We start from the raw sequence: 51,076 nt of genomic DNA, 5'->3' as shown, positions 1-51,076 counted from the left end.
GTCGAGAATCTCAAAGTGCGATTTCAAACCCATTTGCAGGTTTAAAACGCATTTAGACGCGATTCTGATTCCAGGGCAAGGCAAAAAGGGTTAACGCGCCCGTCACTGGACGGGGCTGGCACCCAATAATCCGGACTTTAGCCTATTGACCATCGGTCGCCTATCGAGGCCGCGCGATTCGGCTGGGGAAAACTCGAGAAAGTTTGCATTTTTCTTCCGGGACCGCCGAATCTGGTCCCTCAAGCCTCGACATAGCCCCGCCTGCGCCGAAGCGCGACCTGTCGCGCGAGCACCGTCTCTGCCTCCGCCAGCGAGGGATAGAGATTCAGCGCCTGCCGGCCGCGCGTACCGATACGGCCCCAGTGACGCAGCACCGCGACCTCGCCGAAAAGGGTCGGCTCCAGCGAGAGCATATAGAAGCGCGCCATGTTGCGCACCGCATCGATACGACGAAAACGATAGGTGGGCAGCGGGGGTGGGGACGTGTTGGGCATGGACGCGAGTCTGCCGAAGGTGCGAATCACCGTCCAACGAAAGATATGAATCGATCAGGGTCGATCGTTTCACAGCATTGATGTATCGTCAGTCCTTCGGCACACGACGAGCCGTCGGCACCGCCAGCTTCGCCTCGACGGCGGCAAGACCGGCCTCCAGCTGCTTCATCCCGCCGGCACCGAGAAGCCGGGCAAGCTCCCGCTCGTACTCCCGTGCCACCACGACCATTTCGCCATAGATGCGCCGCCCCGCCGGCGTCAGTTCGAGGTGCTCGATCCGGCGGTCGTCCAAATCCTCGCGCCGCTTCAGCCAGCGTTTTTCCTCCAGCGCCCGCACGGCACGCGACACCTTCGTCTTGTGCATGCTGGAGTTCGCGCCGATCTCCGTCGCCGTCATGTGCCCGTAGGCGCCGAGTGCGGCAAGCGCCCGCCATTCGGGCCGCGTCATGCGGTAGCGCGCACGGTATTGCGCGGCAAAGCGCTGGCTGACCAGCTCGGCGGCGAGATTGAGCCGATAGGGCAGGAATGTCTCGAGCTTGAAATCCATGGCGCGCCTTGATGGTTACAAAATGGACAGTTACATCTGTAACCACTTGAGGACAAGCGCCTTGCAAGAGGAGGACCAGCCATGTCGGATCATGCCGCCAACAGCCTGAAATACATGCCGGGTTTCGGCAATGATTTCGAAACGGAGGCGCTGCCGGGTGCCCTGCCGCAGGGCCAGAACAGCCCGCAGAAATGCAACTACGGCCTTTATGCCGAACAGCTTTCCGGATCACCTTTCACTGCACCGCGCGGCACCAACGAGCGCTCCTGGCTCTACCGAATCCGCCCAAGCGTGCGCCACACCCGCCGCTTCTCCAATGCCAGCTACCCACACTGGAAGACCGCGCCCTGCCTCGACGATCATTCCCTGCCGCTCGGCCAGCTGCGCTGGAACCCGCTGCCGGCGTCTGACGAGACACAGAATTTCCTTCAAGGTATCCGCACCATGACAACGGCCGGCGACGTGCTGACGCAGGTCGGCATGGCAGCGCATGCCTATACGTTCAACGCCGACATGGTGGACGACTATTTCTTCAATGCTGACGGCGAGCTTCTCGTCGTGCCGCAGCTCGGTGCCGTCCGTATCTTCACCGAAATGGGCATCATGGATGTCGAGCCGCTGGAAATCTGCCTCATCCCGCGCGGCATGATGTTCAAGGTCGCGCGCATCGGCGAGGGCGACACCTGGCGCGGTTATGTCTGCGAGAACTACGGCGCGAAATTCACCCTGCCGGACCGCGGGCCGATCGGCGCCAACTGCCTTGCCAATCCGCGCGACTTCAAGACGCCGGTCGCAGCCTATGAGGACAAGGAGACGCCCTGCCGCGTGCACGTCAAATGGTGCGGCAAGTTCTACGTGACCGAGATCGGCCATTCCCCGCTCGACGTCGTCGCCTGGCACGGAAACTACACACCGTTCAAATACGACCTCAGGGCCTATTCGCCGGTCGGCGCGATCCTCTTCGACCATCCCGATCCGTCGATCTTCACCGTGCTGACTGCGCCGACCGAGGAGGCCGGCACCGCGAACATCGACTTCGTCATCTTCCCGCCGCGCTGGATGGTGGCCGAGCACACCTTCCGCCCGCCCTGGTATCACCGCAACATCATGAGCGAATTCATGGGCCTGATCCACGGCCAGTACGACGCCAAGGAGGAGGGGTTCGTGCCCGGCGGCATGAGCCTTCACAACATGATGCTACCACACGGGCCCGATGCGACCGGCTTCGAGAAAGCCTCGAACAGCGAGCTTAAGCCTGTAAAACTCGACCACACCATGGCCTTCATGTTCGAGACGCGCTTCCCCCAGCAGATCACGAAGTTCGCGGCCGAGCTAGAAACCCTGCAGGACAACTATCTCGAATGCTGGGATGGGCTGGAACGCAAGTTCGACGGAACGCCGGGCATCAAATGACGTCAGCCGCCCTGCCAGGCCTTCACCGCCTCCAGCGGCCAGACGAGCATCAGGATGTTGAGCGCCAGGCCATCGCGGATGAGCCAGGTGGTGGTCGCCTCGAAGACGACGATGATCGCAACGCTCGCCCAGACGGGCAGGCGTGCCGCGAGGAAGAAGCCGACCACCATGGCGAGAATGTCCGCGCTCGAATTGATCACGCTGTCGCCGAAATAGTCGAGCGAGATCGTCGCCTCGCGATAGCGATTGATGATCATGTCGGTGTTTTCGAGGATTTCCCAGGCGCATTCCAGCACCAGCGAGAGAGCAAGCCGCAGTTTGAGGCTCGCCTTCTTCAGGAGGAACGTGAAGAGGCCGAAGAACAGGATACCGTGGATGATGTGGCTCGGCGTGTACCAATCGGACAGGTGCTGCGAGTTTTCCGAAGAAATCACCACGCCATGCCAGAGTTTGACATATCCGCACTTGCAGATGAGTGGCTGCCCCATCGTATAAAGGATGATGGCCGTCGCGCCGACGAAGCCGGCGACCAGCAGCAGGGAATTCAGCACCGTACGGTTCAAGACGGGATTTCCTCGGAAAAGCGATGCGCCGGAACGACCGGCGCACGAGGGTGGAGACAGGCGGCCGGAAGATGACACGATCGCACGGCCGGAAACAAGATCGGGAGTAGGACGCATGAAGCTTGCGACACTGAAAAATTCCACCCGCGACGGCCGCCTGGTCGTCGTCTCGCGCGACCTGACACGCTGCTCGGAAGTGGGGCATATCGCCCGCACTCTCCAGGATGCACTGGACGACTGGGAACATGTCGCCCCGCGGCTTGAGCGGGTCGCCGAAGGGTTGGAAACCGGTTCGCAACCGACCGCCCGCTTCCACGAACACGACGCCGCATCGCCACTGCCCCGCGCTTACCAGTGGGCGGACGGCTCGGCCTATGTCAATCACGTCGAACTCGTGCGCAAGGCACGCAATGCCGAAATGCCCGAGAGCTTCTGGACCGATCCCCTGATGTATCAAGGCGGCTCCGACAGCTTTTTGGGACCGCGAGACCCGATCCTTGCGGCGGATGAGGGCTTCGGCATCGACATGGAAGGCGAGATCGCCGTCATCGTGGACGACGTGCCGATGGGCGCGAGCGTCGAGGAGGCGCGGCAGGCAATCAAGCTCGTCATGCTCGTCAACGACGTGTCGTTGCGTGGCCTCATTCCGGGTGAACTCGCCAAGGGCTTCGGCTTCTTCCAGTCGAAACCCTCCTCGGCCTTCTCGCCCGTCGCGGTGACCCCCGCCGAACTGGGCGATGCCTGGGACGGCGGCAAGCTGCACCTGCCGCTCCTCGTCTCCCTGAACGGCAAGGCCTTCGGCAAGGCCAATGCCGGCATCGACATGACCTTCGACTTCGCCGAACTCGTCGCCCATGCCGCCAAAACCCGGCCGCTCGTCGCCGGCTCGATCATCGGCTCCGGCACCGTCTCCAACAAGCTTGATGGCGGCCCCGGTAAGCCGGTCGCCGAAGGTGGGGCGGGGTATTCCTGCATCGCGGAAATCCGCACCATCGAGACGATCGCCTCGGGCGCGCCCAAGACACCCTTCATGAAATTCGGCGACACCGTGCGCATCGAGATGAAGGACAAGACGGGCCACTCGATCTTCGGCGCGATCGAACAGACCGTCGAGCGATACGAGAAAGGCTGAGCCAGTGCACGACGAGATCATCCTCTTCGATTACTGGCGCTCATCCGCCAGCTACCGTGTGCGTATCGCGCTCGAAAGCCTCAGCCTGTCCTACCGGCGCGAATCCGTTGATCTCCTGGCCGGTCAGCAGCGTTCCGCGGAACACCGCGCCCGCAACCCGCAGGGCCTCGTGCCGGCCTTGTCGATCGACGGGCACGTCCTGACGCAATCGCTTGCTATCATCGAGTACCTTGCCGAAACGCGCCCCGAGGCGCGTTTCCTGCCCGCCGATCCGCTGGGTCGGCAGCGGGTGCGCACGCTTTCCTATGCGATCGCCATGGAAATCCACGCCGTCTGCAACACCGGCGTCATCGGCCATGTCATGACGCTGACGGCGGGAGAGGAGGAGACGCGCATCGCCTGGATGAAGAAGTACATCGGCGAAGGCCTTCTGGCCGTCGAAAAGCTCCTCGATGCCCCGGCGACCGGCACCTTCTGCCATGGCGACACGCCCACCATGGCGGATTTCTGCCTCGTGCCGCAGGTCTACAATGCCGAGCGCTGGGGCGTCGACCTGTCGGCCCTCGAACGGGTAAGACGCATTGCCGAAACCTGCCGCGCCCTTACTGCTTTCCAGGCTGCGCACCCTGACGCGGTCAAGCCGGCCTGATCTTTCAGGCAAGGTTCCGGTATGGTATATATACCCTCGACAGAGGAAGGATATACCATGCCGCTCTATGTGAAGGACCAGGAGGTCGACCGGCTTGCCGAACGACTGTCCGCGCTGCGCAAGGTCAGCAAGACCGAGGCGGTGCGGCAGGCTCTCGTCCATGAGCTGCAGCGCGTCGAGAGCGAACCGACATTGGTCGAGAAGGCCGTGGCCATGACAAGGGAACTCAACAGGAAGTACGCCCCCACTGGCCTCAAGGCCGACAAAGCCTTCATCGACAGTCTCTACGAGGATTGATGTTCCTCGACGCTTCAGCAATCGTCGCCATGATGACAAACGAAAGCGATGCCGCATCGCTGTCGGCGCGCTTGGCGGCCGCGCGTTCACCGACGACCTCGGCTATGGCGCTTTGGGAAGCGTCCGTTGCTTGTAGCCGGATTTTCCGACTTGAACCGAACGCCGCCCTGCGCGAGGTCGAGGCCTATATCCGGCTGTTTGATGTCCAGATCATTGCCATCGAGCCGGCAATCGCGGCAGCAGCCGTCGATGCATATCACCGCTTCGGCAAGGGCCGCCATCCCGCAGGTCTCAACTTCGGAGACTGCTTCGCCTATGCCTGCGCAAGGCAGCTCGATATGCCACTGCTCCACAAAGGCGACGACTTTCCGCAGACGGATATCGAGACCGCCTGAGGATCGCCCTGCCGAAGCGGGGCGATCCCGGTATCATCAGGCGACGTCGCCCATGCAGACATATTTCAGTTCGAGATAGTCGTCGGCACCATGGGCGGAGCCTTCGCGGCCGAGACCGGACTGCTTGATGCCGCCGAAGGGCGCAGCCTCGGAGGAAATGAGGCCGGTATTGACGCCGACCATGCCGTATTCCAGCGCTTCGGCCACCTTCCAGACCTTCTTGAGATCGCCGGCGAAGAAGTAGGCGGCAAGGCCGAACTCGGTGTCGTTCGCCTGCGCGATCACGTCCTCGACGGTGTCGAAGCGGAAGAGCGGGGCGACGGGACCGAAGGTTTCCTCCCGTGCGACCGTCATGCCGCGTGCGACGTTCTTCAGAACGGTCGGCTGGAAGAAGGTGCCCTTGCCCTCGACGCGCTTGCCGCCGGCCACCACGGACGCTCCCTTGGAGACGGCATCGGCAATATGCGCCTCGACCTTGTCGATCGCCGCTTCCTCGATGAGCGGGCCGATCGTCGTGCCCTTGTCGAAGCCATCGCCGACCGAGAGCTCGGCAACCCTCTTCGCCAGCTTTTCGGCAAAGACGTCATAGACATTCGACTGCACATAGAGACGGTTGGCGCAGACGCAGGTCTGGCCGGCATTGCGATATTTCGACGCCATGGCGCCTTCCACGGCCGCATCGATATTCGCGTCGTCGAAGACGATGAAGGGCGCGTTGCCGCCGAGCTCCAGGCTCACCTTCTTGATCTGGTCGGAGCACTGGCGCATCAAGATGCGACCGACCTCCGTCGAACCCGTGAACGAGATTTTGCGGACTTTCGGGTTGAAGCAGAGCTCCTTGCCGATCGCCGGACCGTCCGTGCCGAGAATGACGTTGAAGGCACCCGCGGGAATGCCGGCCTTTTCGGCGAGCACCGCAAGGGCAATGGCCGATAGCGGCGTCTGCTCGGCCGGCTTGGAAACGACCGTGCAGCCGACAGCAAGTGCGGGCGCCACCTTGCGGGCGATCATCGCGGCAGGGAAATTCCACGGCGTGATCGTGCCGACGACGCCGACGGGCTGCTTGATGACCAGCATGCGCTTGTCGGCTGACGGGGCGGGGATCGTCTCGCCGTTGATGCGCTTGGCCTCTTCCGCATACCACTCGACATAGGAGGCGGCGTAGAGGATTTCGCCCTTGGCTTCCGCCAGCGGCTTGCCCATTTCGGCAGTCAGGATCGCGGCCAGTTCGTCGGCATTCGCGATGATGAGGTCGTTCCACTTGCGCAGGAGGATGCTGCGGTCCCTCGCCGGGCGGGCGGCCCAGACCTGCTGCGCCGCATAGGCCGCGTCGATCGCCGCGGCCGTTTCGCCGGCGCCCATTTCCGGCAGTGTAGCGAGCTTTTCGCCGGTGGCCGGGTTGAAGACGTCGAAGGTTGCCGCGCCGTTTCCGCCGATCCAGTTGCCGTTGACATAACCCGCATCGCGCAGGAGATCGGTCGATGTCAGGTGCCGGGTGAGAGCATCGTAGAAAGCCATGGTGTCCTTCCTTTCGGACATGGAAGGCCGTTCACCCGGAGCTAGAGCTCCGGGTGCCGCCTTGGGAGGATGTGTTTCAGTGTTGCGCGGCGCCGATCAGGCGGCGCGGGCTTCGATCATCGCGCTTTCGAGAATGTCGAGCGCCTCGGCGAACACCTCGTCCTGGATAGTGATCGGCGCCAGGAAGCGGATGACGTTGCCGTGCACGCCGCAGGTCAGCAGGATCAGGCCCTTGTCGAGAGCCTTCAGACGCACCTTGTTGGCGAAGTCGGCGCTCGGCAGCTTGGTCGAAACATCGTTGAACTCGACGGCGTTCATGAAGCCCGGGCCGCGGATGTCGACAATCTCGGGAATCTTGTCCTGCAGCGAGGCAAGGCGCTGTTTCAGGCGCGCGCCGAGATTTTCGGCGCGGTTGCAGAGGTCCTCGTCCTTGATGACGTCGAGAACGGCATGGGCCGCCGCAACGCCGATCGGGCTGCCGGCATAGGTGCCGCCAAGACCGCCCGGGCCGGGCGCATCCATGATTTCCGCACGGCCGGTGACGGCCGCGATCGGGAAACCGCCACCAAGGCCCTTGGCCATGGTCATCAGGTCGGCCGCGATGCCGTAGTGCTCCATGGCGAACATCTTGCCGGTGCGGGCGAAACCGGTCTGGACCTCATCGGCGATGAGCAGGATGCCGTGCTGGTCGCAGATCTCGCGCAGCGCCTTCATGAAGGAAACCGGGACCGGATAGAAACCGCCTTCGCCCTGAACCGGCTCGACAATGATCGCCGCGACCCGGTTCGGATCGACATCGGCTGCAAACAGCTTCTTCAGGACGGAAAGCGACTGCTCGACGGTCGTGCCGTGCATCTCGACCGGGAAGGGCGCATGGTAGACATCGGCCGGCATGGCGCCGAAGCCGACCTTGTAGGGAACCACCTTACCGGTCAGCGCCATGCCCATGAAGGTGCGGCCGTGGAAGCTCCCCGTGAAGGCGATGACGGCCTGCCGGCCGGTGGCGGCGCGGGCGATCTTGACGGCGTTCTCGACGGCTTCGGCGCCGGTCGTCACGAAGATCGTCTTCTTGGCGAAATTGCCGGGGGTGATGGCGTTCAGGCGCTCGGCGAGCTCGACATAGTTCTCATAGGGCACGACCTGGTGGCAGGTGTGGGTGAAGCGGTCGAGCTGGTTCTTGACGGCCTCGATGACGCGCGGATGGCGGTGGCCCGTGTTGACGACGGCGATACCCGCAGCGAAATCGATATAGCGGTTGCCTTCCTTGTCCCAGATCTCCGCATTCTCCGCACGGTCGGCGTAGATCTGCGTGGTCATGCCGACGCCGCGCGAGATGGCGGCGTTCTTGCGGTCTGTAAGGGGCGTTGCGGTCATGGCGCTATCCTGAATCTGGAGGCTTCTGATAATGGAACGTTCGCGCGGCTCCGAACGCAAAGCCGCTTCGCGCTTTTTGCCGGAACCGCATTAACTTGCATTTTTTCTGCAAGTCTCAAGTGGAATTCCTACATTTTTTCTGCAAGAATGCAACGGGCATTTTACGGCGGCAATGCGACGGTTTTTCGAACCGGTCCGCGCCGCCGGAATGCTATAAAAGAACACTATACAGAATCAGGGATTGGCGCGATGGGTTCGCAAGAACCGGTGCACTACAAGGTGGCGGAGGCCGCGCGGCTCGCTGGCGTTTCAGCCTCCACGCTCAGGCTTTGGGAAACGCAGGGGCTGGTCGTGCCCGACCGCTCCGAAACGGGTCACCGCCAATACAGCGCTGAGGACGTCGCACGGCTGAAGCGCATCGCCTGGTACAGGACCGAGCGCGGCCTCAACCCGGCGGCTATCCGCGAAGCACTCGAGGCGGAAGAGCCAGCCAATGACAGTCCTGCCTCCGACGGCGACGCTCACCAGGGCGTCGGGCGCAAGCTGCGGAGCCTGCGCCACGCCGCCGGCAAGACGCTCGACCAGGTCGCCGGCGACATCGGCGTCGCGACCTCCGTGCTCTCCACCTTCGAGCGCACCTCGCAGGGTGTGACGTTCCGCGTGCTGCACGACCTTGCCGACTACTATGGCACGACCGTCTCGAAACTCTCCGGCGAGGAGGAGCAGGAAAACCGCTCGGTCGTCCGGGCAGGGGAGTGGAAGTTTTGGCCCGAGACCTCCCCCGGCGTCACCATCCAGGTTCTGGCCGACGGGCGCAACATGATGGATTGCCACCGTTTCGTGCTCGCCCCCGGCGCTTCCTCGGACGGTGCCTACAAGCATGAGGGCGAGGAATTCGTGCATGTCCTCTCCGGTCACATCGAAATGGTGCTCGACGGCCACGAGTTCCACGACCTCGGCCCCGGCGACAGCCTCTATTTCGAAAGCTGCCGGCGCCATGCCTGGCGCAACCGCCACGACGGCGAGACCGTGCTGATCTGGATCAACACGCCGCCGACCTTCTGAGCCGGCGTCCGGACGGACGGTGCCCGCTGCGGCACCCGACATAGTTTACAATTTCAGTAGAAAATATTTTCCGCTGCACCGCGATATCCGGGAGCGAAAATTTCCGTTTCCGCCTGCTCAATAAACCGCCATTCGTTGTCCATAAAAGCGGCATTTGCGATTTTGAGGGCAGAAACAACGATGTTTCGCAGTCGATCCTCCCAATCGCGAAAGCAGGCCAGCATGTCGAAAATCAACAAGAAGCTCCGCGCAAGCACTCTCTTCACCCGTCGCGCCGCACTCGCGGCCCTCGCGGTGGCAGCCGCCCTCTCCACCTTCTCGCTTCCCGCACCCGGCTTTGCCGAAGACAAGAAGGATCTCAAGGTCGGCATCATCTCGGGCGAGGACGAAGATGTCTGGCGCGTCGTCATCGCGGAAGCTGCCAAGAAGGGCCTCACCATCGAGGCGGTCGTCTTCAACGACTACACCCAGCCGAACGAAGCGCTTGCCCGCGGCGAAATCGACGCGAACGCCTTCCAGCATCTTCCCTATCTGGAAAACCAGGTCCAGCAGCACGGCTACAAGATCGTCCCGGTCGGCTACACGGCCGTTTGGCCGATCGGCCTCTACTCCAAGAAGCACGCCAAGGTGGCCGAACTTCCTGATGGCGCCGTCGTCGGCGTGCCGAACGACCCGTCCAACGAGGGCCGGGCGCTGCGCGTGCTCCAGAACGAAGGCCTGATCAAGCTGAAGGACGGCACCGGTATCCTCGCCACGATCGCCGACATCGCCGAGAACCCGAAGAACCTCGAGATCAAGGAACTCGATGCCGGCATCGTCGGCCGCTCGGTCGATGACCTCGATGCCGCGATCGTCAACACCGACTGGGCGCTCAAGAGCGGGCTCACCCCGGAAAACCGCATCGCGCAGGAGCCCGTCGACGAAAACCCGTACCGCAACTTCATCGCCGTGCGCGCGGAATCGAAAGATGAGGCCTGGGTCAAGCCGCTGGTCGAAGCCTACCAGAACGATGCCGTGAAGGCTGAATTCGACCGCGTCTACAAGGGCACGGGCATCAGCGCCTACTAAGGCCGCCATCCAACCAGCAAGACAGCCCGCGATGCGCCTTCGGCCGCCGCGGGCTGTCTTGTCGTTTCCGGAAGGGAACCGAAATGAACACCCATGTGACAAGACAGGCGGCCGAAGCCGTCGCGCGGCAGGACGATGTCGTGCGTCTCGCCGACGTGCGGCGCCGCTTCGGCACAACCGCCGCGCTCGACGGCGTTTCGCTTACGGTGCGCCGCGGCGAAATCCTCGGCATCATCGGCCGCAGCGGTGCCGGCAAGTCGACGCTCATCCGCTGCCTCAACGGCCTCGAACGGCCCGACAGCGGCAGCATTGCCATCGAAGGTCGCGAGATCACCGGCCTTGGCGAGGCGGATCTGCAACCGCTGCGCCGTCGCATCGGCATGATCTTCCAGCACTTCAACCTGCTCTCAGCCAAGACCGTCGAGGAAAACATCGCGCTGCCGTTGAAGATCGAGGGCTGGCCGAAGGCCAAACGTCTGGCACGCGCGGCCGAGCTTATCGAACTCGTCGGCCTCTCGGGCAAGGCGAAGGCCTATCCGTCAGAGCTTTCCGGCGGCCAGAAGCAGCGCGTCGGCATTGCAAGGGCACTCGCCGCAAACCCGGCGCTGCTGCTTTCCGACGAGGCGACCTCCGCGCTCGATCCGGAAACGACCCGGGCGATCCTCACGCTGCTGAAGGATATCAACCGCAAGCTCGGCCTCACCATACTGCTCATCACCCACGAAATGGAAGTGGTGCGCTCCATCGCCGACCGCGTAACGGTGCTCGACGCCGGCCGCATCGTGGAGGAAGGTCCGGTCTGGCAGGTCTTCGCGACGCCTCGGGCACAGACGACGAAGAGCCTTCTCAGCGGCATCCGCCCGCAGCTGCCGGCCCATATCGCCGAGACGCTGGTCGCGGACGTGGTTGGCGAGGCCATCCTCGGCGTCGATATCGCCGGCCCTGCCGCCACAGGCCCGTTCCTTCAGCAGCTTTCCGCCGCGTTTCCGGACGGCTACCGGCTGATCCACGGCGGCATCGACCATATCCAGGAACAGGCGGTCGGCCGCTTCTTCATCGCCGTGCCGGCCGAGGCCACTGCACGTTTCACAACCCTTGCAGAGCGCTCCGGCGCACAGGTGGAGGTCCTCGGCCATGTCGCCGGTCATGCTTGAACTGCTCGTCCGTTCGCTGTGGGAAACCGTCGTCATGACGGCGGCCTCCGGCGTCATCTCGCTCGTCTTCGGCCTGCCGCTCGGCCTTGCGCTGGTCGCAACCGCGCGCGGCGGCATTGCGGAAAACCTCTGGATCAACCGCGTGCTCGGCGCCGTCATCAACGGTTTCCGCTCCGTGCCCTTCATCATCCTGCTGGTCGCCCTCATTCCGGTCACGCGCCTCATCGTCGGCACGTCGATCGGCACCTGGGCGGCCATCGTGCCGCTCGCCATCGCCGCGACACCCTATTATGCGCGCATCGCCGAGGTGTCGCTGCGTGAAGTCGATCGCGGCCTGATCGAGGCGGTGCGGGCGATGGGCGGCAACCGCTGGACCATCGTGCGGGAAGTGCTGATCCCCGAGGCGTTGCCCGGCATCGTTGCCGGCTTCACCGTCACGCTCGTCACGCTGATCGGCGCCTCTGCCATGGCCGGCGCCATCGGCGCGGGCGGCCTCGGCGACCTCGCCATCCGCTACGGCTACCAGCGCTTCGAGACATCGGTTATGGTGGCGGTTGTCGCCGTGCTGATCATGCTCGTCTGCGGCATCCAGTGGCTGGGCGATCGCCTGACCGCCCGCCTCGACCACCGCGGATGAGATCCAGCACACCGGAAAACGGCCGCCTCTTCTGACCAAGAGGCGGCCGTTTCCTTTCAGGCCCCCCGATAAACCTCAGCGATGCGCAGCCCAGGGCACCAGGCGCCGCTCGATCTGCCGGGCGATGTATTCCAGGAGGATGGCAATCAGCGCGATGACGATGATGCCGGCAATGACGATGTCGGTGACGAGGAACTGAGCCGCCGACTGGATCATGAAACCGATGCCGCTCGTCGCAGCCACCAGCTCGGCCGCCACCAGCGTCGTCCAGCCGGCGCCGAGCGCGATGCGCACGCCGGTGAGGATCGACGGCACGGCACTCGGCAGCACCACCTCGCGCAACACCTGCGCCCGGCTCGCCCCGAGCGAGCGAGCCGCATTGACGTGATCCTTCGAAACCCCGCGCACGCCGGCGGAGGTCGACAGGATGATCGACGGCAGCATGGAAAGTGCGATGACCGTGATCTTCGAGGCCTCGCCGATGCCGACCCAGATGATGATCAGCGGCAGATAGGCAAGCGGCGGCAGCGGCCGCAGGAATTCGACGATAGGGTCGAGAACGCCGCGGCCAAGGCGGCTCGTGCCGATCGCGATGCCGGCAGGAATGCCGATGAGGATGGAGGCGATCAACGCGCCGAAGATGCGGGTGAGGCTGGCGCCGACATGTTCTGCCAGCGTCGCGTCGACGAACCCCGTGACGACGAGATTGTAGAGCGCGAGCACGACCTGCCGCGGGGAGGGCAGGAAGACCGGCGAGACGAGCGCGTAGACGGAGGCCAGCCCCCAGGCCGCGATGATCACGCCGATCGTGACGGCCGAGATGATGGCCACCGGTAGCGACCGCCCCCTCGGCAGGCGTTTCACCGGCTGCGTTTCCGTCACCTGCGGCAGGGCATCGATGTCAGTCGAAAGTGTCATGCGGCAATCTCCTCTTGCGCGGAGGCGTGGATGAGGCCGGTCAGGCCGGCATGCATGCGCTTAAAGATCGGCGAGGCCCTCACCGCAGCGACCGATGCGCCATTCAGCACCTCCGCATTGAAGCCCGCCTCGATCTCCGCCGTCAGGCGACCCGGATGGGGTGACAGGACGACAATGCGCGTGCCGAGCAGCAGCGCCTCCTCGATGCTGTGCGTGATGAGCAGGGCGCCCGCTCCGCTTTCCGCCTTGATGCGCAGTAGGAATTCCTGCATGCGCGTGCGTGTCAGGGCGTCGAGCGCGCCGAGCGGTTCGTCGAGCAGCAGGAACCGCGGCTCGGCGGCGAGTGCTCGGGCAATACCGACCCGTTGGCGCATGCCGCCGGAGAGCTCCCAGATCCGCCGGTTACCGACATCGGCAAGGCCGACACGGGCGAGAAGCTGTTCCGCCCGCGCACGGCGCTCGGCAAGCGGCACGCCTTTCAGCTTGAAGGGAAGGGCGATGTTGTCCCGCGCGTCCAGCCAGGGATAGAGCGCATCGTCCTGGAAAACGACCGCCCGGTCGGCGCCCGGCCCGTCGATGGGCACGCCATCCACGGTAACGGTGCCGGCGGTGGGATCGAGGAACCCGGCGGCGAGATTGAGCAGGCTCGTCTTGCCGGAGCCTGATCGCCCGATGATGGCGACCAGCTCGTCCGATGCGACCTGCAGATTAATGCCGTCGAGGACCAGTTTTTCCTCTGCGCCGGTGCGCCCCGCCCTCGGCGGATAGCGCAGCGAAACGTTGCGGAATGTCAGGGTACTCATGAAACCTCCGGAAGCGTGGGCTATCGATCGGACGAAGGCCCGGCAGCGCGACAACGCTGCCAGGCCCTTCCGCCGCGGGATTGTCTCACCGGGTCAGTAGGCGAGCTTCGTCGCATCCGTCACCCAGCGGGTGGAGACATAAGGCGCGTAATCAGAGAGCGCCGCGGGGATCTTGCCCTGTTCCAGCAGGAAGGCCGACGTGTCGGCCACCGCCTTCACCGTGCCGCCGCCGAGCAACGCCTCGCCGGCCTGCTCTTCCAGCGTCGGGAAGATGTAGCCCTTCAGGAGTGCCGGCACTTCGTCCTGCTTGGCGCCTGTCAGGCGTGCAATCTTCTCGGCTTCCGGCGAGGTAGCGTTCCAGGATTCTGGATTGGCGCGGTAGGCCGCCGTCGCATCGCCCGTCACCTTCACGAAGGCCGTCACGACATCCGGATGCTCCTCGGCAAATTTCTTGCTGACGATCCAGGCATCGAAGGTCGGACCGCCCCACTCGGCGACATCCGCCGAGGTGGCGAGAACTTTGCCGCTCTTCTTCAGCTGGGCGAGCACTGGATCCCAGACATAGGCGCCGTCGATATCGCCGCGTTCCCAGGCGGCCGCAATTTCCGGCGGACGCAGATTGAGGATCTCCACCGACTTCGGATCGACCTTCCAGTGCTTCAGCGCCGTCAGCAGGCTGTAATGCGCGGTGGAGACGAAGGGCGTCGCGATCTTCTTGCCTGCAAGAGCCTCCGGTTTCTCGATGGACTTCACGGCAAGCGCCTCGGCCTCGCTGATGAGGCCGACGACGAAGATCGTCTCGATCGGCAATTCACGGCTGGACGCGGCGGCCAGCGGCGACGAGCCGACATAGCCGATATCCAGCGAACCCGAAGCGATGGCGGCGATCACGTCGGCACCGCCATCGAATTTCTGCCAGTTGATCTTGGCGCCGGTCACCTTCTCATAGGTACCGTCGGCCTGCGGCACGCGAGAAGGTTCTACGATCGGCTGGTAACCGATATTGAGTGTCACCTCTTCGGCAAAGGCAGTGCCGAACGAAGCGGTGAGGGCAAGGGCGGCCGTCGCGGCAAGCAGGGTCCTGCGGGTCGTGGTCATGGGTCTCTCCTCAAAAAGCCGTCGCCCGGGTTCAGTCGCGGGCCGGTCATTCAAGGCTATATATTCAATAAATTTAGTAGAGAAATATTTGCCTCAATTTAGCGGCATCCTCGCGATTGGTTTTGCGTTTTCCGACGGTGCTGTTGAAACGAGTCGCGTGCACCGGAAAACCGCCATGCAAGGCCTCGTGCAAGGAGGAGTTCGCGGAAAGGATCGGCGAGAGTGGAAAATGATGCCAAATGGGCACGCCAGGGCGGAAAATCCGCATAAGCACTTGGCAAAAATGCCAATTTCCTTGCAGGATCACTGAAAAATAAATTATATTGTTTTTATATGTTTTTCGCACTCCGGTGCCAAGAATGAGCCAGAATCACCCGTCATGGGTGAGCCGATCGATCTTCCCGAGGACGACGGACGGAAACCGAGCCGGACGCGATGCGCGTGTCCGCGCTGCCGGGCATATCCGGTGATGCACATATGCTGATGGAAAGCAGGCCGACATGCTGACGAAAAAGGGAAAATACGGACTGAAGGCCCTGGTGGATCTGGCGCGGCTGGCACCCGGCGAAACCGCTTTCGTCAGCGAGATCGCGCTCCGCAACAACATTCCGAAGAAATTCCTCGACACGATCCTGCTGGAACTGCGCAATGCCGGCATGCTGCGCTCCAAGAAGGGGCCGGGCGGCGGCTATTCGCTCTCCCACGCTGCATCGGAGATCCGCATCGGCCATGCCATCCGCGTGCTCGACGGCCCGCTGGCGCCGATCCGCTGCGCCAGCCGTACGGCCTATGAGGCCTGTGAGGATTGCGCCAACCCTGAAGCCTGTCAGGTCCGCCGCGCCATGACCGATGTGCGCGACGCCATTGCCTCCATCCTCGACACGATGACGCTCGAACAGTTCGTTGCCGTGCCCGGTGCCAGTGCAATGATCGACGAGGAAGCGCTGGAAAAGCGCGTCGGATAACCCGGAGCGCCTCACAGCGCTCCGCGTAGAACCCTAACCTTCCTGTTCCGGCGGGTGTGGATGCCCCTGGCGCCGTAGCCGGCCGCTTTCCTGCAGGACAGTGGCAAGGAACGGGGAGACGGTCACTGGTGATGGGCTGCGGTCTATCGCCTTGCGCGCATGGTTTGCGGCCTCATGCGCCACCGCAAGGGCAGCCGTGGAGGCGAGGAAGGCGTTCGTCCGGTGCTGGTCCGCAAGGCCGATCTGGGCCGCATCGATAGTGCGGCCGGCTTCCGCCATCATAGCCTGCGCGGCGGCGAGGCGGGCGGACAGCAGACCCGTCTCGAGAAGATCGCCGTGATCGGCGCGCAGTAGGCGCTCGAATGCGCGCTGGCCCGCACCCAGCTGCCGGGCGGCCTCCAGAAGCAGTTCCAGCGATTGGGGCACCGCCGTTTCGGCCGGCGGATGCAGCACCGCGTCGGCATCGACGGCGACATCCTTGAAGAGAACATGTTCCGCCGACGGCACGGACCTGCCCACCGGTTCGCAACTGTTGGCGACGTAGTGCAACCCCTCGATGCGGGTCGCCAGCAGGACGCCCATCGTCCGTCCGCTCTCGCTGCGCCCCGGCACGATCAGCCAGTCTGCATGGCGGGTACAGGGGGTACAGAGCGCTTCGCCGCTCAGGCGCCACGCAAGACCGCTTGCGGCCAATGGCAGGGCGTCGCCATCCTGCCCGTTGCGCCTCGCTGCCGCCCGGCAGAGCCGGGCACCGGCGAGGGTGGCGGAAAACACCACAGAACGATGGCCGTCCGTACCATAGCTGCGCAGATGCTCCAGCGCCACGAAATGAGCAGCCAGGATATCGGCAAGTGTTGTCGACTGTGCAGCCGCCATGGCACAGACATCCGCCAACACGGTGTTGGAAACGTCGATCCCGCCGTGCTCGGTGGGCACCGAAATGCCGAACAGGCCGGAACGGGAGAGAAGATCGAGGCGGGCCTGCGCGGTCTGGGCCGCGTCCCCATCGGCGAAGATGCCGGCAATCGTGCCCGCAACGGTCAACGCCTCGTCTTCACCACCGATGATGGCAGCGGTTCGCGACGGACGGTCGAACGCTGATGAGATCATACCCATGTCGTCTGCTCCTCGCGGATTGGCGTTTCAGGGCGCACAGGCTTAATCGGTCAAAAAGATCACATTCTATAGAGATTGTATATATTGAATTTTACACGGCGACCCCGCCGACGGAGCGCACGGTATCACGCGGAACAGCAATCATCGCCAGAAAATTTCAGCCCCTGCCACGGCAACCGGTCAAGCGTTGACGGCGCCGGTATCGTCGCGCTCAGCTATGAATAGCCGCCCCGAAAAAACCGAGGGCCGCTTCCTTGGTCGCTTCGTTGTGCGTCGGGTGGGCATGGCAGGTATAGGCAATATCCTCCGCCGTCGCCCCGAACTCCATCGCTTGCGCGACCTCCGCGATCATCGTACCGGCGACAGTGCCGACCATATGCGCACCAAGCACGACGCCGCTCGCCTCGTCCGCCAGAAGCTTGACGAAACCCTCCGTGCTGCCGTTCGCCTTTGCCCGGCTGTTGGCCAGCATCGGGAAGGTCGAGGCGCGGTAGGCGATCCCCTCCGCCCTCAGGCTCTCTTCGGTCCGGCCAACGGCGGCGACCTCCGGATCGGTGTAGACGATTGCCGGGACGATGGCGGAATTGTTCGTACCGGGCCGACCGGCAAGCCGCTCGGCCATGGCGATGCCCTCGTCTTCGGCGCGGTGCGCGAGCATCGGCCCGCGCGTCACGTCGCCGATCGCATGAATGCCGTCCACCACCGTCCGACCGCGCGCGTCGACCGGAATGAAACCGCCCATATCCGGGGTGATGCCGGCCGTTTCCAGCCCAAGATCGCCCGTATTCGGCCGCCGCCCTGTGGCGACCAGCACGACGTCGGCGGCGAGTTCCGAGACTTCGCCCTCCGCTCCCCTCAGTTTGAGGATGGCACCGTCCTTGCGGATTTCAGCACCGGAAACGCCGGTAGAAGCGAGGATCTCCATGCCCTGCCGCACCAGGAGTTTCGTCATCGTCGCGCGGATATCGGCGTCCATGCCAGGCAGGATGCTGTCCGCCAGCTCGACGACCGTTACGGCAGCACCAAGGCGCCGCCAGACCGAGCCCAGTTCAAGGCCGATCGCTCCGCCGCCGATGACGGCGAGCCGGCCGGGTATGCGGGGGAGGGACAGCGCACCAGTCGAATCGACCACAATCCCGGCGTCGTTGTCCACCTGCAGACCGTCCAGCCCCGTCGGCAGCGAGCCCGTAGCAATGACGATCGCCTTTGCGGTGACGCTCTTGCCGCCGATATCGACACGGCCTGATCCAGCGAGCCGCGCCCGCCCCGACAGGCGGTCAACGCCGCTCTTGCGGAACAGGAAATCGATGCCGCCCGCCAGCGAGGCCACGGTCGCCTCCTTGCGCGCCATCAACCGGGCGAGATCAACGGAGACCGGCCCCGTGTCGATGCCGAAACCGGCCATATGGCCGTCACGGGCAAGCTCCAGCAGATGCGTCGCATGCAGCAATGTCTTGGAGGGGATGCAGCCGATATTGAGACAGGTACCGCCGAGCGTCGGCCGCGCCTCGACACAGGCTGTCTTCAGCCCGAGCTGCGCAGCGCGGATCGCACAGGCATAGCCCCCGGGACCGCCGCCGATCACCAGCACGTCATAGTCGCCGGAAGCGCTCATTGCGGCCAGCCTTCCAGCGTCTCGACGAAGCGGGCGAGCCATGTGTTGGTCTGGTGACCGTCGAGCGCGCGATGGTCGATGGTCAGCGAAACATAGGCCATCGGCCGGATCTGGATCGTATCGACACCCTCGACCTCCCGCACCACCACGCGCTTTTCCAGCTTGCCGGCGCCGAGGATCGCCGTTTGCGGCTGGTTGATGATGATGGGCGTGGCAAGAAGCGACCCGGAAACGCCGTGGTTCGAGATGGTGAAGGTGCCACCGCGCATGTCGGCGGGCGCCAGCGTCTTCGTCCGGGCACGGGTCGTAAGATCCTGCAGGCGCGCGGCGATACCGGAGAGCGAGAGGTCCTGCGCTGCACGGATGACGGGCACCACCAGTCCTTCATTGCCGAGCGCCGTGCCGATGCCGACATTGACGTCGTCGAACACCTCCAGCCGGTCGTCGAACCAGCGGCTGTTGACCTCGGGCACCGCCTTCATCGCCGCCACGCAGGCCGAAACGATGTAGGCCGTGTAGGAGAGCGACACGCCCGACGCGGCAAAGGCCTTCTTGCTCTTCTCGCGGTGCCGCATGACGGCGCTGAAATCCGCCTCGAACACCGCCGTGACATGCGGCGCCGTGGAGACGGACATCTGCATGTGTTCCGCGATCGCAAGCCGCATTGGCGAGTGCCGGATCGCCCGCGAGCGCCCTCCGAGAGGCGGTATCTCCGGTACAGTCTCCTGGACAGGCGCCGGTGATGACTGCACAGCGCGCGCCGCCTCGTGCGCGGCATCCATATCGGCCCGCGTCACCCGTCCGCCCTTGCCGGAGCCATCTACCGTCGCGGGGTCGATGCCGTATTCCTCCGCTGCACGCCGTACGGCCGGAGAATAGTGTTCCGCAGCGGCCGGCACCCGCCTGAGCTCCGGCTTGGTGGCCATGGCAACGGGCTCGGCGGTAGCAGCCTCTTCCTGCCGGATGCGGCCAAGCACGGCGCCGGGCTCGGCTTTTTCGCCGCCCTGCATCAGGATCTCACTCAGGATGCCGGCGACGGGGGCGGGAATTTCCTGTGTCACCTTGTCGGTTTCAAGTTCCACGAGGGGATCGTCGGGCGCTACTCTATCTCCCACCGCCTTCAGCCAGTTGCGCACGACCGCCTTGGTGCCTTCCTGCTCCACGGGCGCGAGAACGTCGATCATCAGCCCCGCCATCCGTCAGAACTCCATCAATGCATCGATCTTGGCGCGGATCCGCCCCGCCGAAGGCACCGCCCAGTCGAGCAGGACCGGATTGTGCGGGCTCGGTATGTCCGGCATCGTCAGGCGCGAGACGGGGGCATCGAGATCCATGAAGGCCTCGTCGGCGACGACGGCGGCGATCTCCGCACCGAAGCCGGCGGTGCCGAGATCCTCGTGCACGACAAGGCAGCGGCGCGTGCGCCGGACCGAATCCAGCACCGCCTCCCTGTCCCAGGGCATCAGCGTGCGCAGGTCGATGACATCGGCGGAAACGCCCTCCGCCGCTTCCTCGCAACGATGCACCATGGCGCCCCAGGTGACGAGCGTGATCGCCTCGCCGCGGCGCGTGAAACTCGCCTTGCCGAAGGGTAGGGCGAAATCGTCACCGGGATAGGGGCGCCGCGCCCAGGCATGGTCCAGCATGGCGCGGTGCTCGAAGAAGATGACCGGATCGTTGCCGCGAAGGCCGGTGCGCAGCAGCCCGACCGCGTCGGCGGCATTGGAGGGGACCGCCACCTTCCAGCCGGGCTGGTGCACGAAGGCCACCTCGTTGGTCTGGCTGTGCCAGGGGTCGCCGCATTTGAAGTAGCCGCCCGGCATGCGCAGCACCATGGGCGCGGCAAAACGGTTGTTGGTGCGCCAGCGGATCGTGCCGCAGTCGTTGATCTGCTCGGTGGCAGGTTCGGCATACTTGCGGAACTGGATTTCCGGCACCGGCATCAGCCCCGCCAGCGCCATGCCGACCGCCCGGCCGACAATGCCTTCCTCCGAAAGCGACGTGTCGAACACCCGTTCGCGGCCGAATTTTTCCTGGAGACCGAGCGTGACGGCATGCACGCCGCCCTTCGGGCCGATGTCCTCGCCAAACAGCACCACACGTTCGTTGTTCGAAAGCTCGTGCTCGAGCGTGCGGCGGATGGCTGTGACCATGTTGATGCGCTGGCCTTCCGACACGGCGACCGCGGCGGTTTGCGGCGGCACATGGCCGTGGCGGATCTGCCCGCCCATCACCTGCACCTCACCCTCGAAGAAAACATGGCGCGTCACCGTCTCCGGAACGGCGACCGGACGCGCTTCTGCGGCGATGCGCGCGGTTTCCGCCGCCGCCCTTGCGCCCGTATCCGCCGCCTCCCACTCCGCCGCGCTGAGCACGGCCGGCACGATGTAGTCCTTCAGGCGCGGTAGCGGATCCCGCGCCCATTCGCTGCGAACCACCGCTTCGCTCTTGTAGGCCTGCGTGTCCTGAAAACTGTGGCCCTGCAGGCGCGGCACCATGAGGCGCAGCAGCGCGGGGCCGCGCGCCTCACGCACATGCTCCACCGCCGCGCAGGTCAGCCGGGCGACGGCGGCCGGATCGGTACCGTCGCCCTCGAAGATCGTCAGGTTCTGCCAACCGGAAAGGTTCGCCGCAATGTTGCCGCCGGGCGTCTGGATCGTCGAGGGAACGGAAATGCCGTAGCCGTTGTCCTCGATGTAGAACAGCATCGGCAGGGTTTGCGTGGTGGCGATGGTCAGCGCCGACCAGAAGCCGTTCGAGGCGACCGAACCGTCACCGCCGAGCACGACGGCGATGCTCCGTGCATAATCTGCCTTACCGAGCGTTTCGGCATAGTATTTCACCGCCTGCGCCCAGCCGGCCGTGGGCGTATATTGCGTCCCGACACCGCCGCACATCGGCAGGGCGGAGGCACCGTCAAGGTTGGGATAGTTGAAGACGACACCGATATCGCGCCCGTCCGAGTAACCACCGGCCCGGCCCATGGCGGAACCGAGCGCATCCGCGGGGTCGACGCCGAGCGAAAGCAGCAGCGGGCGAGACCGGTAGTAGCCGCAGGTCGCGTCATGCCGGTCGGTGAGGAGACAGCCGAGCATGATCTGCGCCATATCGTGGCCACGGGCGGAAAACTGGTAGAGCACCTTCTTTTCCGGAACGAGGCGGGTTTCCTCCATGTCGTCGAGCGCCCGCGACAGATGCACCAGATAGGCGATGCGCTTCCAATCGACGGTATCGTCGGGCGCGTTGCGAACAGTGGACCCGACGACGGATTTGAGTGCGACCTGCGCCATAGTTTCCTCCCGCAGATATCAAGTCCTGGAGAGTGTAGGCCCCGCCCGGCGAAAAAGCGTTTCAAACAGGCTGGGTTTTGCGGTAGGAATGAAACAGAACCATCACATTCTTGGGATTTTCGATGAATTCCATTCAACTTGATGCCGTCGACAAGAAAATCCTCAAGGTCCTGCAGCGGCGGGGGGATATCAGCCATGCGGCGCTTGCCGAAGAGGTCGGCGCTTCCAGCGCCTCCTGCTGGCGGCGCATCAAGGCGCTGGAGGAGGCCGGCGTGCTCGGCCCGACCGTGCGGCTGCTCGATCCCGACAGCATCGGCCGCGGTCTCAACGTCTTCTGCCAGGTGCGCATGAAGTCGCACGATCCGGGCGCCCGGCGCGATTTCGAGCGCTTCGTGCAGACCCACGAGGAGGTGCTGGAATGTTACTCCATGTCCGGCGAGTGGGACTACCTGATCCGCGTCGTGGTAAAGGACGTCCGGGACTACGAACAACTGCTGATGCAAGCGATCCTGACCCATGAAGCCGTCGCCAACTCTTCCTCACATTTCGCGCTGAAGAGCGTGAAATACACCACGGAACTGCCCCTGTGATCCGCCGCGCGCCGCTTCTTCTGATCGCCACCCTTTTCGCACGCAGCGCCTTCGCCTCGCCGCTTGATCTTCTCGTGCCGGACATTTTGAAGGCGGACCAAGCGCCACCCGAGCTTTCCGTCACCATCATCGGATACCAATATGGCTGGCGCTATGCCTATCCGAACACGGAAACGGACGGGGCCGGCGAATGCCGCGTCGAAGGCGCGCTCATGCTGCCGCGCGGCAAACGCGTGCATCTCTCCATCACCGCCGACGATATCATCCATGAATGGCGCGTGCCGGCGCTCGATCTCAAGGCGGATGCCATTCCCGGACTGCTCAATCTCGTGGCCTTCAGTCCCGCGGCGACGGGCACCTTCAAGGGCGGCGCCACCAGCCTCTCCGGTGCCGGCTACGAGAAGATGGCTTTCGATCTCACGGTCATCGAACCGGACGCTTACGCCGCCTGGGCGAAAGGCATCTCGCAATCCTGCACGGCGCCCTGAAGCGCGCGTCAGGCACGGCGCTTGAGCTGCTGCTCGCGGAAGAAGATGAAGAGGCCGGAGGCGACGATGAAGCCGGCACCGATCAGCATGGCCGAGCGCGGCGCATCGCCGAAGAACATCCAGCCGAAAACCACGGCCCAGAGCAGCAGCGAATATTGCAGCGGCACGACGGTCGCCGCATCCGCCAGCTTCAGCGAGCGATTGACCAGCATATGCGCGCCCATCGCCACAACGCCGAGCAGGCTCAGAAGGCCGAAGTCGATGCTGCTGACCGGCGCCCAGCCGGCCGGATCGGCAATGCACCAGACACCGGCGAAGATGGCCGCACCTGCCACCTGCCAGAACACCAGCGTCGTATCGGGTGTCGTACGCAGCGTTCGGCTGAGCACCATGGCGAAGCTGAAGGCGAGGCTGCCGGCAAGCGCGATCAGCGCCGGTAGGGTGAACGTTTCCCTCGACGGTTCCAGCGCGATCACCACGCCGATGAAGCCAACGATGATCGCTGTCCAGCGCCGCCAGCCGACCTTCTCACCGAGCAGCAGCGGCGACATGGCGGCAACGTAGATCGGCGCGGCCAGCCAATAGGTCATGGCATCGGCAAGCGGCATGTAGGCGACGGCGAAGTAGAAAGCGGAGGCCTCGAAGGCAAACAGCGCTGCGCGCACGAGATGCAGCTTCGGCCGCCCGACATCCACGAGCCTGCGCCAGCCGACCTTCCAGAAGAACGGTGCGAGAACCACCATCGCGGCGATACTGCGGATCAGCATGAGCTGACCGACGGAATAGGTCGCGACGAGCCATTTGCCGAGCACGTCGTTCAGCGAGAACATCACCATGCCGAGCAGCATCAGGAGCACGCCGAGGCGAGCGGTGCCCGTGGCGGGGGAGGAGGCGGTGATGTCTGTCATGGCGGGAACTCGGAAGCTTGGATGAAAGGGCTGTGACACATTCCGCCCGGCCGATCCAGTCAGCAATTTTGATAGCTGCATAAAGCGGCGCACCGGGCCCCGCCCGGTTGATTGCGCACGGCGGCAATGGAAGAGTGCAATCCGGCATTTTTGACGAGGTTCATTTCATGACGGACGAAAAGACGGGCAAGCGGCGGCTGCGCTCCGAGGACTGGTTCGACAACCGCGAGCACGTCGACATGGCGGCGCTTTATCTCGAGCGCTTCATGAACTACGGCATCACGCCGGAAGAACTGCGCTCAGGCAAGCCGGTCATCGGCATCGCCCAGAGCGGCAGCGATCTGACCCCCTGCAACCGCCACCATGTCGATCTCGCCAAGCGCGTTCGCGACGGTATCCGCGATGCCGGCGGCATTCCGATCGAGTTCCCGACCCATCCGATCTTCGAGAACTGCAAGCGGCCGACGGCCGCGCTCGACCGCAACCTTGCCTATCTCGGCCTTGTCGAGATCCTCTACGGCTACCCGCTCGACGGCGTCGTCCTGACGACAGGCTGCGACAAGACCACACCGTCGGCGCTGATGGCTGCCTCGACGGTCGATATTCCCGCAATCGTGCTCTCCGGCGGACCGATGCTCGACGGCTGGCACGAAGGTGGCCTCGCAGGTTCCGGCACGGTGATCTGGCGCTCGCGCCGCAAGCTCGCCGCCGGAGAAATCGATGAGGAAGAATTTCTCCAGGCCGCGATGGGCTCGGCGCCCTCCATCGGCCATTGCAACACGATGGGTACCGCCTCGACGATGAACGCACTCGCCGAGGCGCTTGGCATGTCGCTGACCGGCTGCGCGGCCATCCCGGCGGCCTATCGCGAACGCGGGCAGATGGCCTATCGCACCGGCCGGCGCGCGGTGGAACTGGTGCTGGAAGACATCCGTCCCTCGTCGATCCTGACGCGAAGGGCCTTCCTCAACGCGATCCGCGTCAACTCGGCCATCGGCGGCTCGACCAATGCCCAGCCGCATCTGATGGCCATGGCGAAACATGCCGGCGTGGAGATGACGCCCGAGGACTGGCAGGAGCACGGCTACGACATCCCGCTGCTCGCCGACGTGCAGCCCGCCGGCCGCTTCCTCGGCGAGCGCTTCCACCGGGCCGGCGGCGTGCCGGCGATCATGCACGAGCTGCTTGCCGCCGGAAAGCTCGCCGGCGACTGTCCGACCGTGACGGGGCGCAGCATGGCGGAAAACCTGGAAGGGCGCGCCGCCAGTGACCGCGAGGTCATCCGCCCCTATGACGAGCCGCTGAAGGAACGCGCCGGGTTCCTCGTCCTGAAGGGCAACCTTTTCGATTTCGCCATCATGAAGACCTCGGTCATCTCGCAGGAGTTTCGCGCGCGCTACCTCAGCGAGCCCGGTCGCGAGGGCGTCTTCGAGGGAAAGGCGGTCGTCTTCGACGGCTCGGAAGACTATCACAGGCGCATCAACGACCCCGCGCTCGGCATCGACGAGCGCACCATCCTCGTCATCCGCGGCGCGGGGCCGCTCGGCTGGCCGGGTTCGGCCGAGGTCGTCAACATGCAGCCGCCGGACCATCTGCTCAAGCGCGGCATCACCAGCCTGCCGACGATCGGCGATGGGCGCCAGTCCGGCACGGCCGACAGCCCGTCGATCCTCAACGCCTCGCCGGAAAGCGCCGCCGGCGGCGGTCTCGCCTTCCTGCGCACCGGCGATGTCATCCGCATCGACCTGACCGAGGGGCGGTGCGACATGCTGGTAGAGGCGATGGAAATCGAGCGCCGCAAGGTGGACGGCATTCCGCCGGTGCCGGCCGATGCGACGCCCTGGCAGCGGATCTACCGCAAGACCGTTACGCAGCTTTCGGACGGCGCGGTGATCGACGGGGCGGCCGATTTCCGCGCGATCGCGGAAACACCGCCGCGGCACAATCATTAGCCTGCCGGAATATTCGGTGCAGCCTGGCCGTTTCTCCGGAGGCAGCCTTGCCGGGCTTTCGCCTTGCAACGTGCATGCCGCGGGAGAGGTCGCATGAAGAACGGCAAGATAATGGGCTGGATCATGATCGTCGCCGGTGCCTGGTGGCTCATCTCCGGCATCGCAATGAACGACATGGGCGGCATTGCAGGCCTCGGCTACAATCCGGATGCGCCGATGAGCTTCGCGCTCGCCCCGGGCCGCTTCCTGCTCGGCATCGTCATCAACGGACTGATCGTCTACGCGGGCATCAGAACCATCCTGCAGGCCAAACAGACCGACGGCTGAACCTCATCCGCGGCGGGCGACGAGAATGCCGATCAACACGATCGCCCCGCCGACCGCCTGCATCGCACCGACTGGTTCGGCCAGAATGGCCCAGGCGAGGATGGCGGCGACGACCGGTTGCAGAAGCAGCGTCAGCGAGGAGAAGGCCGTCGGCAGATAGGCGAGCGCATAGGTGACGAGGCCCTGCCCGGCGACATGGCTGATCAAGGCAAGGCCAATGAGCATCGTCCAGCCGAACAGCGTCGCGGGCACCATGCCCCCCTCGAAGAAGAGGGCCACCGGCAAGATACAGACCGCCGCCGAGAAGGTCGTCCAGACCATGATGCGCAGTGTCGAAAACCGCGAACGGATATGACCGAGCGACAGCATGTAACCAGCATAGAAGAACGCGGCAACGACAGCCGTCGCGTCGCCGGCAAGCTGCCCGCCGCCGAGCGCCGACGGCCCGCCCTTCAGCACGAGCACGCCGATGAGCGTCAGCCCGAGACCCGCCAGGAAGACCGGCGTGACCCGCGTGCGGAAGAGTAGCCAGGAGCCGAGCGTCACAAAGACCGGCGCAAGATTGCCGAGCAGCGTTGCATTGGCGACGGAGGTCATGTGCAGCGACAAGTGCCAGGCGGCAAGATCGGCGGCAAGGAATGCACCCGGCAGCAACAGGAAGAGATAGTCTCTGAGCCCTGCCGGCCGCTCGTCACCCTGCTTTGCCACCTGCGAGATGAGCACGAACGGCAGAAAGGCCAGCGCGACACGCCAGAAGGCCGTGACCATCGGCCCGACCTCAGAAAGGCGCACGAAGATCGGCGACCCGCCTATCGCCACGCCGCCGACGAGCAGGGCGATCAAAGCAAGGCGGCTATGCTTGGAGGAGGCAATCGGAGACAAGGCGGCAGTCCGGATATCGTGAATGCCGCGAGCTATCAGACCGCAACCGATTGGGCCAGACGGGACAGGCGAAATTGGAGGAAAACTTTGCGTCGACCCCGGCCGCATGTGAAGGGCGCCCTTGCACGCGCCGCTTTCCCGACTGCCGACGAACGTCCGCACGATTTTCCGCCATGATCGGGGCGGACCCGGCCACCGGGCTTGGAGCACGCCGATGGAACCTCGGGTCAAGCACGAGGACGACAACAGCGTCGGTCAAGGCCGTCTATAAAGGAAAGCGGCGCCCCAAAGGGGCGCCGCCGCTGTCTCAGGCCGCGTCCGGCCGGTGCACGGTCTTCACCTCGAGGAAATCCTCCAGGCCGAAAAGGCCGCCCTCGCGGCCGTTGCCCGACTGCTTGTAGCCGCCGAACGGGCTGCCGTAGCGGTGCGGGCCGCCATTGATGTGCACCATGCCGGCGCGAAGGCGGGCAGCGACGCGTTCGGCCCGGTCGGGATTGCCGGTCTGAAGATAGGCGGCAAGGCCATAGGCGGTGTCGTTGGCGATCGCGATCGCTTCCTCCTCGGTATCGAAGGGTATGATCGAGAGAACGGGGCCGAACACCTCTTCACGGGCAATGCGCATCTCGTTGTTGACGTCGGCGAAGATCGTCGGCTTGACGAAATAGCCGGTCTCGAAACCCTCGGGCTTACCCGGGCCACCGACCAGCACGCGCGCGCCTTCGGCAACACCCGCCTCGATCAGCGCCTGCACGCGACCGAACTGGACGTGCGAGACAAGCGGACCGATATGTTCACCTTCCTGTTCCGGATTGCCGACGGTCGCCTGCTTGCCGGTGCGTTCGGCTATCTCGACCACCTTGTCATAGACCGAACGCTCGACCAGCATGCGGGTCGGGGCATCGCAGGACTGGCCGGAATTGTTGAAGCACTCGCGCACGCTGCCGGCAACGCGATCTTCAAGGTCCGCATCGGCAAAGACGAGGTTCGGCGACTTGCCGCCGAGTTCCAGCGTCACGCGCTTGACGGTCTCGGCCGCATCCTTGCTGACCGCAATGCCAGCGCGGGTGGAGCCGGTGAAGGACATCATGTCGACGTCCTTGTGCTTGGAGAGCGCCGCGCCGCATTCGAGGCCATCACCGTTGACGAGGTTGAACGTGCCGGCCGGGAAGCCCGCCTCATGCACCATCTCCGCATAGAGCAGCGCGTTGAGCGGCGTGAATTCGGATGGCTTCAACACGCAGGTCGAGCCCGTCGCCAGCGCCGGAACGACCTTCAGAGCGATCTGGTTGATCGGCCAGTTCCAGGGCGTGATGAGGCCGCAGACGCCGATCGGCTCGCGGCGCACCACATCGCCGTTCGCCAGCACCTCGCGGCTCTTCAGCCGCTTCAGCCCGTCGATGAAACCCTGGAGGTGGCCGACGCCGACATCCGCCTGCTGCTCGGTGCTCATGGTAATCGGCGCGCCGAGCTCGAGCGTGATGGTGCGCGCCATCTCCTCATAGCGACGCTTGTAGATTTCCAGCAGCTTTTCAAGCAGCGCGAGGCGCTCTTCCACGCTCGTCTGGCTGTAGGTCGCAAAGGCCCTCTTGGCGGCGGCGACGGCGCGGTCGATATCGGCGGCGGTGCCCATGGAGATGACCGCGATCGGCTTTTCCGTCGCCGGGTTGATGACCTCGAGGTCGTTGGGCTTCAGCGGGTCCACCCACTGGCCGTCGATGTAGAATTTGCGCTTGTCGAGCATGCTTTTCTCCCGTCACTTCTGTTTTTCATCGAGCCAGCCCTTGATGAGCTGGCGGTAGCGGTCGCCACCGAAACTTGGAAAATGGCCACCATGCACCAGCCGCACCGGCAGGGTCAGGAGGCGCTCCATCGAGGCGAGGTAGTCCGCCGCGTCGGAATGGTAGGTATCCTCGATCAGCGGACCATCGTAGACGATGTCGCCCGAGAAGAGAATTTCGGTCGCCTTTTCATAGAGCGCAATACCCCCCGGGGAATGGCCCGGCGTGTGGACGACCTCGAACTGGCGGTCGCCGAGATCAACGACATCGCCATCCTCGAGCAGGCGCGTCGCCGGCGCTTTCTTCACCGCATAACACGTCGAGCAATAGGGTTCAGGCGGCAGCGCGTCAAAGATCTCGTCGGTCACATAGGGGTTGGCGAGTGTGTTCTGCCGCGTCGGGTTGGCGAGCAGGTCCGCCTCGGCGGCGTGTACGGCCCGGCACTCGAACTCGTGGTGGCAGCCGATATGGTCGAAATGCGTATGGCTCGCCACGGCGATGAGATCGCGTTCGGTCACGAGCGGCACCCATTCACGCAAGGAGACGACACCCATGCCGCTGTCGACGAGCATGTCCCGGTCACGGCCGCGCACATGCCAGACGTTGCAGCGGTAGAATTCCTGGATATAGGGTTCGCTGATCGCGGTCACGCCGTCATCGAGGCGACGAACGCTGTACCAATCCTCCGGGCGGATGCGCTGCATGTGACCCTAAACTCCCGCTCCGTCCTGAAGCACGACGATGCTATCCGCCTTCAGCCGAAGGTCAAGCTCCGTGCCAACTTCAGGATTGTCGGTCTGCGGCAGGTGGGCCGTGAGCATGGTGCCGTCGGCCACGACATGGCAGCGGTGGTGCGTGCCGAAAAAGGCGCTACCGGTGATCCGGCCACGCCCCAGCGAGACGGTCGGCGACACGGCGGCACTGCGAAAATGTTCCGGCCGGATGCAGAGCGTGACATCCCGTCCCGCTGCCGGCACGCCGGAGACGAAGGCGGAAGCGGGCAGGGCGACGCGGCCGAGCGCGGTTTCCACCTCGGCCTCGTTCGCCGCCATGCCGCGCACCGTGGCCGGCAGAAAATTCGCCTCGCCCATGAAACCGGCGGAGAACAGCGAGCGCGGCCGCATGTAGATCGAGGCCGGCGTGCCGACATCTTCGATGCGCCCCTTGTTCATGACGACGATGCGATCGGCGATCGCCATCGCCTCTTCCTGGTCGTGCGTGACATGCACGAAGGTCGTGCCGACGCGCTTCTGGATGGCCTTCAGTTCGTCCTGCATCTGCCGGCGCAGTTTCAAATCCAGCGCGCCAAGCGGCTCGTCGAGCAGCAGCACGTCGGGATCGACCGCCAGCGCCCGGGCGAGCGCCACGCGCTGCCGCTGGCCGCCGGAGAGTTCGTGCGGCTTCTTGGCGGAGGACGCCCTGAGCCCGACGAGATCGAGATAGGAAAACGCCTTCTCGTAGCGCTCCGCCTTGCCCATGCCGCGCATTCTGAGGCCGAAGCCGACATTGTCGCGCAGGCACATATGCGGAAAGAGCGCATAGTCCTGGAACATGGTGGTCGTCGGGCGTTTGGCCGGCGGCACAAAGGTCATGTCCCGTCCGCCGATCGCGATCGTGCCTGAGGTCGGCTCGATGAAACCGCCAAGGATGGAGAGCAGCGTGGTCTTGCCGCAGCCGGAGGGGCCGAGCAGCACGATGAACTCGCCGGCGGCAATATCGAGCGAGACGTCGTCCAGCGCCCGGAAAGCGCCGAAAACCTTTGTGGCGTTCTTGATGGAAACGTCGGCAGTCATGAAGATTTCCCGGTTTTGCGGAAGACGGTCAGTTCCACCACGACGAGGAACACGACCGAGACGAGGAAGACCACGCTGCCGATGGCGTTGGTCCGCGGATCGAGGCCGGAGCGCAGCATGCTCCAGATCTCGACCGGCAGCGTCACATCGAAGCGCGACAGCAGGAAGGCGACGATGAACTCGTCCCAGCTGAAGGTGATGGAGAGGAAGAAGGCGGCGAGGATCGACGGCAGCAGCATGGGCGCGGTGACGAGCAACATGACCTGCCAATCCTTCGCGCCGAGATCGCGCGCCGCCCGCTCGATGTTCACCTGATGCCCGCCCATCGAGGCATAGATGATGGCAAAGCACAGCGGCAGGTTGATCACCACATGGCCGATGCCGACGGTCAGAAGCGAAAGGCGGAGGCCCGTGACGTTCAGCATCGAGAGCAGGCCAAGCCCGATGATCAGCGTGCTCACCGTCATCGGCGCGACGATGAGGCCGCGCAGCAGGCCGGAGGCCGGCAGCGTGTAGCGCGCGAAGGCATAGGCCGCGAGGAAGCCGAGCACGCAGGCGACCGCCGAGGAGAGGATCGCGACGAGAAGCGAATTGCCGAGCGCCGCCATCAACTTGCCGTCGGCAAAGATCGCCTCGTACCAGCGCAGCGTCAGCCCGTTCAGCGGCGGCACCGGCAGCGTGCCGTCCTGGAAGGAGAACAGCACCAGCACGACGACCGGCAGGAAGATGAAGAGGTAGAGCAGGCCGGCATAGAGCGCCGCCAGCGCCGTGGTGAGGTGCCGCATGGTCAGGTCCTCTCCATCTTCAGCCAGCGGGCGCAGGCGATATAGGCGAGCGTCACGACAACCATCAGCACCAGCGAGAGCGCGGCTGCCATCGGAAAATCCGCCCGTCGTCCCAGTTGCAGCATGATGACCTGCGGCAGCACCAGTTCGTTGTTGCCGCCGAGGATCTGCGGCGTGATGTAATCGCCGATGCACAGCACGAAGGTCAGGAACGCGCCGACCATGATGCCGGGCAGCGTCAGCGGCAGCACGACGAACCAGAAGGTCTGGAAAGCGTTTGCCCCGAGGTCGGCCGCCGCGCGGCGGTAATTCGGCGAAAGCTGGATGAGGTTGGCGTAGATCGTCAGCGTCAGCAGCATGACGAAGAAGTGCACGAAGCCGATGACCGTGCCGGTGCGGTTGGCCGAAAGCTCCAGCGGCTCGGCGATGACGCCGAGGGCAAGCAGCGCCTGGTTGACGACGCCGCCCTTGGAGAGCACCAGCAGCCAAGAATAGGAGCGCACCACATAGGAGGTCCAGAACGGCAGGATCGCCATGACAAGGGCGAAACGCTGCCATTTCTTCGGCACGCGCTCCGCGATGATCCAGGCGAGCGGATAGGCGAGCAGCACCGAGATGACGGTGACGATAGCGGTGATCTCCAGCGAGACGGTGAGCCCCTTGAAGAAATGCGCCTTGCCGAAGAAGGCGACGTAGTTGTCGAGCGTCCAGGTCGCGACGATCTCGCGCCCCTGCCGCGTCCAGAAACTGATCGCCGCCATATAGGCGAAGGGCACGAGGAAGAAGAAGCCCGTCCAGGCGAGCGCCGGCAGGGCAAAGGCCCAGGCCTTGCGGCGCTCGGCGCGTTCGAGGGCGGTGATGGTCATGCGGTCGGGCCTCCGTTCGCGCTCTATGCTGGTGTCGCCGCTCATTCGCCTGCCGGCACCATCTCCCCGCGAGCGGGGAGACGGGGATATACCGCACCGGCTTCCTTGACCAATGACCGGTTCGTGGGGCAAGTCCCCTCTCCCCGCTTGCGGGGAGAGGGTTAGGGGGAGGGGCGAACCTGATGCAATTGCCCAACGACGCGGGCGACTGAGCTCCATCAAACCCTTACTGCTGCAACATCTCCGTCCACACATCCTGCATCGCCGCATCCATGTCGGCATCCGCCACCGGATAGAGCTGCGAGTTCTTCAGGTAGTCCGGCTGCCTGTCCCAGCGCAGCGCCGTCTTCTGCTGGTCGGTCAGGTGCTCGCCCGCCTTGGCGTTCGCCGGCATCGCCCAGTAGCAGGAGGAGGTCGCAAGCCGCGCCTGCCCCTCGGGGCTGACGATATACTGCACGAATTTCAGCGCCAGATCCTGCTTCTCCGAATCCTTGAAGACGCCGATCGACTGCGCCCAGCGCAGCGCGCCCTGTTTCGGGATGGTCCAGTCGAGGTTCGGCTTTTCCGCCGAAAGCCCGGCCGTCAGCCATTCCCCGCCACCGACGACGATGTCCACCTCGCCGGTCGCCAGCGCCGTCTGCGAGGCGACGACGTCGCTCACCTGGCGGGCGACCTTCTTCATCTCGAACAGCTTTTCCTTGATCGCCGGCAGGTCGTCCTGCTTCAGTTCGGCGGTCTTCTTGCCGATGCCGACGCCTGTCAGGCCGACCATCGGCAGGTAATAGTCATAGAGCGCGATGCGGCCCTTGTATTTCTCCGACCAGATGACGGAGAGGTCGTCCATGTCAGCGGGATCGACCTTCGTCTTGTCGTAGGAGATCGTGTTGTAGCCGAACTTTTCCGTGACGGCATAGACCTTGCCGTCCTTCGTGGTCGTCTGCTCCATGCGCACTTCAGGAAAAAGGTCGCCGAGCGGCAATTTATCGGCCGGCATCTCGCCGAGAATTTCCATGTCGATGGCGCGCGGCACGTCGACGGCGTCGATGACCAGCACGTCCCAGTCACCGGGGCGGGACTGCTCGATGATCGAGATCGCCGCGCCTGTGCCCTCGTATTCCTTGAGGTTCACCTTGACATTGTTGGCCTTTTCGAACGGCTCGACCAGCGCGGGATCCGTGTGATCGCACCAGACGAGCGCGTTCAACTCGTCCTGCGCCATGGCACCCGCCGGAGCGAGGACAAGAGCGGTGGCGGTGGCAAGAAGCATGCGGCGGCCGAGCCCGCCCGAAACGGTTATCTTCATCGTCTTTCCCTCTGGCTGCAGGCTGTCGGCCTGGCAGATGGCACTCATTGCGGTGCCTTGAGAAAAAGATTGAACGAGTTCATTTTTTAAGTCAATCTCATTTTTGAGGGGATTCCAACGGAGGTTCCATGGCCGGATTGCGCGCAAAACAGAAGGCGGACAGGACACGTCGCATCCTCGAAGCCGCGACCACGCTGTTTCGCCGCGAGGGCTATGACAGCGCGCGTATCGAGGACATCGCCGAGATGGCGGAGGTCTCCGTCGGCACACTCTACAACTACTACCAGAACAAGGGCGACATCCTCGTCGCGACCGTGGCGATGGAGGTGACGGAGGTGCTGGAAGCCGGCACGCGCATCGTCGCCAACCCACCGCTGAACGTCGCCGAAGCGCTGCGTGCGCTGATCGAGCAGTATTACGACCATTCGCTCTACTACCTCTCCAAGGAGATGTGGCGTACGGCCATGGCGATCTCCATCCAGCAGCCGGACATACCGCTCTCCCGGCGCTACAGCGAACTCGACGGCCAGCTCTGCGCGCAAGTCATTCGCCTCGTCGAGACCCTGCAGGCCCGCGGCATCGTACAGGCCAGCGTCGACACCAAGGCCATGGGTGAGCTTTTCTTCAACAATCTCAACATGATGTTCATCGAGTTCTGCAAGGTCGACGCCATGCCGCTCGAAGAACTGAAGGCGCGCGTCAACACCCAGCACGAGCCCATCGCCGCGCTCATCAGCACCGTCAAGATCGTCTGAGCGACAGGAAGCCTCCCCGCATGACCGAACCGGAAACCACCGTCCTTGCCGCCGCCGATGCGCTGGTCGACGCCTTTGCACGGCACGACCGCGAGGCCTATTTCGCCGCCTTCGCTGAAGAGGCGAGCTTCCTCTTCTACAATCTCGACCGCCGCCTCGACAGCCGCGCCGCCTACGAGGCCGAGTGGGCCCTCTGGGAGAAGCGCGACGGTTTCCGCGTGCTCGCCTGCCGTTCGACGGACCGACAGGTGCAGTTTGCCGGCAACGTCGCGATCTTCACCCACGCCGTCGAGACCGATCTTTCCATCGGTGGCGAGACCGTAAGGAACAACGAGCGCGAGACCATCGTCTTCTCCCGCGACCCGTCCGGCCGCTGGCTCGTAGTCCACGAGCACCTGTCGCCCGCAGTCTAAGTCAGCAACATTTTTCCTCGGCCTTGCCGGCCGCAAGCTGTTCGAGGATCGGGCAATCCGGCCGGTCGTCGCCGTGGCAATGCGCGGAAAGGTGCTCCAGCGTCTGCACCATCTCCTGCAGCAGGCGCATCTTTTCCTTCATCTCGGCGACATGCGCGCTGGCGATGCGCTTGACGTCACCGGAAGCGCGTTCGCGGTCCTGCCAGAGCGCGAGCAGGTCGCGGATCTGGGCGATGGAAAAGCCGAGATCACGCGCACGCCGAATGAAGGAGAGCGTCGAGAGGTCCTTCGCGCCGTAGACGCGGTAGCCCGCGCCCGTGCGGCCGGCCGCCCGGATGAGGCCGATCTCTTCGTAATGCCGGATCATCTTGGCGGTGACGCCCGTCGCCTCTGCCGCTTCGCCGATGTTCATGCATAGTCTCCCTTGCAGAAAGCCGCGGGAAAACATTCCGGCCGCAGCAGGATCGAGACGGTGGGCATTGCGCAAAGCGCAGTGCCTGCCGACCCATCCGGCGCGCCAGGAAAAGCCAGGCGAGCCGTCAGCATACGAGCAAAGTGGGCCGTCATCCCGTTCTGGAAATGGCCGCGCAGTGCCCCCGTCTGTCAAGATCAAGCGGCCTTTTGCGCTCAGGCGGCGTCGACCGGCGAATAGCCCTCAGCTTCGATGACAGAGGCGACGGCAGAGCGGTCGCCGGCATTCTCAACCGAAACGCGCTTCGTGCCGAGATCGATCTCGATCTTGGCGGCCGGAAAGGCAGAAAGGACCGCGCCCGTGATCGTCTTGGCACAATGACCGCAGGTCATATCCGCAACAGTGAAGGCGAGGCGGGCATTGTCACTCATGAAGGGTCTCCTGGTTGGTCTCCCATGCTGAAACCTTCCCGCATGGCAAGGTCAAGCCCGGATCCACCGGAAAGACTCAACCGAAGAGAAGCGTGAGGAGGACCAGGAACTGATCGCGCGCCCGCGTACCGCCAAGTCGCTCCAGGCAATCCGCCTCAAAATCCGCCTCCGCCTTGCGGGCATCTGCAAATAGGCTCGCCCCGGCTGGAGTTACATAAAGGGCGTGAGAGCGCCGGTCGTTCGGCGCCGCACGCCGCTCGATCAGACATCGCCCTTCGAGCTCGTTCATCAGCGATACGAAATTCGCCCGTTGGACACCCATCGCTCCGGCAATCTCCGATTGCTTGCGCCCGGGATTTTCCGCGATCAGGGCGAGGGCGCTGAACTCTGCCGGACGCAGGTTCATAGCCGAAAAATAGAGGAGGAAACGGTGAAGGAACTGGCCGTGGGCCCGACGGAGTTGATGCACCACGCCTTGCGCCACCAAGGAGGCGCCAAGAGCGTCTTCGGTAGTTGGCCCGTCAACTTCGCCCGCTGTTCCCATGACTTGAGCCTCTTCCCCGCGACCGGACGTCCTCCGGTGCGCAGCATGCCAAGACCATAAGGACAACCGGAGCAAGCACAAGACACGGCCTGCGCGATTGCATCTATTTTCTACACGCAACCATTAGGAGCGAAATGATTTTGCCGCCCCCAGACATTCGGTGATGCCTGGGGTCTACATGAACATCGTCTCGCTCAGCTAAAAGTAGCAACCGCTGATTAGTCCAAGGCGAATCGGTTGAGCCGTTCCTGCAGCCGCCCGATCGTCGTGACATCGGCATTGGCGAAGGCGAAGCGGAGGTAGCCGTCCTGCCGCGCACCGAAATAGCTGCCGGGCAGGCAGAGAATGCCGGCCTCCTTGGCCAGCTTCTCCGCGACCCGCGCGGAGGGCGCTTCGCCGAACGGATGGCCGATGAAGGCGAAGTAGGCGCCGACCGCGCCAACGCGCCAGGCCGGAGCGCCGGCCATGGTCGAAAGCAGCGCCTCGACCCGCCGGGCGATTTCCCGGCGGTTCTCCTCGCGCCAGTCGGCCAGGAGTGGCAGGGCTATGGCAACAGCGGCCTGGGCGGAGCGCGGCGGGCAGATCTGCAGGTTGTCCATGATCTTGGCGACCTGCTCGACCACGCCGGCACCCGCCGTGATGGCGCCGAGGCGATGGCCGGGAATGCAGAAGGATTTCGAGAAGCTGTAGAGGCTGATCAGCGTGCTCTCCCAGCCCGGCCGGCCGAACAGGTCATGCGGCCGGCCGGCACCGGCCGGCAGGAAGTCGCGATAGGTCTCGTCGAGAATGAGCCAGACGCCGCGTGCGGCGCAAAGATCGTAGATCTGCGCCAGCAGGGCGGGCGGATAGACGGCGCCGGTGGGGTTGTTCGGGGAGACGAGCGCGACGGCGCGCACGTCGGGCGTAATCGCCGATGCCAGCGTCTCGATGTCAGGCAGGAACCCGTTGGCGGGGTCGCAGGCAGCAAACCGGGTCTTGATACCCAGCATGGCGAGCGTCGTTTCCTGGTTGAAATAGTAGGGATCGGTCATCAGCACCGCATCACCGGCTCCGGCGACCGCCATGGCGGCACAGATGAAGGCCTGGTTGCAGCCGGCCGTGATATGGACATTGCCGGCGACAATCGCCGCGCCGTAGGCCTCCGCCACATGCAGCGCATAGGCCTTGCGCAGGCTGTCCTCGCCTTCGATCGGCCCATAGCCCGTATAGGCGCGCGAAGCGGAATATTCGCCGAGCAGGCGCAGCATGTCGGGATGCGGCGGATAACCGGGCACAGCCTGCGACAGGTCGATCATCGGGCCGCTACGGCCATCATAGGCATCGCCCCAGGCGAAGACGGACGGGATCGGCGGGGCGGCAAGGGTTTCGACGAGCGGGTTGAAACGGGGCATTGTCATTTCCGTAGCGGTCAGGCGCGGGTCTTGCGCTGGGGGGTGGAGGGAACACGGCGCTTGGCCGGGATTGCGGTCGCGTGATGGTTTTCACCGGTCCGGCCGCTGCGGCCACGCAATATCATGCGGGCGGAGGTCTGCGGCTCGGGCAGGCTCTCTTCGAGCGAGGCAAAGAGCCAGTCGATGAACACCTTGACGATCGGCGCCTGGCGCACCGCCTGCCGGCAGGCGACATAGAACGCGTCATTGGCCGGCACCGTCAGGTCGAAGGGCACGACGAGTTCGCCGCGGGCGATGAGGTTGCTGGCGGTGATCGTGTCGCCGAGGGCGATACCTTGGCCATGCAGCGCCGCCTCGGTGGAAAGGCGCGCATCGCTCATGAAATGCTGGCGCCCGCGCACCACGTCGATCGCATCCGCCGCCGCCAGCCAGGTATTCCATTCGCGCCCGTCGTCGCCGTGGAACAGCGTGTGGTCGGAAAGATCGCGCACCGAGCGCAGCGGCCGGCTGTTGAGCAGCGTCGGGCTCGCCACCGGAAAGAGCTGGAGATGCGACCAGAGCCGCGTCCAGCAATCCGGCCAGTTGCCATCGCCGTAGAGCACGCTGACATCCGTGTCGAGCGAGCGCAGATTGTCGGGATCGTTGGAGGCGATCAGCGTCACACGCACGCCGGGGAACTGGTCAGTGAAGGTGTTGAGGCGCGGGATGAGCCAGAGCGACAGGAGCGCGGGCACGCAGGTGACGGTGAGATCGCCGCGGGTCTCCGGCTGCTTCATCAGCGCCGTTGCTGCCGCGATCTCGCCGAAGGCATTGGTAACGGCGGGCAGCAGAAGCGCGCCCTGCGGCGTCAGCTTGAGCCGCTTGCCGCCGCGCTCGAAAAGAACGGTGCCAAGCGATTCCTCCAGTGCCCGTATCTGGTGGCTGACCGCGCCGTGCGTCACGTTCAGCTCGCGCGCGGCAGCCGAAACCGCGCCCCGGCGGGCGGTCGCCTCGAAGGCGCGAAGCGGGTTGAGCGGCGGCAGGCGCGAGGCCATGGAGGCGGTTCCGGTATGTGAGTTTTTCTCACACAAACCGCTACAACAATGTCAATTGATTTTCCAGCCGTTTTATTACGATACTATGAAGAACGAGGGCAAAGCCCCGGGGGAACATCATTTGGCTCGCTTCTGCTCCGGCCCCCGGTCTGCCCGCATTTCTGACAGGTGAGGTAAGGACAATGGGCGGCAGCAAGCTCGACGAACTCAAGGCAAAATACGGCGCAAGCCACGGTGGCGAACTGTTCGACCCGGCCTTCCGCAAGGTCGCCGACAAGATCTTCACCAAGAGCGGCTCGCGCCTTGCGCCCTATGCCGGCGTGCCGACCTTCCTCTCCGCGCCTTACATGCCCCTTGATGCGGAAAATCCCGATTTCGGCAATCTCCAGGTCGCCATAACGGGCGTGCCGATGGATCTCGGCGTCACCAACCGCCCCGGCTCGCGCTTCGGGCCGCGCGCCATGCGCTCCATCGAGCGCATCGGCCCCTACAACCACGTGCTCGATTGCGCCCCGGTGCAGGAACTGCGCGTGGCCGATATCGGCGACGTACCCTTCCAGAGCCGCTATCGCCTCGAGCTCAGCCATGACGACATCGAGAAGCGCTTCAACCAGATCGTGGATGCCGGCGTGATCCCGCTCGCCGTCGGCGGCGACCACTCGATCACCCATCCGATCATGAAGGCGGTCGGGAAGAAACAGCCGGTCGGCATGATCCATATCGATGCCCATTGCGACACCGGCGGCTCCTTCGACCAGACGAAATTCCACCATGGCGGCCCGTTCCGCAACGCCGTGCTCGACGGCGTGCTCGACCCGACCCGCACGATCCAGATCGGCATCCGCGGCTCGTCGGAATATCTCTGGGAATTCTCCTATGAGTCCGGCATGACCGTCATCCACGCCGAAGAGGTGAGCGGCCTCGGCATTCCTGCCATCATCGAGAAGGCGAAGGCGATCGTTGGCGACGGGCCGACCTATCTCTCCTTCGACATCGACAGCCTCGACCCGAGCTTCGCCCCTGGCACCGGTACGCCGGAAATCGGCGGCCTGACGAGCCGTGAGGTTCTGGAGCTGATCCGCGGCCTCAAGGGCATCAATCTCGTCGGCGGCGACGTCGTCGAAGTCGCCCCGCAATATGACGCCACGACCAACACCGCCCATGCCGGCGCCCAGGTGCTGTTCGAAATTCTGAGCCTTATGGTTTTCAGCCCTTCCGTGGCCCGGACCGCCTGACATACAATAGCAACAACGGGAACGCACCGGCCGGATCGATCGGCCGGCCTAACAGGAGAAAAATGACGATGCGTGACATCCTCAAGACCAATGTCAGCCGCCGCGCGGTGCTGGGTGCCGGCGTTGCCGGTGCCTCGCTGCTGGCCATGCCGGCCGTGCTGCGCGCCCAGGACAAGTCGCTGAAGGTCGGCGTGTATGGCGGCTACTTCAAGGATTCGTTCGACAAGAACATTTTTGCCGATTTCACCAAGGAAACCGGCATCGCCGTGGAATCGGTCGCCGAGCCGACCGGCGAAGCCTGGCTCGTCCAGCTCGAACAGGCCGCCAAGGCCGGCCAGGCCCCGGCCGACGTCTCGATGATGTCGCAGGTCGCCATGCTGAAGGGCCAGTCGACCGAACTCTGGGCCGCTCTCGACACGGCCAAGATCCCGAATTCATCGAACCTCATCGACCATTTCGTCAACAAGTATCCCGACGGCCGCGTCGCCGGCATCGGTGCCGTCGCCTGGTACATCACGCTCGTCACCAACACGGATGTCTACAAGGAAGCGCCGACCTCCTGGAATGCGCTGTGGGATCCGGCCAACGCCGACAAGCTCGGCCTGCTGGCGCTCGTCTCGAACTCGTTCCTCCTGGAAGTGACCGCGAAGACCCATTTCGGTGGCACCAACGCGCTCGACACCGAGGAGGGCCTCGTCAAGGCCTTCGAGAAGCTCGCCGAAGTCAAGCCGAACGTCCGCCTGTGGTATCGCGACGAGGCGCAGTTCGAACAGTCTCTGAAGTCGGGCGAAATCCCGATGGGCCAGTACTACCATGACGTGACGGGCCTTGCCGCAAAGGATGGCCAGCCGGTCCGCTCCACCTTCCCGAAGGAAGGCGGCATCATGGATTCCGGTTGCTGGGCCCTGTCGCGCGCCTCCGAAAAGGCAGAAGAAGCCCACACCTTCATCAACTACATGTGCCAGCCGAAGATCCAGGCGCTCCTGTCGCGCAAGGTCGGCACCGCCCCGACACTGAAGCGCGATCTGCTCGACCTCACGGCCGAAGAGTTCGCCGCGGTGTCCTCGGACATCGAGCCGATCATCCCGCGTTATGACCTCTACACGTCCAAGGCCGACTGGCTGAACCAGAAGTGGACGGAAATGATCGCGGGCTGAGCCGCGCCTTCCAGAACTCGACCGGCCGGCTGAACAATCAGCCGGCCGGCCCCAAAACCGTCAGCGCCGAGCGGAGCTCCAATGTCCGGATTGACCCTCCAGAATATCGTCAAGCAGTTTGGTACCTTCACGGCCGTCAAGAATGTCGAGCTGACGGTTCCGCACGGCACCTTCGTCTGCCTTCTCGGCCCGTCCGGTTGCGGCAAGACGACCCTGATGCGCATGGTCGCCGGCCTCGATCTTCCGACGAGCGGCGCCATCAAGCTCGACGGCAAGGACATTACCAACGTGCCGACCCACAAGCGGGAGCTCGGCATGGTCTTCCAGTCGCTGGCACTTTTCCCGCACCTGACGGTCGGCGAGAACATCGCCTATTCGCTGCGCATCCGCGGCGTCGGCAAGGAAGAGCAGAAGAAACGCGTCGACGAGCTGCTCGCGATGATCCACCTTACAGGCTACGCGGACCGCCCGGTCGCAAAGCTCTCCGGCGGCCAGCGCCAGCGCGTCGCGATCGCCCGCGCGCTCGCCATCTCGCCGAAACTCTTCCTGCTCGACGAACCGCTCTCCGCGCTCGATGCGAAGCTGCGCGAGGCCATGCAGGTGGAACTGCGCCAGCTGCAGCAACGTCTCGGCATCACCACCATCGTCGTCACCCACGACCAGCGCGAGGCCATGACCATGGCCGACACGGTCGTCGTGATGAGCGGCGGTGAAATCCGCCAGGCCGCCGCGCCCGTCGAAATCTACCGCCGCCCGGCCGACACCTTCGTCGCCGACTTCATCGGCATGACCAACCTCATCGACTTCTCCGCCGGCGGCGCCGGCGCCAACGTGCTCGGCGCGCAGGTGCCCGGCCTTTCCATCCCGGCGGGCCTCAAGTCCGGCATCATCTCGGTGCGCCCGGAAGACGTGCACCTCACCGCCGCCGGCAACGCCCCGATCACGGGGACCGTCACCTTCGTGCGCGATCTCGGCGGCACGATCGAGACCTTCGTCGAGGCGGCCGGCAAGCAGGTCGTCGCCGTCTCCATGCCGAATGCCCGGCCAGACGTTGCCGTCGGCCAGACCGTCGGCATCCAGCTCAACCCCGGCGATTGCGTGGTGCTGAAGTCATGAGACGCGAGGCCCCGCAGAAGTTTTCCGACTACGGCCCGCTGTTCTTTCCCGCGGGCATGCTGATCGTCTTCTTCGTCGTGCCCTTCGCGACGATGATCGCCGTCTCCTTCTTCCGCCGCGACCCGGCGGGGTTCTACTCGCCCGATTTCGTCTTCGACAACTATGCCCGCTTCCTGAGCCTGTTCTTCGGCAAGGTGCTCGGCTTCTCGCTGTTCCTGGCGATTACGGTCGCCATCTGCTGTGTGGTGCTCGCCGTCCCCTTCACATATCTGCTCTCACGCGCCCGGCGAAAGACGCAGGTGCTCTGGCTGGTGGCGCTGCTCTCCATCCTGTCACTGTCGGAAGTCATCATCGGCTTTGCCTGGTCGACCCTCTTCTCGCGCACCGCCGGTATTACCAATCTGCTCGTGATGCTCGGCATCATGAACGAGGCGGTGGCCCTCAACCCGAGCTTCGGCGCGGTCTTGACCGCCATGACCTACCAGGCGCTGCCCTATACCGTGCTCGTGCTCTATCCCGCGCTGGTGCGGCTCGACCCCACCCTGACGGAGGCCGCGCGCACGCTTGGTGCCTCGCCGGTAAAATCCTTCTTCACCGTGGTCGTGCCGGCACTCAGGAACACCATCGTCGCGACGCTGATCATGGTGTTCATCTTCGCGCTCGGCTCCTACCTCCTGCCGCAGATCCTCGGCAGGCCGCAGCACTGGACGCTCTCGGTGCTCATCACCGACCAGGCGATCTACCAGTCCAACATGCCGTTCGCCGCCGCCATGGCCGTGTTCCTCGTGCTCGTCACGCTCGGCCTCGTCGCACTCACGGTCTATGCCGGTCGCAAGGGAGAAGCCGCATGAACGCGCTTCTGCAGAAGGTCTATTTCGGCCTTATCGGCCTCTTTCTCTCGCTGCCGATCATCGTGGTGGCCGGTGTCTCGGTCAACGAGAAGCAGACGCTCGCCTTCCCGCCGCAGGGCTTTTCGCTCGGCTGGTACGGCGAAATCTTCACCAATGTCGAATGGCGCAACGCACTCTTCGCCTCGATAACGCTCGCGGCCCTCTCGGCGGCCGTCGCACTCGCCATCGCCCTGCCGCTCGCCTGGTTCCTCTGGCGCCGCCACGCGCCCTGGGCAAACATCTTCCAGCTGCTCGGCGTCGCGCCCTTCACGCTGCCGCCGGTCATCACCGCGCTCGGCCTTCTCACCTTCTGGGCGACGACCGGCTTCTACGGCCAGCCCGCGACGGCCGTCATCAGCCATGCGATCTTCTTCGTGACGCTGCCGCTGGTCACGCTCTCGCTCGGCTTCTCTTCCATCGACCGTTCGCTGGTGGAAGCAGCCGCCACGATGGGCGCCGACGACCGCACGATCTTCCGCACGGTGGTCCTGCCGCTCATCCTGCCCTATCTGATCTCCGGCTATGCCTTCGCCTTCGTCCTGTCGCTCAACGAATATATCGTTGCCTACATGACGATCGGTTTCACGATGGAAACACTGCCGATCAAGATCTTCAACGCCCTGCGCTACGGCTATACGCCGACGATGGCCTCGGTCACCATCCTCTTCGTCGCCATCGCCGCCACCATCTTCGGTCTCGTCGCCCGCTTCGGCGACCTGCCGAAGCTGCTCGGCGCCATGTCGTCGCGGGACTAGAGCATTTCCAGCCGAAGGGAAATCGCTTCGGCATCGGATAATGCGGTAAAAACAAGGATCGAGAGTACGCCCGGAAGGCGGGAACCGATCCTCCGTCCGGGAATACGAAAGACAACAGGTTAGGGCGTTTTCGCGGTTCGAAGACAAGCGACAACGCTCTGCCGGCCCGTCAGGAGCGGGACGCTTGCTGCCGGAAGGCCACAACGAACAGGAGCCCGCATGCGGATCGCCGCCCTCCAGATGCACGCCATTGCCGGCGACGCCGAGGCCAATATCGAGCGCATCGCGGCAGCTGCCGCCGATGCGGCAGCCGGCGGTGCCAGGCTGCTCGTCGTGCCGGAACTTGCCGTTCCCGGCTATGGGGCAGGGGAGGTGGCCTTCGGCCGTCTCGCATCCCCCGCAACGGGTGACGTTGCCACGCGCCTCGGCGCGATCGCCCGCGACAACGCCCTTGCCATCGTCGCGGGCTTTGCCGAACAGGACGGCACGCATGTCTACAACAGCGCGCTCTTTACCGATGGCATCGGTACCAACGCCGTCTACCGCAAGTCTCATCTCTATGGCGACTACGAACGCGCCGCCTTCCGCACCGCCGCACCTGCCTCCGTCATGGTGGAGCTCGGCGGCATCCGGCTCGGCATGCTGATCTGCTACGACGTGGAGTTTCCGGAAAACGTCCGGCGTCTCGCGCTCGCCGGCGCCGATCTCGTCCTCGTGCCCACGGCGTTGCCGAAGGGCTCGTCCGGCACCTTCATCGCCAATCACATGATCCAGGTGCGCGCCTTCGAGAACCAGGTCTTCGTCGCCTATATCAACCATTGCGGCGCCGACGACCATTTCACCTATGCCGGCCTGTCACGCATCGCAGCGCCCGACGGCAAGCTGCTCGCCGAAGCGCCGGCAGAGGGCGAAACCCTGCTCTTCGCGGAAATCCGCCCCGAGGATTACGCGAAGTCGCGCGCGGAAAACACCTACCTCATCGATCTTGGCCGTCAGGGCTGAACCGCCTAAAGGCTGATCAGAGCCGTTCCGGCGACCGCCAGCGCCGCGCCCAGCCATGCCAGCGGCGGCGGCACGGCGCCGGTGCGGGCCCAGATCATGGGCAGGATCACGACCGGCGTCATCGATGACAGCGTCGAGACGATGCCGACGCTGCCATGTGCCAAGGCGGCCATCAGCAGCGACATGCCCAGGCCCACACCGAAAAAGGCAGAGCCGACCGCAAGGCTCAGCGACCTTTTTCCGATCTGCGCCGCCGGCTTTACCGCCGGATGTGGAACCGCCATGAGAAGCAGGAAGAACAGGGCCGCAATCCCGGAGCGCACGGCCATTGCCGTGAAGGGTTCGGCCCCGGCCGCCATCGCGGGACGAGCAGCAAGGCTTCCGATCGCCTGGCCAAGCGCCGTAACGACGCCCAGTACGATACCGAGCCACGAGATCCGCTCGGTTCCTTTGGATTTCGCCGTACCCCGAGCACCGATCGCGAGCAAAATCCCCAGGAGAACGCAAGCGATACCGGCTCCTTGCTGGCCGTCTATCGTTTCCCCGAGGAAAAGGTAACCGAACAGGACGGCAAAGGGTGCGGTGAGCGAGAAGAGCAGGGCCGTGGTGCGAGGGCCGGCGGTATAGATCGCCGCAAAATAGGTCGTGCTCGCGATGATGATGCCGAAAAGGCTGGAAACGGCAAGAAAACCGAGCTGCCAGAGCCCTATCGTGCGCCAGCCACCGACGGCGAGGGATACGGCGGCCGTCATGAAAAAGGCGGTGCCCATCTGCAGGCGCGCAAGATCGAGAAGCGGTAGGCGGCCGCGCAATTCGCTGACGAGCATGCTGCTCATCGCAATGCAGATGGCGGCGCAAAGGGCAAGGATTTCGGCGAGATACATGGAAAGACCGGACGAATGATCGCCCGGCCTATCGCACAGATTTCCCCTAGCGGATAGAGCCTTTCACGGCCGCCCTCCGCTCAGGCCTGAAAGGTGATGCGACCGTCGCAAATCGTCGTGACAGGGCGGATCGCAGCGAGTTTCCCGTGCTCCGCCGCCTCGACATTGTCCGAGAGCACGACGACATCCGCGAGATAGCCCGCCTTCAGCATGCCCTTGCGGTCTTCCATGAACTCGACCCAAGCGCCATTCTTCGTATAGGCGGCCAGCGTCTCGGCCAGCGAGAGCCGTTCGTCCTTCAGGCCCTCCTTCCAGAGACCACGCGTCATGGCGCATTCGATGCAGTTCATCGGGTCAAGCGGGGAAACCGGCCAATCCGTGGCGAAGACGATCTCCGCCCCGGCATCGACCAGCGTGCGCCAGGCGAAAGCATAGGGCCAGCGGTCTTCGCCGATGTAGGAGAGGTAGGGCTCGACCGGCAGGCCGGCGCTGCCCGGCGGATGGGTCGGCTGCATCGAGGCGACGGTGCCGAGTTCCTTGAAACGCCCGATATCTTCGGGATGCACGACCTCGATATGCTCGATGCGGTTGCGGCTGTCGCGCTTGCCGTTCGCCTTGATGGCGGCCTCGTAGCCATCAAGCACCATGCGCACGGCGCCGTCGCCGATGGCGTGAACCGCCACCGGCAGGCCCAGCTTGTCGGCGGCAATCGCGATGCTGTCGAAGTGTTCCTGCGAGAACAGCGGGTCGCCCTTCCAGCCAGGCTGGTGTGCATAGTCGTCGATGAAGACGGCGGTGCCCGATTCCGTCACGCCGTCCATGAAGAGCTTGACGAAATCGCAGCGCAGGCGATCGGTGTTGAAGCGGTCACGCCACGCGGCCGCCTTCGTCTCGAGATCCGAGAGCGGCATGAAATTCTTCATGTGGAAGGGCATGCGCACGCGCACCGGCAGACCCACCGTACGCTCGATCTCATCGAGCATTTCAAGCTGGTAGAGGCTGCCGTCCATGTTCTGCAGCGAGGTAATGCCGAGCGAAGCCACATAGGCAAGGCCCCGCTTGATGACCTCGATATCGCCGGCACGCTCTTCTGCCGTCACATGCTCCGGGTCGCCGCCGGTGCCGACACCGAGCATTTCGCGCCCGCCGGTCTCGCCGAAGGCGGAAACGGGGCGGATGGCGTTGCTCTCGCGCAGTTCACCGATCGCGAGGCCATCGTCGGCCATGACGATCTCGTTGCCGACGCCGACATCCCGCCCCTCCAGGATGCCGCCCATCCTGAGCGCCGTCGTATTGGCCCAGGCGGTGTGGTGGTCGGGCGCGACGATCAGGAGCGCGCGGTCGGGCAGGATCCGGTCGAGATGATGCCGCGTCATGCGCTCGTCGTCAGAGAGGATCGTGTAGTCCGCCTGCTGCGCGATGAGGAGCTGGCGCTCCGGATAGTCGGCGGCATAGCCTTTCACGGCCTTTTCGAGGGCGTCAAATCCCTTGACGCCGGCCAGCGACAATTCGGTGAGTTCGGCCGAACCGCCGAAAATGTGCATGTGCGCTTCGTTGAAGCCGGGCAGGACAGTCCCGCCCTTGGCGTCGATCACATGGGTGTCGGGCCCCGAAAAGGCATCGATCTCCGCTTCGGAGCCGACGGCCAGGATGCGGTTTCCGGCAATGGCGACCGCATTCGCCCGCGGGTTCGCCGCATCCATGGTCAGCACCCGCGCATTGCGGATGATAAAGCTCGCTTCCGTCTGCATGGCGTATCCTTGAAATGCGTTCAGATTGCCCGGCGGCAAAGCGCCCGGAAGAACGTGAAATTGTCCTGGTTCTCCTCGTCGCCCAGCGGCTCCGGCTGGGAGGAGAGCTTGACGATGACGGTCTCGGTGCTCGGATCGACATAGAGCCACTGGCCGTGGATACCGATCGCGCAGAAGGCACCGTCGGCTTCACCCGACTGGTACCACTGGCTGCGGTAGCGCCCGTTCGGCAGGTCGACATTGCGGCCCTGCTGCCAGGCCTCCCGGTCGCCGTTCTCCTGCATGTCGCGGATCCAGCCTTCCGGCACGATCTGCCGGCCGTTGCGCACGCCGTGGTTCCGCAGCAGTTCACCAAGACGGGCAAGGTCGCGCGCCGTCATGGAAACGCCGCCCGCGGTGCGCGGCGTGCCGATCGCGTCCACCGTGATGTTGGCATTGCCCTTGGCACCCATCGGCTTCCAGAGAAGATCGGAGGTGAGGTCGGCAAAACGAGCGCCGGTGACGCGCTCGATGACGACGCCGAGGAGATCGGCATTCGGCGAGGCATAGTAGAACGGCCCGCCATGCGGCCGCTCGGCCTTCTCGAGGGTTACGAGGAAGGAGGCGAGCGTTTCCGGCGCAATGTTCGGCTCCGGCGGGTTCCAGAGCATGGCGCGGCGATAGCGCGCGAAGGCGCCGTGCGGGTCGAGATAGGCTTCCTCGAAATCCAGGCTGACGCGCATGTCGAGCACGTCGCGATAGGTGCAGTCGCCATAGACGCTGCCCTTGGCCTCCGGCAGGTAATCCGTCACCGGCCGGTCGGGATCGATCAGTCCGTCCGCCTCCAGGATGCCGGAGACGACGGCCGTCAGCGACTTCGAGATGGAGAAGACAAGGTGCGGCGCATCCGGATCGGCATGCGGTGCGTAATATTCAGCAACGATCTCGCCCCGGCGCATCATTACGAAGGCGTCTGTATGGGCGAAGTCGAGGAAGGCGCGGGCGCTCGCGGCACCGGCTAGGCCTGTCTCCATCGCCGCATCGAGAAAGGCGTCGCTGGGAAGCGGCGCTTCGGCGGCCGGCACCTCTGCCGCAATCACCGCCGTCGGCACGAGATCGCGGACATTCTGGAAGGTCCAGCGGCTATAGGGGGCAGTGCGCCAGTTGGCGAGTGTAACATCCGCACGGGCAAAGCCGTGCTCGTCCTTGAACGTCTTGATCATGACATATCCAACCGAAGCGCGGGAAGGCGCAAAGCCTTCCCGCGTCCAGCTGTCCTCGGTTTTCGCAGCCTTGCCGCTTACTTCTGCAGTTCGGTCCAGATCTTCGTGTAGAGCTGCTGCACATCCGGTTCGCAGCTTGCAAGGAATTGGCCTGCAGGCTCGAATTCAGCCGGCACGACCAGTTCCGGTGCATTCTGCATTTCCGCCGGCAGGAACTTTTCGGAACCCTTGATGCCGTTGGAATACTTGGCGAAGGCGGAGATCAGGGCCGCGTTTTCCGGATCCATGATGAAGTTCATGAACAGCTTGGCATTCTCGGTGTTCTTCGCATCCTTCAGCAGCGCGACGCTGTCCATGAAGTAGGGGAAACCTTCCTTCGGGTAACCGAACTTGATGTCGGCGTTCTTCAGGCGCGAGCGCATGATGGCGCCGTTCCAGTAGTAGACGGCGGCATAGTCGCCGGCCGGCAGCTTCTCGGTCACGCTGTAGTCCATGGCGAGCCATTTCGTCTTCGCCTCGACGAGCTTGTCGCGGACCTTGCGCAGCACGTCCTTGTCCATCGTGCACCATTCGCCGCCGAAGTACTTGATGGTGGCGAAGAGCACGTCGTTCATTTCCGGCGCGACGTTGATCTTGCCGGCAAGTTCCGCCGGCGGATCCAGGAAGATCGCCGAGGTGTTGATGTCGCCCTTGTAGACGGAAGCGTTGACGCCAATGCCGGTCAGGCCCCACTGCCACGGAACGGTGTAGTGACGGCCCGGATCCCACGGCACGTCGACCCAGCGCGTATCGACATTCTTGAAGTTCTCCATCTGGTCCGGACGGGCTTCCTGCAGCAGGCCTTCCTTGACCCAGATCTGCACGTAGTTCGCCGACGGTACGACGATGTCGAAGCCGTGGCCGCCGGCGCGGACCTTGGCAAGTGCCGTGTCGTTCGAATCATAGTCCGTGACCGTCACTTTGACGTCGAACTTCGCCTCGAACTTCTTGATCAGCTCCGGGTTGGTATAGTCACCCCAGTTGTAGATATTGAGCTCGCCCGCTGCCGAGGCGGCACCTGCCGTCGCCAGCATGGCAATGGCCGCCGTCGCGGTCGTCGTCATCCATTTCATTTTCATTCTCTGTTCCTCTCTGTCGTTTGTTCGTCGAGATGATTACTGTTTTTTTCGGTTGATGAAGAAGAAGATCACGACGAGTGCCGTCGAAAGCGCCAGGAAGACCGTGGCGATGGCATTGATCTCGGGTGTCGTCTCGCGCCGGAGCTGTCCCAGCATGTAGGTCGGCAGGGTATCCTGACCACCGGATTTCACGAATTCCGTGATGACGACGTCATCCAGGGAGATGACGAAGGACAACATGAAGCCAGCGATGACCGCCGGGCGCAGCAGCGGCAGGGTCACATGCCGGAAGGTCTGCCAGCGCGAGGCATAAAGGTCGGCCGCCGCCCGCTCCAGCGTCAGGTCCATGCTCTCCAGCCGGGCACGGATGGGCAGGTAGGCGAAGGGAATGCAGAAGGCGGTATGTGCGACGATCAGGTAGCCGAGCCCCGAATAGCCGGTCCAGACCTTGATGCGCGAGAAGACGATGAGCAGCGCCACGGCTGTCACGATCTCCGGTACCATCAGCGGCTGGTTGATGAGCGCATACTTGAAGGTGAGGCCGCGATAGGGCGTCGTGCGCGTCGTCGCGAGAGCCGCCATGGTGGCGGCGATCGTGGCAAGGAGAGCGGCCCAGACCGCGATGATCAGCGAGCGGATGGCCGCGTCCTGAACGGCCGCGTTCTGCCAGGCGGCGACGAACCAGCGTGCCGAGAAACCATCCCAGCGCGACAGGGATTCCGCCCCGTTGAAGGAGTAGATGACCAGCGCGGCGATCGGCAGGTAAAGCGCAAAAAAGGTGAAGAGGGTGATGAGCCCGAAACCAGGCTGCGAGCGGATGTCGAAATGCGATTTAAACATGGCTCGAACCTCCCCGCGAGGCATTGCGCACGTAGAAGATCAGCGCAACCATCACCAGCGCCATCAGGGTGATAGACATGGCGGCGCCGAGCGGCCAGTTGCGGCCCGATCCGAACTGCATCTCGATGAGGTTGCCGAGCATCATGTTCTTGCCGCCGCCGAGCACGCGCGGAATGACGTAGGCACCGAGCGAGGGAATGAAGACGAGGATGGAGCCGGCGATGATGCCGGGCTTCACCAGCGGGATCACGATGCCGCGCAGGACCTGCAGGCGGCTCGCATAGAGATCGTAGCCCGCCTCCACCAGCCGGAAATCGAGCTTCTCGATCGAGGCATAGAGCGGCAGCACCATGAGCGGCAGGT

General features: G+C 64.3%; 54 protein-coding genes (1 of these 54 running past the window's edge). 22 read left to right on the top strand and 32 right to left on the bottom strand.

Annotation, left to right across the window (positions count from 1 at the left end):
* Positions 1-239: 239 nt before the first annotated feature.
* Positions 240-494 (bottom strand): WGR domain-containing protein, encoded by a 255-nt coding sequence (locus tag K0P03_RS29060; protein WP_272791394.1) that lies wholly within the window; start codon positions 492-494, stop codon positions 240-242.
* 88 nt (positions 495-582) lie between these two features.
* Positions 583-1,041 (bottom strand): MarR family winged helix-turn-helix transcriptional regulator, encoded by a 459-nt coding sequence (locus tag K0P03_RS29055; RefSeq protein ID WP_272791393.1) that lies wholly within the window; start codon positions 1,039-1,041, stop codon positions 583-585.
* An 81-nt stretch (positions 1,042-1,122) separates the two neighbouring features.
* Here K0P03_RS29055 and hmgA point away from each other — a divergent pair, with 81 nt between their 5' ends.
* The gene (hmgA, locus tag K0P03_RS29050; protein ID WP_272791392.1) at positions 1,123-2,454 is read left to right on the top strand and encodes a homogentisate 1,2-dioxygenase; all 1,332 of its coding nucleotides are present in this window, start codon (positions 1,123-1,125) and stop codon (positions 2,452-2,454) included.
* A 2-nt stretch (positions 2,455-2,456) separates the two neighbouring features.
* Here hmgA and K0P03_RS29045 read toward each other — a convergent pair whose 3' ends face one another.
* Entirely contained in the window at positions 2,457-3,017 is a 561-nt protein-coding gene (locus tag K0P03_RS29045) for a DUF2585 domain-containing protein (RefSeq protein WP_023514381.1), read from the bottom strand.
* Between the two features lie 115 nt (positions 3,018-3,132).
* Between K0P03_RS29045 and K0P03_RS29040 the strand changes: the two genes are divergently transcribed.
* From K0P03_RS29040 to K0P03_RS29025, 4 genes are read left to right on the top strand one after another with little or no spacing between them, the layout of a single operon-like run.
* Positions 3,133-4,149 carry a fumarylacetoacetate hydrolase family protein gene (locus K0P03_RS29040; protein ID WP_272791391.1) on the top strand — a complete coding sequence of 339 codons (1,017 nt, stop codon included), beginning with the start codon at positions 3,133-3,135 and terminating at the stop codon, positions 4,147-4,149.
* Between the two features lie 4 nt (positions 4,150-4,153).
* A complete protein-coding gene (maiA, locus tag K0P03_RS29035) occupies positions 4,154-4,798 on the top strand; it encodes a maleylacetoacetate isomerase (protein ID WP_272791390.1) in 645 nt (214 codons plus the stop codon).
* A gap of 57 nt (positions 4,799-4,855) precedes the next feature.
* Complete coding sequence (locus tag K0P03_RS29030) at positions 4,856-5,095, top strand: type II toxin-antitoxin system VapB family antitoxin (RefSeq protein ID WP_272791389.1); 240 nt, start codon at positions 4,856-4,858, stop codon at positions 5,093-5,095.
* Positions 5,095-5,490 (top strand): type II toxin-antitoxin system VapC family toxin, encoded by a 396-nt coding sequence (locus K0P03_RS29025; protein ID WP_272791388.1) that lies wholly within the window; start codon positions 5,095-5,097, stop codon positions 5,488-5,490. The genes K0P03_RS29030 and K0P03_RS29025 overlap by 1 nt, the downstream gene beginning before the upstream one ends.
* 36 nt (positions 5,491-5,526) lie before the next feature.
* Here the strand turns inward: K0P03_RS29025 and K0P03_RS29020 are convergent, their stop codons facing one another.
* Positions 5,527-7,008, bottom strand: coding sequence for an NAD-dependent succinate-semialdehyde dehydrogenase (locus K0P03_RS29020; RefSeq protein ID WP_272791387.1), 1,482 nt, complete (start codon positions 7,006-7,008; stop codon positions 5,527-5,529).
* 96 nt (positions 7,009-7,104) lie between these two features.
* Positions 7,105-8,382 carry a 4-aminobutyrate--2-oxoglutarate transaminase gene (locus K0P03_RS29015; protein WP_023516500.1) on the bottom strand — a complete coding sequence of 426 codons (1,278 nt, stop codon included), beginning with the start codon at positions 8,380-8,382 and terminating at the stop codon, positions 7,105-7,107.
* 249 nt (positions 8,383-8,631) lie between these two features.
* Between K0P03_RS29015 and K0P03_RS29010 the strand changes: the two genes are divergently transcribed.
* A complete protein-coding gene (locus K0P03_RS29010) occupies positions 8,632-9,447 on the top strand; it encodes a MerR family transcriptional regulator (RefSeq protein WP_272791386.1) in 816 nt (271 codons plus the stop codon).
* A 53-nt stretch (positions 9,448-9,500) separates the two neighbouring features.
* On the opposite strand, the gene K0P03_RS29005 is transcribed toward K0P03_RS29010, so the two are convergent.
* A complete protein-coding gene (locus tag K0P03_RS29005; protein ID WP_272791385.1) occupies positions 9,501-9,683 on the bottom strand; it encodes a hypothetical protein in 183 nt (60 codons plus the stop codon).
* On the opposite strand from K0P03_RS29005, the gene K0P03_RS29000 reads away from it, so the two are divergent.
* The 3 genes from K0P03_RS29000 to K0P03_RS28990 all read left to right on the top strand — a co-directional run bounded on the left by K0P03_RS29000 (position 9,670) and on the right by K0P03_RS28990 (position 12,306).
* Positions 9,670-10,515 carry a MetQ/NlpA family ABC transporter substrate-binding protein gene (locus tag K0P03_RS29000; protein ID WP_272791384.1) on the top strand — a complete coding sequence of 282 codons (846 nt, stop codon included), beginning with the start codon at positions 9,670-9,672 and terminating at the stop codon, positions 10,513-10,515. The two genes, K0P03_RS29005 and K0P03_RS29000, sit on opposite strands and share 14 nt — an antisense overlap.
* Before the next feature lie 83 nt (positions 10,516-10,598).
* Entirely contained in the window at positions 10,599-11,669 is a 1,071-nt protein-coding gene (locus K0P03_RS28995) for a methionine ABC transporter ATP-binding protein (RefSeq protein WP_272791383.1), read from the top strand.
* A complete protein-coding gene (locus tag K0P03_RS28990; protein ID WP_272791382.1) occupies positions 11,650-12,306 on the top strand; it encodes a methionine ABC transporter permease in 657 nt (218 codons plus the stop codon). The genes K0P03_RS28995 and K0P03_RS28990 overlap by 20 nt, the downstream gene beginning before the upstream one ends.
* A gap of 75 nt (positions 12,307-12,381) precedes the next feature.
* On the opposite strand, the gene K0P03_RS28985 is transcribed toward K0P03_RS28990, so the two are convergent.
* The 3 genes from K0P03_RS28985 to tauA all read right to left on the bottom strand — a co-directional run bounded on the left by K0P03_RS28985 (position 12,382) and on the right by tauA (position 15,125).
* Positions 12,382-13,224, bottom strand: coding sequence for an ABC transporter permease subunit (locus K0P03_RS28985; protein WP_082342463.1), 843 nt, complete (start codon positions 13,222-13,224; stop codon positions 12,382-12,384).
* Positions 13,221-14,027: a taurine ABC transporter ATP-binding protein gene (locus tag K0P03_RS28980; RefSeq protein ID WP_023516839.1), complete on the bottom strand. Its 807-nt coding sequence runs from the start codon at positions 14,025-14,027 to the stop codon at positions 13,221-13,223. Before K0P03_RS28980 ends, K0P03_RS28985 begins: the two co-directional genes overlap by 4 nt.
* 93 nt (positions 14,028-14,120) lie before the next feature.
* On the bottom strand, positions 14,121-15,125 hold the full coding sequence (gene tauA / locus K0P03_RS28975; protein WP_130514291.1) for a taurine ABC transporter substrate-binding protein: 1,005 nt from the start codon (positions 15,123-15,125) through the stop codon (positions 14,121-14,123).
* Positions 15,126-15,625: 500 nt separating this feature from the next.
* On the opposite strand from tauA, the gene K0P03_RS28970 reads away from it, so the two are divergent.
* Positions 15,626-16,090 carry an RrF2 family transcriptional regulator gene (locus K0P03_RS28970; RefSeq protein WP_023516837.1) on the top strand — a complete coding sequence of 155 codons (465 nt, stop codon included), beginning with the start codon at positions 15,626-15,628 and terminating at the stop codon, positions 16,088-16,090.
* 33 nt (positions 16,091-16,123) lie between these two features.
* Here the strand turns inward: K0P03_RS28970 and K0P03_RS28965 are convergent, their stop codons facing one another.
* The 4 genes from K0P03_RS28965 to K0P03_RS28950 form a co-directional block, all read right to left on the bottom strand.
* Complete coding sequence (locus tag K0P03_RS28965; RefSeq protein WP_272791381.1) at positions 16,124-17,206, bottom strand: acyl-CoA dehydrogenase family protein; 1,083 nt, start codon at positions 17,204-17,206, stop codon at positions 16,124-16,126.
* Positions 17,207-17,417: 211 nt separating this feature from the next.
* Positions 17,418-18,821: a dihydrolipoyl dehydrogenase gene (gene lpdA / locus K0P03_RS28960; protein ID WP_272791380.1), complete on the bottom strand. Its 1,404-nt coding sequence runs from the start codon at positions 18,819-18,821 to the stop codon at positions 17,418-17,420.
* Positions 18,818-20,005 carry a dihydrolipoamide acetyltransferase family protein gene (locus K0P03_RS28955; RefSeq protein WP_443020618.1) on the bottom strand — a complete coding sequence of 396 codons (1,188 nt, stop codon included), beginning with the start codon at positions 20,003-20,005 and terminating at the stop codon, positions 18,818-18,820. The genes lpdA and K0P03_RS28955 overlap by 4 nt, the downstream gene beginning before the upstream one ends.
* A 15-nt stretch (positions 20,006-20,020) precedes the next feature.
* Positions 20,021-22,111 (bottom strand): alpha-ketoacid dehydrogenase subunit alpha/beta, encoded by a 2,091-nt coding sequence (locus K0P03_RS28950; RefSeq protein WP_272791378.1) that lies wholly within the window; start codon positions 22,109-22,111, stop codon positions 20,021-20,023.
* A gap of 122 nt (positions 22,112-22,233) precedes the next feature.
* On the opposite strand from K0P03_RS28950, the gene K0P03_RS28945 reads away from it, so the two are divergent.
* Positions 22,234-22,701 (top strand): Lrp/AsnC family transcriptional regulator, encoded by a 468-nt coding sequence (locus tag K0P03_RS28945; RefSeq protein WP_023516832.1) that lies wholly within the window; start codon positions 22,234-22,236, stop codon positions 22,699-22,701.
* Positions 22,698-23,189, top strand: coding sequence for a cytochrome c oxidase subunit II (locus K0P03_RS28940; RefSeq protein ID WP_023516831.1), 492 nt, complete (start codon positions 22,698-22,700; stop codon positions 23,187-23,189). Before K0P03_RS28945 ends, K0P03_RS28940 begins: the two co-directional genes overlap by 4 nt.
* Before the next feature lie 8 nt (positions 23,190-23,197).
* On the opposite strand, the gene K0P03_RS28935 is transcribed toward K0P03_RS28940, so the two are convergent.
* Positions 23,198-24,097: a DMT family transporter gene (locus K0P03_RS28935; RefSeq protein ID WP_023516830.1), complete on the bottom strand. Its 900-nt coding sequence runs from the start codon at positions 24,095-24,097 to the stop codon at positions 23,198-23,200.
* A 167-nt stretch (positions 24,098-24,264) separates the two neighbouring features.
* Between K0P03_RS28935 and K0P03_RS28930 the strand changes: the two genes are divergently transcribed.
* Both K0P03_RS28930 and K0P03_RS28925 read left to right on the top strand, forming a co-directional pair.
* Positions 24,265-26,049 carry an IlvD/Edd family dehydratase gene (locus tag K0P03_RS28930; RefSeq protein ID WP_272791377.1) on the top strand — a complete coding sequence of 595 codons (1,785 nt, stop codon included), beginning with the start codon at positions 24,265-24,267 and terminating at the stop codon, positions 26,047-26,049.
* Positions 26,050-26,142: 93 nt separating this feature from the next.
* Positions 26,143-26,376 carry a hypothetical protein gene (locus K0P03_RS28925; protein WP_272791376.1) on the top strand — a complete coding sequence of 78 codons (234 nt, stop codon included), beginning with the start codon at positions 26,143-26,145 and terminating at the stop codon, positions 26,374-26,376.
* A gap of 3 nt (positions 26,377-26,379) precedes the next feature.
* Here K0P03_RS28925 and K0P03_RS28920 read toward each other — a convergent pair whose 3' ends face one another.
* From K0P03_RS28920 to K0P03_RS28885, 7 genes are all read right to left on the bottom strand, one after another.
* On the bottom strand, positions 26,380-27,273 hold the full coding sequence (locus K0P03_RS28920) for a DMT family transporter (RefSeq protein WP_443020620.1): 894 nt from the start codon (positions 27,271-27,273) through the stop codon (positions 26,380-26,382).
* 292 nt (positions 27,274-27,565) lie between these two features.
* The gene (locus K0P03_RS28915) at positions 27,566-28,999 is read right to left on the bottom strand and encodes an aldehyde dehydrogenase family protein (protein ID WP_272791375.1); all 1,434 of its coding nucleotides are present in this window, start codon (positions 28,997-28,999) and stop codon (positions 27,566-27,568) included.
* 12 nt (positions 29,000-29,011) lie between these two features.
* Positions 29,012-29,740, bottom strand: a complete 729-nt coding sequence (locus K0P03_RS28910) for an MBL fold metallo-hydrolase (RefSeq protein ID WP_272791374.1) — start codon at positions 29,738-29,740, stop codon at positions 29,012-29,014.
* A 6-nt stretch (positions 29,741-29,746) separates the two neighbouring features.
* The gene (locus K0P03_RS35715; RefSeq protein ID WP_367182476.1) at positions 29,747-30,829 is read right to left on the bottom strand and encodes an ABC transporter ATP-binding protein; all 1,083 of its coding nucleotides are present in this window, start codon (positions 30,827-30,829) and stop codon (positions 29,747-29,749) included.
* On the bottom strand, positions 30,826-31,614 hold the full coding sequence (locus K0P03_RS28895; RefSeq protein WP_272791373.1) for an ABC transporter permease: 789 nt from the start codon (positions 31,612-31,614) through the stop codon (positions 30,826-30,828). The genes K0P03_RS35715 and K0P03_RS28895 overlap by 4 nt, the downstream gene beginning before the upstream one ends.
* A gap of 2 nt (positions 31,615-31,616) precedes the next feature.
* Positions 31,617-32,480: an ABC transporter permease gene (locus tag K0P03_RS28890; RefSeq protein ID WP_272791372.1), complete on the bottom strand. Its 864-nt coding sequence runs from the start codon at positions 32,478-32,480 to the stop codon at positions 31,617-31,619.
* A 226-nt stretch (positions 32,481-32,706) separates the two neighbouring features.
* Positions 32,707-33,783 (bottom strand): polyamine ABC transporter substrate-binding protein, encoded by a 1,077-nt coding sequence (locus K0P03_RS28885; RefSeq protein WP_037409684.1) that lies wholly within the window; start codon positions 33,781-33,783, stop codon positions 32,707-32,709.
* Between the two features lie 128 nt (positions 33,784-33,911).
* Between K0P03_RS28885 and K0P03_RS28880 the strand changes: the two genes are divergently transcribed.
* Positions 33,912-34,538: a TetR/AcrR family transcriptional regulator gene (locus K0P03_RS28880; protein WP_272791371.1), complete on the top strand. Its 627-nt coding sequence runs from the start codon at positions 33,912-33,914 to the stop codon at positions 34,536-34,538.
* A 20-nt stretch (positions 34,539-34,558) separates the two neighbouring features.
* Positions 34,559-34,951, top strand: coding sequence for a YybH family protein (locus K0P03_RS28875; protein ID WP_272791370.1), 393 nt, complete (start codon positions 34,559-34,561; stop codon positions 34,949-34,951).
* A 1-nt stretch (position 34,952) separates the two neighbouring features.
* On the opposite strand, the gene cueR is transcribed toward K0P03_RS28875, so the two are convergent.
* From cueR to K0P03_RS28850, 5 genes are all read right to left on the bottom strand, one after another.
* Entirely contained in the window at positions 34,953-35,363 is a 411-nt protein-coding gene (cueR, locus tag K0P03_RS28870) for a Cu(I)-responsive transcriptional regulator (RefSeq protein ID WP_023515676.1), read from the bottom strand.
* A 215-nt stretch (positions 35,364-35,578) separates the two neighbouring features.
* Entirely contained in the window at positions 35,579-35,794 is a 216-nt protein-coding gene (locus tag K0P03_RS28865; RefSeq protein WP_023515675.1) for a heavy-metal-associated domain-containing protein, read from the bottom strand.
* A gap of 76 nt (positions 35,795-35,870) precedes the next feature.
* Positions 35,871-36,338 carry a MarR family winged helix-turn-helix transcriptional regulator gene (locus tag K0P03_RS28860; RefSeq protein WP_050744660.1) on the bottom strand — a complete coding sequence of 156 codons (468 nt, stop codon included), beginning with the start codon at positions 36,336-36,338 and terminating at the stop codon, positions 35,871-35,873.
* A gap of 218 nt (positions 36,339-36,556) precedes the next feature.
* Entirely contained in the window at positions 36,557-37,729 is a 1,173-nt protein-coding gene (locus K0P03_RS28855; RefSeq protein WP_272791369.1) for an aminotransferase, read from the bottom strand.
* A 17-nt stretch (positions 37,730-37,746) separates the two neighbouring features.
* The gene (locus K0P03_RS28850; protein WP_050744659.1) at positions 37,747-38,763 is read right to left on the bottom strand and encodes a LysR substrate-binding domain-containing protein; all 1,017 of its coding nucleotides are present in this window, start codon (positions 38,761-38,763) and stop codon (positions 37,747-37,749) included.
* Between the two features lie 182 nt (positions 38,764-38,945).
* Here K0P03_RS28850 and speB point away from each other — a divergent pair, with 182 nt between their 5' ends.
* The 6 genes from speB (at position 38,946) to K0P03_RS28820 (ending at position 44,918) form a co-directional block, all read left to right on the top strand.
* Positions 38,946-39,998: an agmatinase gene (gene speB, locus K0P03_RS28845; RefSeq protein ID WP_023516961.1), complete on the top strand. Its 1,053-nt coding sequence runs from the start codon at positions 38,946-38,948 to the stop codon at positions 39,996-39,998.
* A gap of 68 nt (positions 39,999-40,066) precedes the next feature.
* Positions 40,067-41,155, top strand: a complete 1,089-nt coding sequence (locus tag K0P03_RS28840) for an ABC transporter substrate-binding protein (protein WP_023516960.1) — start codon at positions 40,067-40,069, stop codon at positions 41,153-41,155.
* An 81-nt stretch (positions 41,156-41,236) separates the two neighbouring features.
* Complete coding sequence (locus K0P03_RS28835; protein WP_272791368.1) at positions 41,237-42,271, top strand: ABC transporter ATP-binding protein; 1,035 nt, start codon at positions 41,237-41,239, stop codon at positions 42,269-42,271.
* Positions 42,268-43,122: an ABC transporter permease gene (locus tag K0P03_RS28830; protein WP_023515374.1), complete on the top strand. Its 855-nt coding sequence runs from the start codon at positions 42,268-42,270 to the stop codon at positions 43,120-43,122. The genes K0P03_RS28835 and K0P03_RS28830 overlap by 4 nt, the downstream gene beginning before the upstream one ends.
* Complete coding sequence (locus K0P03_RS28825; protein ID WP_023515373.1) at positions 43,119-43,916, top strand: ABC transporter permease; 798 nt, start codon at positions 43,119-43,121, stop codon at positions 43,914-43,916. The genes K0P03_RS28830 and K0P03_RS28825 overlap by 4 nt, the downstream gene beginning before the upstream one ends.
* 219 nt (positions 43,917-44,135) lie before the next feature.
* Positions 44,136-44,918, top strand: coding sequence for a carbon-nitrogen hydrolase family protein (locus K0P03_RS28820; RefSeq protein WP_272791367.1), 783 nt, complete (start codon positions 44,136-44,138; stop codon positions 44,916-44,918).
* 5 nt (positions 44,919-44,923) lie between these two features.
* Here the strand turns inward: K0P03_RS28820 and K0P03_RS28815 are convergent, their stop codons facing one another.
* The 6 genes from K0P03_RS28815 to K0P03_RS28790 all read right to left on the bottom strand — a co-directional run.
* Positions 44,924-45,802 carry a DMT family transporter gene (locus tag K0P03_RS28815; protein ID WP_272791366.1) on the bottom strand — a complete coding sequence of 293 codons (879 nt, stop codon included), beginning with the start codon at positions 45,800-45,802 and terminating at the stop codon, positions 44,924-44,926.
* 80 nt (positions 45,803-45,882) lie between these two features.
* The gene (locus tag K0P03_RS28810) at positions 45,883-47,553 is read right to left on the bottom strand and encodes an amidohydrolase (RefSeq protein WP_130514270.1); all 1,671 of its coding nucleotides are present in this window, start codon (positions 47,551-47,553) and stop codon (positions 45,883-45,885) included.
* Between the two features lie 20 nt (positions 47,554-47,573).
* Positions 47,574-48,755 carry a serine hydrolase domain-containing protein gene (locus tag K0P03_RS28805; RefSeq protein WP_050744653.1) on the bottom strand — a complete coding sequence of 394 codons (1,182 nt, stop codon included), beginning with the start codon at positions 48,753-48,755 and terminating at the stop codon, positions 47,574-47,576.
* A gap of 77 nt (positions 48,756-48,832) precedes the next feature.
* Entirely contained in the window at positions 48,833-49,867 is a 1,035-nt protein-coding gene (locus K0P03_RS28800; RefSeq protein WP_037409688.1) for an extracellular solute-binding protein, read from the bottom strand.
* A 42-nt stretch (positions 49,868-49,909) separates the two neighbouring features.
* Complete coding sequence (locus K0P03_RS28795; RefSeq protein WP_023514514.1) at positions 49,910-50,713, bottom strand: ABC transporter permease; 804 nt, start codon at positions 50,711-50,713, stop codon at positions 49,910-49,912.
* Positions 50,706-51,076, bottom strand: the final stretch of a protein-coding gene (locus tag K0P03_RS28790; protein WP_023514513.1) for an ABC transporter permease. The gene runs 553 nt beyond the window's last position; 371 of the gene's 924 nt are visible here — the last part of the coding sequence; the start codon falls outside the window, past its right edge — the gene reads right to left on this strand; it ends in the stop codon at positions 50,706-50,708. Before K0P03_RS28790 ends, K0P03_RS28795 begins: the two co-directional genes overlap by 8 nt.

The sequence above is a fragment of the Shinella sp. HY16 genome, assembly GCF_028534175.1.
In the GTDB taxonomy this organism is placed as follows: Bacteria; Pseudomonadota; Alphaproteobacteria; order Rhizobiales; family Rhizobiaceae; genus Shinella.
This window is presented reverse-complemented; position numbering and strand designations above follow the sequence as displayed.

What these genes read in the sequence shown, in the direction of transcription:
- K0P03_RS28970 (WP_023516837.1), top strand. Translation starts at nt 15,626, where the DNA reads ATGCTGACGAAAAAGGGAAAATACGGACTGAAGGCCCTGGTGGATCTG.
- K0P03_RS28910 (WP_272791374.1), bottom strand. Translation starts at nt 29,740, where the DNA reads ATGCAGCGCATCCGCCCGGAGGATTGGTACAGCGTTCGTCGCCTCGAT.
- K0P03_RS28805 (WP_050744653.1), bottom strand. Translation starts at nt 48,755, where the DNA reads ATGATCAAGACGTTCAAGGACGAGCACGGCTTTGCCCGTGCGGATGTT.
- K0P03_RS29060 (WP_272791394.1), bottom strand. Translation starts at nt 494, where the DNA reads ATGCCCAACACGTCCCCACCCCCGCTGCCCACCTATCGTTTTCGTCGT.
- K0P03_RS28800 (WP_037409688.1), bottom strand. Translation starts at nt 49,867, where the DNA reads ATGAAATGGATGACGACGACCGCGACGGCGGCCATTGCCATGCTGGCG.
- K0P03_RS29030 (WP_272791389.1), top strand. Translation starts at nt 4,856, where the DNA reads ATGCCGCTCTATGTGAAGGACCAGGAGGTCGACCGGCTTGCCGAACGA.
- K0P03_RS28965 (WP_272791381.1), bottom strand. Translation starts at nt 17,206, where the DNA reads ATGGGTATGATCTCATCAGCGTTCGACCGTCCGTCGCGAACCGCTGCC.
- cueR (WP_023515676.1), bottom strand. Translation starts at nt 35,363, where the DNA reads ATGAACATCGGCGAAGCGGCAGAGGCGACGGGCGTCACCGCCAAGATG.
- K0P03_RS28980 (WP_023516839.1), bottom strand. Translation starts at nt 14,027, where the DNA reads ATGAGTACCCTGACATTCCGCAACGTTTCGCTGCGCTATCCGCCGAGG.
- K0P03_RS28995 (WP_272791383.1), top strand. Translation starts at nt 10,599, where the DNA reads ATGAACACCCATGTGACAAGACAGGCGGCCGAAGCCGTCGCGCGGCAG.
- K0P03_RS28885 (WP_037409684.1), bottom strand. Translation starts at nt 33,783, where the DNA reads ATGAAGATAACCGTTTCGGGCGGGCTCGGCCGCCGCATGCTTCTTGCC.
- K0P03_RS28955 (WP_443020618.1), bottom strand. Translation starts at nt 20,005, where the DNA reads ATGATCGACGTTCTCGCGCCCGTGGAGCAGGAAGGCACCAAGGCGGTC.
- K0P03_RS28850 (WP_050744659.1), bottom strand. Translation starts at nt 38,763, where the DNA reads ATGGCCTCGCGCCTGCCGCCGCTCAACCCGCTTCGCGCCTTCGAGGCG.
- K0P03_RS29025 (WP_272791388.1), top strand. Translation starts at nt 5,095, where the DNA reads ATGTTCCTCGACGCTTCAGCAATCGTCGCCATGATGACAAACGAAAGC.
- K0P03_RS29000 (WP_272791384.1), top strand. Translation starts at nt 9,670, where the DNA reads ATGTCGAAAATCAACAAGAAGCTCCGCGCAAGCACTCTCTTCACCCGT.
- K0P03_RS35715 (WP_367182476.1), bottom strand. Translation starts at nt 30,829, where the DNA reads ATGACTGCCGACGTTTCCATCAAGAACGCCACAAAGGTTTTCGGCGCT.
- K0P03_RS28990 (WP_272791382.1), top strand. Translation starts at nt 11,650, where the DNA reads ATGTCGCCGGTCATGCTTGAACTGCTCGTCCGTTCGCTGTGGGAAACC.
- lpdA (WP_272791380.1), bottom strand. Translation starts at nt 18,821, where the DNA reads ATGAGCGCTTCCGGCGACTATGACGTGCTGGTGATCGGCGGCGGTCCC.
- K0P03_RS28925 (WP_272791376.1), top strand. Translation starts at nt 26,143, where the DNA reads ATGAAGAACGGCAAGATAATGGGCTGGATCATGATCGTCGCCGGTGCC.
- K0P03_RS28935 (WP_023516830.1), bottom strand. Translation starts at nt 24,097, where the DNA reads ATGACAGACATCACCGCCTCCTCCCCCGCCACGGGCACCGCTCGCCTC.
- K0P03_RS28865 (WP_023515675.1), bottom strand. Translation starts at nt 35,794, where the DNA reads ATGAGTGACAATGCCCGCCTCGCCTTCACTGTTGCGGATATGACCTGC.
- K0P03_RS28950 (WP_272791378.1), bottom strand. Translation starts at nt 22,111, where the DNA reads ATGGCGCAGGTCGCACTCAAATCCGTCGTCGGGTCCACTGTTCGCAAC.
- K0P03_RS28880 (WP_272791371.1), top strand. Translation starts at nt 33,912, where the DNA reads ATGGCCGGATTGCGCGCAAAACAGAAGGCGGACAGGACACGTCGCATC.
- K0P03_RS29040 (WP_272791391.1), top strand. Translation starts at nt 3,133, where the DNA reads ATGAAGCTTGCGACACTGAAAAATTCCACCCGCGACGGCCGCCTGGTC.
- K0P03_RS29010 (WP_272791386.1), top strand. Translation starts at nt 8,632, where the DNA reads ATGGGTTCGCAAGAACCGGTGCACTACAAGGTGGCGGAGGCCGCGCGG.
- K0P03_RS28825 (WP_023515373.1), top strand. Translation starts at nt 43,119, where the DNA reads ATGAACGCGCTTCTGCAGAAGGTCTATTTCGGCCTTATCGGCCTCTTT.
- K0P03_RS29020 (WP_272791387.1), bottom strand. Translation starts at nt 7,008, where the DNA reads ATGGCTTTCTACGATGCTCTCACCCGGCACCTGACATCGACCGATCTC.
- K0P03_RS29055 (WP_272791393.1), bottom strand. Translation starts at nt 1,041, where the DNA reads ATGGATTTCAAGCTCGAGACATTCCTGCCCTATCGGCTCAATCTCGCC.
- K0P03_RS28830 (WP_023515374.1), top strand. Translation starts at nt 42,268, where the DNA reads ATGAGACGCGAGGCCCCGCAGAAGTTTTCCGACTACGGCCCGCTGTTC.
- K0P03_RS28835 (WP_272791368.1), top strand. Translation starts at nt 41,237, where the DNA reads ATGTCCGGATTGACCCTCCAGAATATCGTCAAGCAGTTTGGTACCTTC.
- K0P03_RS28945 (WP_023516832.1), top strand. Translation starts at nt 22,234, where the DNA reads ATGAATTCCATTCAACTTGATGCCGTCGACAAGAAAATCCTCAAGGTC.
- K0P03_RS28985 (WP_082342463.1), bottom strand. Translation starts at nt 13,224, where the DNA reads ATGACACTTTCGACTGACATCGATGCCCTGCCGCAGGTGACGGAAACG.
- hmgA (WP_272791392.1), top strand. Translation starts at nt 1,123, where the DNA reads ATGTCGGATCATGCCGCCAACAGCCTGAAATACATGCCGGGTTTCGGC.
- K0P03_RS28795 (WP_023514514.1), bottom strand. Translation starts at nt 50,713, where the DNA reads ATGTTTAAATCGCATTTCGACATCCGCTCGCAGCCTGGTTTCGGGCTC.
- K0P03_RS28855 (WP_272791369.1), bottom strand. Translation starts at nt 37,729, where the DNA reads ATGCCCCGTTTCAACCCGCTCGTCGAAACCCTTGCCGCCCCGCCGATC.
- speB (WP_023516961.1), top strand. Translation starts at nt 38,946, where the DNA reads ATGGGCGGCAGCAAGCTCGACGAACTCAAGGCAAAATACGGCGCAAGC.
- tauA (WP_130514291.1), bottom strand. Translation starts at nt 15,125, where the DNA reads ATGACCACGACCCGCAGGACCCTGCTTGCCGCGACGGCCGCCCTTGCC.
- K0P03_RS28815 (WP_272791366.1), bottom strand. Translation starts at nt 45,802, where the DNA reads ATGTATCTCGCCGAAATCCTTGCCCTTTGCGCCGCCATCTGCATTGCG.
- K0P03_RS28810 (WP_130514270.1), bottom strand. Translation starts at nt 47,553, where the DNA reads ATGCAGACGGAAGCGAGCTTTATCATCCGCAATGCGCGGGTGCTGACC.
- K0P03_RS28875 (WP_272791370.1), top strand. Translation starts at nt 34,559, where the DNA reads ATGACCGAACCGGAAACCACCGTCCTTGCCGCCGCCGATGCGCTGGTC.
- K0P03_RS28820 (WP_272791367.1), top strand. Translation starts at nt 44,136, where the DNA reads ATGCGGATCGCCGCCCTCCAGATGCACGCCATTGCCGGCGACGCCGAG.
- K0P03_RS29015 (WP_023516500.1), bottom strand. Translation starts at nt 8,382, where the DNA reads ATGACCGCAACGCCCCTTACAGACCGCAAGAACGCCGCCATCTCGCGC.
- K0P03_RS28915 (WP_272791375.1), bottom strand. Translation starts at nt 28,999, where the DNA reads ATGCTCGACAAGCGCAAATTCTACATCGACGGCCAGTGGGTGGACCCG.
- K0P03_RS28890 (WP_272791372.1), bottom strand. Translation starts at nt 32,480, where the DNA reads ATGACCATCACCGCCCTCGAACGCGCCGAGCGCCGCAAGGCCTGGGCC.
- K0P03_RS28840 (WP_023516960.1), top strand. Translation starts at nt 40,067, where the DNA reads ATGCGTGACATCCTCAAGACCAATGTCAGCCGCCGCGCGGTGCTGGGT.
- K0P03_RS28860 (WP_050744660.1), bottom strand. Translation starts at nt 36,338, where the DNA reads ATGGGAACAGCGGGCGAAGTTGACGGGCCAACTACCGAAGACGCTCTT.
- K0P03_RS28895 (WP_272791373.1), bottom strand. Translation starts at nt 31,614, where the DNA reads ATGCGGCACCTCACCACGGCGCTGGCGGCGCTCTATGCCGGCCTGCTC.
- K0P03_RS28930 (WP_272791377.1), top strand. Translation starts at nt 24,265, where the DNA reads ATGACGGACGAAAAGACGGGCAAGCGGCGGCTGCGCTCCGAGGACTGG.